Annotated in this window: 49 protein-coding genes, 1 tRNA gene, 1 other RNA gene and 1 pseudogene (2 of these 52 cut by a window edge); 39 read left to right on the forward strand and 13 right to left on the reverse strand. The window is 72.1% G+C overall.

The genetic code is table 11. The annotated features are described in order from the left end of the window. From ACIQAK_RS05825 to ACIQAK_RS05840, 4 genes are all read left to right on the forward strand, one after another. Positions 1-718 carry the 3' end of a protein kinase domain-containing protein gene (locus ACIQAK_RS05825; RefSeq protein WP_366387057.1) on the forward strand. Its footprint begins 971 nt before the window's first position, so the window shows 718 of its 1,689 coding nt (coding positions 972-1,689); its start codon lies off the left edge, out of view; the stop codon is at positions 716-718. Positions 719-980: 262 nt separating this feature from the next. Then, positions 981-2,231, forward strand: coding sequence for a serine/threonine-protein kinase (locus tag ACIQAK_RS05830; RefSeq protein WP_366387058.1), 1,251 nt, complete (start codon positions 981-983; stop codon positions 2,229-2,231). A 104-nt stretch (positions 2,232-2,335) separates the two neighbouring features. Next, a complete protein-coding gene (gene prfB / locus ACIQAK_RS05835) occupies positions 2,336-3,442 on the forward strand; it encodes a peptide chain release factor 2 (RefSeq protein WP_030567842.1) in 1,107 nt (368 codons plus the stop codon). A 357-nt stretch (positions 3,443-3,799) separates the two neighbouring features. Continuing rightward, on the forward strand, positions 3,800-4,726 hold the full coding sequence (locus tag ACIQAK_RS05840; protein ID WP_366387059.1) for an LPXTG cell wall anchor domain-containing protein: 927 nt from the start codon (positions 3,800-3,802) through the stop codon (positions 4,724-4,726). Positions 4,727-4,950: 224 nt separating this feature from the next. Here the strand turns inward: ACIQAK_RS05840 and ACIQAK_RS05845 are convergent, their stop codons facing one another. Further along, complete coding sequence (locus ACIQAK_RS05845) at positions 4,951-5,151, reverse strand: hypothetical protein (protein ID WP_366387060.1); 201 nt, start codon at positions 5,149-5,151, stop codon at positions 4,951-4,953. Positions 5,152-5,411: 260 nt separating this feature from the next. On the opposite strand from ACIQAK_RS05845, the gene ftsE reads away from it, so the two are divergent. From ftsE to ACIQAK_RS05875, 6 genes are all read left to right on the forward strand, one after another. Further along, on the forward strand, positions 5,412-6,101 hold the full coding sequence (gene ftsE, locus ACIQAK_RS05850; protein WP_015608884.1) for a cell division ATP-binding protein FtsE: 690 nt from the start codon (positions 5,412-5,414) through the stop codon (positions 6,099-6,101). Between the two features lie 56 nt (positions 6,102-6,157). Next, positions 6,158-7,078: a permease-like cell division protein FtsX gene (gene ftsX / locus ACIQAK_RS05855; RefSeq protein ID WP_366387061.1), complete on the forward strand. Its 921-nt coding sequence runs from the start codon at positions 6,158-6,160 to the stop codon at positions 7,076-7,078. Positions 7,079-7,146: 68 nt separating this feature from the next. Next, positions 7,147-8,334: a S41 family peptidase gene (locus ACIQAK_RS05860; protein WP_366387062.1), complete on the forward strand. Its 1,188-nt coding sequence runs from the start codon at positions 7,147-7,149 to the stop codon at positions 8,332-8,334. A gap of 18 nt (positions 8,335-8,352) precedes the next feature. Further along, the gene (gene smpB / locus ACIQAK_RS05865) at positions 8,353-8,841 is read left to right on the forward strand and encodes an SsrA-binding protein SmpB (RefSeq protein ID WP_366387063.1); all 489 of its coding nucleotides are present in this window, start codon (positions 8,353-8,355) and stop codon (positions 8,839-8,841) included. Positions 8,842-8,963: 122 nt separating this feature from the next. Next, positions 8,964-9,351: a transfer-messenger RNA gene (gene ssrA, locus ACIQAK_RS05870) on the forward strand. A 190-nt stretch (positions 9,352-9,541) separates the two neighbouring features. After that, complete coding sequence (locus ACIQAK_RS05875) at positions 9,542-10,291, forward strand: DinB family protein (protein ID WP_366387064.1); 750 nt, start codon at positions 9,542-9,544, stop codon at positions 10,289-10,291. Here ACIQAK_RS05875 and ACIQAK_RS05880 read toward each other — a convergent pair. Then, positions 10,245-11,717: an MFS transporter gene (locus tag ACIQAK_RS05880; protein ID WP_366387065.1), complete on the reverse strand. Its 1,473-nt coding sequence runs from the start codon at positions 11,715-11,717 to the stop codon at positions 10,245-10,247. The two genes, ACIQAK_RS05875 and ACIQAK_RS05880, sit on opposite strands and share 47 nt — an antisense overlap. 102 nt (positions 11,718-11,819) lie before the next feature. Between ACIQAK_RS05880 and ACIQAK_RS05885 the strand changes: the two genes are divergently transcribed. The 9 genes and pseudogenes from ACIQAK_RS05885 to ACIQAK_RS05925 all read left to right on the forward strand — a co-directional run bounded on the left by ACIQAK_RS05885 (position 11,820) and on the right by ACIQAK_RS05925 (position 23,109). Next, positions 11,820-12,788: a LysR family transcriptional regulator gene (locus tag ACIQAK_RS05885; RefSeq protein WP_366387066.1), complete on the forward strand. Its 969-nt coding sequence runs from the start codon at positions 11,820-11,822 to the stop codon at positions 12,786-12,788. 152 nt (positions 12,789-12,940) lie between these two features. After that, a pseudogene (locus tag ACIQAK_RS05890) lies at positions 12,941-14,277 on the forward strand (nitrate/nitrite transporter). Between the two features lie 131 nt (positions 14,278-14,408). After that, on the forward strand, positions 14,409-15,551 hold the full coding sequence (locus tag ACIQAK_RS05895; RefSeq protein WP_366387791.1) for a uroporphyrinogen-III synthase: 1,143 nt from the start codon (positions 14,409-14,411) through the stop codon (positions 15,549-15,551). Between the two features lie 85 nt (positions 15,552-15,636). After that, positions 15,637-16,320: a CGNR zinc finger domain-containing protein gene (locus ACIQAK_RS05900; RefSeq protein WP_366387068.1), complete on the forward strand. Its 684-nt coding sequence runs from the start codon at positions 15,637-15,639 to the stop codon at positions 16,318-16,320. Between the two features lie 128 nt (positions 16,321-16,448). Next, positions 16,449-17,036, forward strand: a complete 588-nt coding sequence (locus ACIQAK_RS05905) for a sigma-70 family RNA polymerase sigma factor (protein WP_366387069.1) — start codon at positions 16,449-16,451, stop codon at positions 17,034-17,036. Further along, the gene (locus tag ACIQAK_RS05910; RefSeq protein ID WP_366387070.1) at positions 17,033-17,995 is read left to right on the forward strand and encodes a zf-HC2 domain-containing protein; all 963 of its coding nucleotides are present in this window, start codon (positions 17,033-17,035) and stop codon (positions 17,993-17,995) included. Before ACIQAK_RS05905 ends, ACIQAK_RS05910 begins: the two co-directional genes overlap by 4 nt. 153 nt (positions 17,996-18,148) lie before the next feature. After that, positions 18,149-20,521: a UvrD-helicase domain-containing protein gene (locus tag ACIQAK_RS05915; RefSeq protein WP_366387071.1), complete on the forward strand. Its 2,373-nt coding sequence runs from the start codon at positions 18,149-18,151 to the stop codon at positions 20,519-20,521. Positions 20,522-21,002: 481 nt separating this feature from the next. Further along, positions 21,003-22,439 (forward strand): NAD-dependent malic enzyme, encoded by a 1,437-nt coding sequence (locus ACIQAK_RS05920; protein ID WP_366387072.1) that lies wholly within the window; start codon positions 21,003-21,005, stop codon positions 22,437-22,439. A 388-nt stretch (positions 22,440-22,827) separates the two neighbouring features. Continuing rightward, positions 22,828-23,109 carry an HU family DNA-binding protein gene (locus ACIQAK_RS05925; RefSeq protein WP_003968811.1) on the forward strand — a complete coding sequence of 94 codons (282 nt, stop codon included), beginning with the start codon at positions 22,828-22,830 and terminating at the stop codon, positions 23,107-23,109. A 383-nt stretch (positions 23,110-23,492) separates the two neighbouring features. Here ACIQAK_RS05925 and murA read toward each other — a convergent pair whose 3' ends face one another. Further along, positions 23,493-24,833, reverse strand: a complete 1,341-nt coding sequence (gene murA / locus ACIQAK_RS05930) for a UDP-N-acetylglucosamine 1-carboxyvinyltransferase (protein WP_007450559.1) — start codon at positions 24,831-24,833, stop codon at positions 23,493-23,495. Between the two features lie 286 nt (positions 24,834-25,119). Here murA and ACIQAK_RS05935 point away from each other — a divergent pair, with 286 nt between their 5' ends. The 10 genes from ACIQAK_RS05935 to ACIQAK_RS05980 all read left to right on the forward strand — a co-directional run bounded on the left by ACIQAK_RS05935 (position 25,120) and on the right by ACIQAK_RS05980 (position 37,334). Further along, positions 25,120-25,680: a YqgE/AlgH family protein gene (locus tag ACIQAK_RS05935; protein ID WP_366387073.1), complete on the forward strand. Its 561-nt coding sequence runs from the start codon at positions 25,120-25,122 to the stop codon at positions 25,678-25,680. A 30-nt stretch (positions 25,681-25,710) separates the two neighbouring features. Then, positions 25,711-26,013 carry a DUF3039 domain-containing protein gene (locus ACIQAK_RS05940; RefSeq protein WP_366387074.1) on the forward strand — a complete coding sequence of 101 codons (303 nt, stop codon included), beginning with the start codon at positions 25,711-25,713 and terminating at the stop codon, positions 26,011-26,013. Positions 26,014-26,255: 242 nt separating this feature from the next. Further along, positions 26,256-27,560: an extracellular solute-binding protein gene (locus tag ACIQAK_RS05945; protein ID WP_366387075.1), complete on the forward strand. Its 1,305-nt coding sequence runs from the start codon at positions 26,256-26,258 to the stop codon at positions 27,558-27,560. Between the two features lie 2 nt (positions 27,561-27,562). Next, on the forward strand, positions 27,563-28,549 hold the full coding sequence (locus tag ACIQAK_RS05950; protein WP_366387076.1) for a sugar ABC transporter permease: 987 nt from the start codon (positions 27,563-27,565) through the stop codon (positions 28,547-28,549). Further along, a complete protein-coding gene (locus tag ACIQAK_RS05955; protein WP_366387077.1) occupies positions 28,546-29,394 on the forward strand; it encodes a carbohydrate ABC transporter permease in 849 nt (282 codons plus the stop codon). The genes ACIQAK_RS05950 and ACIQAK_RS05955 overlap by 4 nt, the downstream gene beginning before the upstream one ends. 4 nt (positions 29,395-29,398) lie before the next feature. Further along, a complete protein-coding gene (locus ACIQAK_RS05960; RefSeq protein ID WP_366387078.1) occupies positions 29,399-31,048 on the forward strand; it encodes a beta-N-acetylhexosaminidase in 1,650 nt (549 codons plus the stop codon). 325 nt (positions 31,049-31,373) lie between these two features. Then, on the forward strand, positions 31,374-32,270 hold the full coding sequence (locus tag ACIQAK_RS05965; protein WP_366387079.1) for an FAD binding domain-containing protein: 897 nt from the start codon (positions 31,374-31,376) through the stop codon (positions 32,268-32,270). Then, entirely contained in the window at positions 32,267-34,264 is a 1,998-nt protein-coding gene (locus tag ACIQAK_RS05970) for a 2Fe-2S iron-sulfur cluster-binding protein (RefSeq protein WP_366387080.1), read from the forward strand. The genes ACIQAK_RS05965 and ACIQAK_RS05970 overlap by 4 nt, the downstream gene beginning before the upstream one ends. Before the next feature lie 97 nt (positions 34,265-34,361). After that, complete coding sequence (locus ACIQAK_RS05975; protein WP_366387081.1) at positions 34,362-36,713, forward strand: molybdopterin cofactor-binding domain-containing protein; 2,352 nt, start codon at positions 34,362-34,364, stop codon at positions 36,711-36,713. 372 nt (positions 36,714-37,085) lie between these two features. After that, a complete protein-coding gene (locus ACIQAK_RS05980) occupies positions 37,086-37,334 on the forward strand; it encodes a hypothetical protein (protein WP_366387082.1) in 249 nt (82 codons plus the stop codon). 71 nt (positions 37,335-37,405) lie between these two features. On the opposite strand, the gene ACIQAK_RS05985 is transcribed toward ACIQAK_RS05980, so the two are convergent. After that, a tRNA-Cys gene (locus tag ACIQAK_RS05985) sits at positions 37,406-37,480 on the reverse strand. 186 nt (positions 37,481-37,666) lie between these two features. Between ACIQAK_RS05985 and ACIQAK_RS05990 the strand changes: the two genes are divergently transcribed. From ACIQAK_RS05990 to ACIQAK_RS06015, 6 genes are all read left to right on the forward strand, one after another. Next, positions 37,667-39,334: an MFS transporter gene (locus ACIQAK_RS05990; RefSeq protein ID WP_401847773.1), complete on the forward strand. Its 1,668-nt coding sequence runs from the start codon at positions 37,667-37,669 to the stop codon at positions 39,332-39,334. A 36-nt stretch (positions 39,335-39,370) separates the two neighbouring features. Further along, positions 39,371-39,568: a hypothetical protein gene (locus ACIQAK_RS05995; RefSeq protein ID WP_366387083.1), complete on the forward strand. Its 198-nt coding sequence runs from the start codon at positions 39,371-39,373 to the stop codon at positions 39,566-39,568. Beyond that, on the forward strand, positions 39,568-39,936 hold the full coding sequence (locus ACIQAK_RS06000) for a Fic family protein (protein WP_366387084.1): 369 nt from the start codon (positions 39,568-39,570) through the stop codon (positions 39,934-39,936). The genes ACIQAK_RS05995 and ACIQAK_RS06000 overlap by 1 nt, the downstream gene beginning before the upstream one ends. A gap of 169 nt (positions 39,937-40,105) precedes the next feature. Next, on the forward strand, positions 40,106-41,890 hold the full coding sequence (locus ACIQAK_RS06005; protein WP_366387085.1) for a DEAD/DEAH box helicase: 1,785 nt from the start codon (positions 40,106-40,108) through the stop codon (positions 41,888-41,890). A 498-nt stretch (positions 41,891-42,388) separates the two neighbouring features. After that, positions 42,389-43,033, forward strand: a complete 645-nt coding sequence (locus ACIQAK_RS06010) for a helix-turn-helix domain-containing protein (RefSeq protein WP_366387086.1) — start codon at positions 42,389-42,391, stop codon at positions 43,031-43,033. 95 nt (positions 43,034-43,128) lie between these two features. Beyond that, positions 43,129-43,917 carry a S16 family serine protease gene (locus tag ACIQAK_RS06015; RefSeq protein ID WP_366387087.1) on the forward strand — a complete coding sequence of 263 codons (789 nt, stop codon included), beginning with the start codon at positions 43,129-43,131 and terminating at the stop codon, positions 43,915-43,917. Here ACIQAK_RS06015 and ACIQAK_RS06020 read toward each other — a convergent pair. The 7 genes from ACIQAK_RS06020 to ACIQAK_RS06050 all read right to left on the reverse strand — a co-directional run bounded on the left by ACIQAK_RS06020 (position 43,877) and on the right by ACIQAK_RS06050 (position 50,317). Next, a complete protein-coding gene (locus tag ACIQAK_RS06020; RefSeq protein WP_366387088.1) occupies positions 43,877-45,229 on the reverse strand; it encodes an MFS transporter in 1,353 nt (450 codons plus the stop codon). The genes ACIQAK_RS06015 and ACIQAK_RS06020 overlap by 41 nt on opposite strands. A gap of 90 nt (positions 45,230-45,319) precedes the next feature. Next, positions 45,320-45,934 (reverse strand): metalloregulator ArsR/SmtB family transcription factor, encoded by a 615-nt coding sequence (locus tag ACIQAK_RS06025; RefSeq protein ID WP_366387089.1) that lies wholly within the window; start codon positions 45,932-45,934, stop codon positions 45,320-45,322. 98 nt (positions 45,935-46,032) lie between these two features. Then, complete coding sequence (locus tag ACIQAK_RS06030) at positions 46,033-46,923, reverse strand: glycine betaine ABC transporter substrate-binding protein (protein WP_366387793.1); 891 nt, start codon at positions 46,921-46,923, stop codon at positions 46,033-46,035. A gap of 116 nt (positions 46,924-47,039) precedes the next feature. Continuing rightward, a complete protein-coding gene (locus ACIQAK_RS06035) occupies positions 47,040-47,906 on the reverse strand; it encodes an ABC transporter permease (protein ID WP_366387090.1) in 867 nt (288 codons plus the stop codon). Further along, a complete protein-coding gene (locus ACIQAK_RS06040) occupies positions 47,903-49,162 on the reverse strand; it encodes a betaine/proline/choline family ABC transporter ATP-binding protein (RefSeq protein WP_366387091.1) in 1,260 nt (419 codons plus the stop codon). The genes ACIQAK_RS06035 and ACIQAK_RS06040 overlap by 4 nt, the downstream gene beginning before the upstream one ends. Continuing rightward, on the reverse strand, positions 49,155-49,802 hold the full coding sequence (locus ACIQAK_RS06045) for an ABC transporter permease (RefSeq protein WP_366387092.1): 648 nt from the start codon (positions 49,800-49,802) through the stop codon (positions 49,155-49,157). The genes ACIQAK_RS06040 and ACIQAK_RS06045 overlap by 8 nt, the downstream gene beginning before the upstream one ends. A gap of 35 nt (positions 49,803-49,837) precedes the next feature. Beyond that, entirely contained in the window at positions 49,838-50,317 is a 480-nt protein-coding gene (locus tag ACIQAK_RS06050) for an Lrp/AsnC family transcriptional regulator (protein WP_366387093.1), read from the reverse strand. Positions 50,318-50,439: 122 nt separating this feature from the next. On the opposite strand from ACIQAK_RS06050, the gene hppD reads away from it, so the two are divergent. Beyond that, positions 50,440-51,585: a 4-hydroxyphenylpyruvate dioxygenase gene (gene hppD / locus ACIQAK_RS06055; protein WP_366387094.1), complete on the forward strand. Its 1,146-nt coding sequence runs from the start codon at positions 50,440-50,442 to the stop codon at positions 51,583-51,585. Between the two features lie 131 nt (positions 51,586-51,716). On the opposite strand, the gene ACIQAK_RS06060 is transcribed toward hppD, so the two are convergent. After that, entirely contained in the window at positions 51,717-53,390 is a 1,674-nt protein-coding gene (locus ACIQAK_RS06060; RefSeq protein ID WP_366387095.1) for a tetratricopeptide repeat protein, read from the reverse strand. Positions 53,391-53,488: 98 nt separating this feature from the next. Between ACIQAK_RS06060 and ACIQAK_RS06065 the strand changes: the two genes are divergently transcribed. Next, entirely contained in the window at positions 53,489-54,856 is a 1,368-nt protein-coding gene (locus tag ACIQAK_RS06065; RefSeq protein ID WP_366387096.1) for an FAD-linked oxidase C-terminal domain-containing protein, read from the forward strand. A gap of 22 nt (positions 54,857-54,878) precedes the next feature. On the opposite strand, the gene ACIQAK_RS06070 is transcribed toward ACIQAK_RS06065, so the two are convergent. Then, entirely contained in the window at positions 54,879-55,361 is a 483-nt protein-coding gene (locus tag ACIQAK_RS06070) for an SsgA family sporulation/cell division regulator (protein WP_366387097.1), read from the reverse strand. Between the two features lie 248 nt (positions 55,362-55,609). Here ACIQAK_RS06070 and ACIQAK_RS06075 point away from each other — a divergent pair, with 248 nt between their 5' ends. Together ACIQAK_RS06075 and ACIQAK_RS06080 are read left to right on the forward strand one after the other, a co-directional pair. Then, positions 55,610-57,247, forward strand: coding sequence for an RDD family protein (locus ACIQAK_RS06075; protein ID WP_366387098.1), 1,638 nt, complete (start codon positions 55,610-55,612; stop codon positions 57,245-57,247). 132 nt (positions 57,248-57,379) lie between these two features. Then, a protein-coding gene (locus tag ACIQAK_RS06080) for an RDD family protein (protein WP_366387099.1) crosses the window boundary here: on the forward strand, positions 57,380-57,671 show its 5' portion. 365 nt of this gene lie beyond the right edge of the window; 292 of the gene's 657 nt are visible here — the first part of the coding sequence; its start codon is at positions 57,380-57,382; the stop codon falls past the right edge of the window.

Genomic DNA, 57,671 nt, shown 5'->3' on the forward strand with positions numbered 1-57,671 from the left:
CGCGGGCTCCTACGACCCCGCGGCCCCCACCAGCGTGCTCCAGCAGACCTCGGGTCCGGGCGGCGAGCGGGGACCCGGCGGCCAGGCCGACCCGACCGCCGTCATGCCGCCCGTACCCCAGCGCCCCGACGAGCCGCCGCAGCCGGACGGGCCGCACCCCTGGCAGTCGCAGCTCCAGGCGGCCCGCGACCGCAACGAGCAGACGCAGGTGCAGTACCTGGACCCGAGCCAGGACCCGCTGCGCCGCCGCCCCCAGCGCCAGCCGCAGCAGCCTCCCCAGCGCCAGCAGCCGCAGCAGCCCCCGCAGCAGCCCCTCCAGCAGCAGTACCCGCAGCAACACCAGCGGCAGCAGCCGCAGCAGCGGCCTCAGCGCTACCAGGCCCCGCCGCAGCCCCAGCGGCAGCAGTACGCGCCCCCGCAGCCGCAGCAGCCCCAGCAGCCCGCCCCACGCCCTCCCCGCGAGCCGCGCCCGCCGAGGCAGCGCAGCGCCAACCCGATGCGCATCCCCGGCCTGGGCTGCCTCAAGGGCTGCCTGTTCACCGTGGTGCTGCTGGTCATCGCCGGCTGGCTCATCTGGGAGCTGACCCCGCTTCAGGACTGGGTCGCCCAGGGCAAGGGCTACTGGGAGGCGATCGGCGACACGATCAGCACGGTCACCGACTGGATCTCCAAGCTCGGTGAGAGCACCGGTGGCTCCGGGGGTACGGGCGGGGCCTGACGCCGACGCCGCGGGTACGGCCCGATCCTGACGGCGAAGCCGCAGGTACGGGCTGAGCCTGACGGCGACGCCGTGGTCTCGGCCGGGCGTACGGTCGGGGGCCGGAGACCGGTACCACCCCCGACTCTGTCCCTTTGTCGACTTCTCCGGGCCGATTCGGCCCGGAGAAGTGCAGGTTGGCGCCATCCTGGGCACGCACCACCCCGAACGCCGCGTAACTTTGTCGACCGGGGGTCCACCGCCAGCCGCTGAGGGAGCAGTCTTGGCACGGAATATCGGCAGCCGGTACACGGCCCACCAGATCCTGGGGCGCGGCAGCGCCGGCACGGTGTGGCTCGGCGAAGGGCCCGAGGGCCCGGTCGCCATCAAGCTGCTCCGTGAGGACCTCGCGTCCGACCAGGAGCTCGTGGGCCGCTTCGTACAGGAGCGCACCGCCCTGCTCGGGCTCGACCACCCCAACGTGGTCGCCGTCCGGGACCTCGTGGTGGACGGCAACGACCTCGCCCTGGTGATGACCCTCGTCCGCGGCACCGACCTGCGCACCCGCCTGGACCGCGAACGCCGCCTCGCCCCCGAGGCGGCCGTCGCCATCATCGCGGACGTCGCCGACGGCCTGGCCGCCGCCCACAAGGCCCAGGTGGTCCACCGGGACGTCAAGCCGGAGAACATCCTGCTCGACATGGAAGGCCCGCTCGGCCCCGGCGGCGCCCACCCGGCCCTGCTCACCGACTTCGGCGTCGCCAAGCTCATCGACACCCCGCGCCGCACCAAGGCCACCAAGATCATCGGTACGCCGGACTACCTGGCCCCCGAGATCGTCGAGGGTCTCCCGCCGCGCGCCGCCGTCGACATCTACGCCCTGGCGACCGTGCTGTACGAGCTCCTCGCCGGGTTCACCCCCTTCGGCGGCGGCCACCCCGGCGCGGTCCTGCGGCGCCATGTCACCGAGACCGTCGTCCCGCTGCCCGGCATCCCGGAGGAGCTCTGGCAGCTCCTGGTCCAGTGCCTGGCCAAGGCCCCGGCCTCCCGGCTGCGCGCCTCCGAGCTCGCCGTACGGCTCCGGGACCTGCTCCCGCTCCTCGCCGGTATCCCGCCCCTGGACGTGGACGAGCCCGGCGGCGACGAGGCGGAGCAGCAGGCGCCCGCGTACGACGAGCAGCAGTACACCCCGTCCGCCGGGGAGCCGCGCCGCCGCGGGGCGGTCCCGCTGGTGCCCGGCTCGTCCCCGGACTCCAACCGGGACACCCACACGAGCATGCGCGTCCCCGCCCCCGACGAACTGGCGGGTGGCCCCCTCGGTACGGCCCGCGCCCCGCGCGCCCCCGGAAAGCCGCGCTCCGGCTCCGCCCGTAACAAGTCGGCGGCCGTCCGTAAGCGCCGTATCACCCTGGGTGCCGCCGCTCTCCTGCTGTGCGCGGCCGTCGCGGTGGGCGGCTGGCTGGCCACGGGCGCCGGTGACGGGGACCCGGCGGGGCCCCAGGACAGCGAGAACTCGGCTCCGGCGACCCCGTAGGACACCCGTCCCAGGACCGCTCCCGGGCCGGCCCCCGGGTCGCTTCCCCCGTCGGCTTCCCGGGGGAGGGCAAGCTTCATCCGCCATGCCGTTACGCTGGACCCGTGGCAGTCGTCGATATTTCCGAAGAGCTGAAGTCCCTCTCCTCGACCATGGGGTCGATCGAGGCCGTCCTGGACCTGGATGCGCTGCGGGCGGACATCGCCGCGCTTGAGGAGCAGGCAGCGGCGCCGTCCCTCTGGGACGACCCGGACGCGGCCCAGAAGATCACCAGCAAGCTCTCGCACCTCCAGGCCGAGGTCCGCAAGACCGAGACCCTGCGCGGCCGCATCGACGACCTCGCGGTCCTCTTCGAGCTCGCCGAGGACGAGGGCGACGCCGAAGCGCTCGCCGAGGCGGAGACCGAGCTGGAGTCGGTGCGCAAGGCCCTGGACGAGATGGAGGTCCGCACCCTCCTGTCCGGCGAGTACGACGCCCGCGAGGCGCTGGTGACCGTCCGCGCCGAGGCCGGTGGCGTCGACGCCGCCGACTTCGCGGAGAAGCTCCAGCGCATGTACCTCCGCTGGGCGGAGCGGCACAACTACAAGACCGAGGTCTACGAGACCGCGTACGCGGAAGAGGCCGGCATCAAGTCGACCACCTTCTCCGTCCAGGTCCCGTACGCCTACGGCACCCTCTCCGTCGAGCAGGGCACCCACCGCCTGGTCCGGATCTCGCCCTTCGACAACCAGGGCCGCCGCCAGACGTCCTTCGCGGGCGTCGAGGTGCTCCCGGTCGTCGAGCAGACCGACCACATCGAGATCGACGAGTCCGAGCTGCGGATCGACGTCTACCGCTCCTCGGGCCCCGGCGGACAGGGCGTCAACACCACGGACTCCGCGGTCCGCCTGACCCACCTGCCGACCGGCATCGTCGTCTCCTGCCAGAACGAGCGCTCGCAGATCCAGAACAAGGCGTCCGCGATGAACGTCCTCCAGGCCAAGCTCCTTGAGCGCCGCCGCCAGGAGGAGCAGGCGAAGATGAACGCGCTCAAGGGCGACGGCGGCAACTCCTGGGGCAACCAGATGCGTTCGTACGTCCTCCACCCGTACCAGATGGTCAAGGACCTGCGTACGGAGTTCGAGATGGGCAACCCCGAAGCGGTCTTCAACGGCGAGATCGACGGCTTCGTCGAGGCCGGCATCCGCTGGCGCAAGCAGCGCGAGAAGTAGCCTCCGCCGTACGAGGGTTGGGCCCGGACAGGGAACTGTCCGGGCCCGCCTGCGTTGGGGGAGCACTGCGGCGAGTTGGGGGGAAGCTGTGCCCGATGCGTCACAGTCGTGCTGCCGAATAGTCGTCAAGAGCCCCTATAAGGGTGCTTACCGCGCACAACGGCCTTGACGGAATCCTTAACTCTGGCCAGGGTGCTAGAGCAGCATGCGTATGTCCGGGACGGGTGTGAACCGGGGGGCTGGCGGGGTGACCACGACACGACGTGGCCCTGCCGAGAGCGCGATACCCCGCAGGGCCGCCGTGGCCCCGCATATGGCTGCTCCAATGACGAGATCGGCTACTGGGGGTAGCAACAGATGACGAAGAAGACGCGCATTCGCGTCGCGCGGATAGCCGCTGGTGCGGTTATCGCCGCGGGTGCCTCGCTGACCGCCGCGGGTGCGGCGCAGGCGCTGAACGGTCCCGGCGAGGACCAGGTGTCCACCCAGGGCGCGGAGGCCAAGGACGGCCCCATCGGCGGCCTCATCGAAGGCACCACCGAGGGCGGCGACCCGGGCGGTGTCGACCAGGGTCAGACCACCACGGGTGAGACGACCGGCGAGACGACGACCGGTGAGACCACCGGTGAGACGTCTTCGACGGGCGAGACCACCACGGGTGAGACCAGCGGTGAGACGTCTTCGACCGGCGAGACGACGACCGGTGAGACCACCGGTGAGACGTCTTCGACCGGCGAGACCACGACCGGTGAGACCACCGGTGAGACGTCTTCGACCGGCGAGACCACCACGGGTGAGACCACCTCGGGCACGTCCGGCACGTCGGGCACGTCGGGCACGTCGGGCACCTCCGGCACGTCCGGCACGTCCGGCACCTCGGGCACGTCCGGCACCTCCGGCTCCACCGGCTCCACCGGCACCTCCGGCACCTCCGGCTCCACCGGCACCTCCGGCGGCGACGACGGCGGTACCGGCGGCGACGGCGGCACCAACGGGTCCGGCACCAACGGGTCCGCTACCTCCGGCTCCGGGACCTCCGGTTCCGCGACCGGTGGCGACGACGCCTGCACCGTGGAGTCCGGCGTTGTCGAGTGCGCCGACAACACGGACACCGACAGCGTCGGCAACCAGCCGGTCGAGCAGAGCAAGGGCAAGGAAGAGCTCGCCGAGACCGGTGCGGCCGAGACGACCTTCCTGGTCATCGGTGCCGCGACGATGATCGCCGGCGGTATCGGCTTCCGCATCCTGCCGCGTCTGGTCGGCGGCGGCCGTACGGTCGCCTAGGACCGCTGAACACCGTGTACGGGCCACCTGAGCCCCGTACACGGGCCGGCACGGCACAACCGAAGGGCCCGGGAGGCCGTACAGAGCCCCGCGGGCCCTTCCGTGCGCCCGGACCCGCTCCAGCGGCCGTACGCGGACGTTCTGCGGCAGCCCTCAAGGCTTTCCCGGCGGCGCAGGGAGCGCTCCGGGCGCGGCACCGGAGGGCCGCAGGGATCGCAGGCGGGTCAGCCCGTCCGGTGGGCCAGCAGCGCGAGCGCCGTCAGCAGCACGACCATCAGCGCGATCAGCATGGCGGGGCTCATCCCGGCCAGCGGGCCCTGCCCCTGCTCCTCCAGCATCTGCTGCCGGACGGCACGGCAGACGCGGCAGCGGCCCTCGCTCACGGGCGACGCGCAGTTCGCGCACACCAGTCGGTCATAGGTCATGCGCATTCCTCCTCCCGCGCGGCGGAGCCGCTGACTGCTTCTTCCTCCGCACAACGCTCCGGGGAACGCGACCGTTCCCCCCACCACTGTGCCAGCTCCCGCCGGTTTCGGCGCGGCCCGCCGGACAAGGGAGGGCCCGACCCGGTACGTACCGGGCGGCGATCCGCCATAAATCGCCCATTGCCGGACGGCGCCTGCACGTGTGAGCCCGGTTCGCGTATGGTCACGCTCACCTACTCCCGGCCGACCGTGGTGCATCCGTGATCCGATTCGACAACGTCTCCAAGACCTACCCGAAGCAGACCCGACCGGCTCTGCGCGATGTCTCGTTGGACATCGAGAAGGGTGAGTTCGTCTTCCTGGTGGGCTCCTCCGGCTCCGGCAAGTCGACCTTCATGCGGCTGATCCTGCGCGAGGAGCGCGCCAGCACGGGCATGGTCCATGTGCTCGGCAAGGACCTCGCGCGGCTGTCCAACTGGAAGGTGCCGCAGATGCGCCGCCAGCTGGGGACGGTCTTCCAGGACTTCCGCCTGCTGCCCAACAAGACCGTCGCGCAGAACGTGGCCTTCGCCCAGGAGGTCATCGGCAAGCCGCGCGGTGAGATCCGCAAGGCCGTGCCCCAGGTGCTCGACCTCGTCGGCCTCGGCGGCAAGGAGGAGCGGATGCCCGGTGAGCTCTCCGGTGGTGAGCAGCAGCGGGTGGCGATCGCCCGGGCCTTCGTCAACCGCCCGATGCTGCTGATCGCGGACGAGCCGACCGGCAACCTCGACCCGCAGACCTCCGTCGGCATCATGAAGCTGCTGGACCGGATCAACCGGACCGGCACCACCGTGATCATGGCGACCCACGACCAGAACATCGTCGACCAGATGCGCAAGCGCGTCATCGAGCTCGAATCGGGCCGTCTCGTACGCGACCAGGCGCGCGGCGTCTACGGCTACCAGCACTGACCGAGGGGCCCCCGGGCCCCTCGTGCATGTCGAGCATCGAGTACTGAAAGGACGCCATGCGCGCCCAGTTCGTCCTGTCGGAGATCGGCGTCGGTCTCCGTCGCAACCTCACGATGACCTTCGCCGTCGTGGTCTCCGTCGCCCTCTCGCTCGCCCTGTTCGGGGGCGCGCTGCTGATGCGCGAACAGGTCAGCACGATGAAGGACTACTGGTACGACAAGGTCAACGTCTCGATCTTCCTCTGCAACAAGAACGACGCCAAGGACATGCCCAAGTGTGCGAAGGGCGCTGTCACCGCGGAGCAGAAGAGCCAGATCAAGGCCGACCTGGAGAAGATGGAGGCGGTCGAGAAGCCGGTCCACTTCGAGACGGTCGACGAGGCGTACAAGCACTACCAGGAGCAGTTCGGCGACTCCCCGATGGCGGGCAACATCACGCCCGACCAGATGCAGGAGTCGTTCCGCGTCAAACTGAAGGACCCGCAGAAGTACAAGGTCGTGGCGACGGCCTTCGCGGGGCGGGACGGGGTGCAGTCCGTCCAGGACCAGCGGTCCATCCTGGACAACCTCTTCGAGCTGATGAACGGCATGAACGTCGTGGCGATCTACGTGATGATCCTCATGCTCGTCATCGCGGTGATCCTGATCGTCAACACCGTGCGCGTCTCCGCGTTCAGCCGGAGACGTGAGACGGGCATCATGCGCCTGGTGGGAGCCTCCGGCTTCTACATCCAGGCCCCCTTCATCATGGAGGCGGCCGTCGCCGGCCTGATCGGCGGCCTGCTGGCCTGCGCGATGCTGCTCGGCGGCCGTTACTTCCTGATCGACGGCGGCCTCGCGCTCCAGGAGAAGCTGAACCTGATCAACTTCATCGGCTGGGACGCGGTCTTCACCAAGCTCCCGCTGGTGCTGGCGATCGGCCTCCTGATGCCGGCGATCGCCGCCCTCTTCGCGCTGCGCAAGTATCTGAAGGTATGACATACGCCTCCTGGGGCGCACGGGCAAGTACCCGTGCGTCCCAGGAGGCTTGTCCTAGACTCGGCGTCATGTCGGGTTGTCCGCACCGCTTCCGGCCCCGCGGCCTCTGCCGCGGGGCGGCCCTGACAGTGGTCTTCGGGTGTGTCCTCGCCACCGGCGCGGCGACCGGTTCGCTGCCGCAGGGCCCCGGTCCCGTACCGGAGTTCCCGGCGCGTGCCGTCGCCTCCACCGTCGCCCCGGTCGACCGCGAGGAGATCGAGGAGGCCGCGGCGGAGGCCGAGGCCGACGGGAAGTCCGTGAAGGAGGCCGCCGGGGAGGTCGTCAGCCGCAGTGGGGACCGCTGGGGCGCGGTCTACGACGAGCGGGAGTACGAGGAGTTCGAGCAGGCCCTGGACGGCTCGTACACCGGCGTCGGTCTCTCCGCCCGCCGCACCGTGGACGGCGGCGTCGCCGTCTCCCGGGTCCAGCCCGGCGGCCCGGCCGAGCGGGCCGGCATCCGCGAGGGCGACCTGCTCCGCACGGTGGACGGCCGCCGCGTCGACCGGCGTCCCGTCCCCGAGGTGGTCGCGTTACTGCGCGGTGACGGTACGGGGGCCGAGGAAGGCACCCGCGTCGTCCTCGGTCTCGTACGCGAGGGAGAGCCCTCGACGAAGACGCTGGAGCGCGTCCGCCTGACCCCCGACGCGGTCACCGTGAGCCGCCTGGGCACCGGCCCCTCCTCGGCCCTCCTGGTCAAGGTCGCCGCTTTCACCAAGGGCACCGGCCAGGAGGTGCGGGACGCCGTTCGCGGGGCGCCCGGGGAAGCCGGGATACTCCTCGACCTCCGGGCCAACTCCGGCGGCCTGGTCACCGAGGCCGTCACCGCCGCCTCCGCCTTCCTGGACGGCGGCCTGGTCGCCACGTACGACGTACGCGGGCGGCAGCAGGCCCTGTACGCCGACCCGGGCGGCGACACCGAGCGGCCCGTGGTGGTCCTGGTCGACGGCGGCACGATGAGCGCGGCCGAACTGCTCACCGGCGCCCTCCAGGACCGGGGCCGCGCGGTCACCGTCGGCTCGCGCACCTTCGGCAAGGGCTCGGTGCAGATGCCCAGCGAGCTCCCGGGCGGTTCGGTGGCCGAGCTGACCGTGGGCCACTACCGGACACCGGCCGGCCGCAGTGTCGAGGGCAGGGGCATCACACCCGACCTGGTGGCGGGGGAGAGGGCCCAGCAGCGGGCCGAGACGGTATTGAGTGGTCTCGGGGGTGGGTCGTAGTGCGAAAATGACCGCACTATGGCTAAGGACAGAGACACCGGGCGCAAGATGGTCGCGCAGAACAAGAAGGCGCGGCACGACTACACGATCCTCGACACCTACGAGTGCGGCCTCGTGCTCATGGGCACCGAGGTGAAGTCCCTGCGGATGGGCCGGGCCTCCCTGGTCGACGGGTTCGTCCAGATCGACGACCACGAGGCGTGGCTGCACAACATCCACGTACCCGAGTACGTCCAGGGCACCTGGACCAACCACGCGGCCAAGCGCAAGCGCAAGCTGCTCCTCCACCGGGCCGAGATCGACAAGCTGGCGTCGAAGTCCCAGGAGAGCGGCCACACGATCGTGCCGCTCGCCCTGTACTTCAAGGACGGCCGGGTCAAGGTCGAGATCGCGCTGGCGAAGGGCAAGAAGGAGTACGACAAGCGCCAGACACTCCGCGAGAAGCAGGACACGAGGGAGACGAATCGCGCCATCTCCGCGGCCCGCCGACGGCAGCGCAGCGCCTGAGCGGTGCCGCTCCGGGCCGGGGCCGCCCCCCGCCGGAGGGAATGCGCTGGCATCGTCCGGCGTCAGTCACGTACGATGGGCCGTGCACCTCAGCGAAGGTGTGCGTTTTGATAAATCAACATGGGGATGATCGGTTTCGACAGCGGATGTCGAAGCAGGGGAAGCGAGTCGAGGAAGCGGCAATGATCTCGTAAACCATATGTCGCAAACAATAATCGCCAATTCCAAGCGCGATTCCTCCGCCTTCGCCCTCGCTGCCTAATTAGCAGCTAAGCGAAGACTCTGCGGAGTGTCAGCCCGGGGGTGATCCCGACCCGGATCCTGGCATCAACTAGGGATCTAAACTTCTCGGCCCGGCCACGGGGCCGAGAAGGAAATCAAACAGTGGCTGGGCCTGTCGGAGGCTTGTTCGCGTGACCTCCGGGGCCGAGAAAAGCGTAGCGAACTGCACTCGGAGAAGCCCTGGTTCCGCACCGTTGGACGCGGGTTCGATTCCCGCCATCTCCACCACCCCATGTAAGCCCCTGCCCCGCGAGCCCGCTCGCGGGGCAGGGGCTTTTCTCATTGCGACCGTGGCTCCGTGAGCGGGCCCGACCACCCTCGTACGGGCCGGTTAACCGGTCGCGTCCGGTGGAAACGGGCACTACCTTCCCTTCGGGCGCCGGGGCTTGCCGGGCGCCGTGGGCGTGGGGAGCAAGGCATGGAGAACCAGGGCGTGCGGACCGATCGGCTGGGGCTGCTGCTGGCCCAGTTCGACCAGGCCCGGGAGATGGCCCAGGTACGGCTGACCGGGCTCACCGACGAGGAGTACCTGTGGGAGCCCGTGGCCGGGTGCTACTCGATCCGGCGCCGGGAGGAGGCGACGACGCCCCGGGCGTACGGGCCGGGGGCCTGGGTGATCGACAAGGGGGCGCCGGAGATCCCGGCGAGTGAGTACGCCGAGGTCGCCCGGCAGGCCGCCGGGGGCATGAGCGTGGCGAAGATCGCCGAGGACTGGAGCGTGAGCGTCGAGCGGGTGGAGGAGGTCCTCGCCCATACCGGGGAGGCGGAGCCCGACGCCGTACCGGTCACGACCATCGCCTGGCGCCTGGGCCACCTGCACTCCGATCTCGCGGGCCGGTGGGAGTGGTCCTTCGGCGAGCGACGGCGGGAGCCGAAGCTGCTGGTCGACTTCACCCCTTCCGCCGAGCTGGCGCTGCGGCGGTTCTGGACCGCCCTGGACCGCTGGCGCGAGAGCGTCGGCGCGGCCACCGAGGAGCAGCTCGACACGGTCGGCTTCTCGCAGTATCCGTACGGCTCCGATCCCGACGACCCCTTCATCAGCACGCTCTTCGGCGCCAACCTCGAACTCATCCACCACATGGCCGAGATCGCGCTGCTCCGTGATCTGTGGCGCGCCCGGTTCACGACGGGCGAGAGGCGGCCGCCCGCGTCCCCGCTGCCGCGATGACCAGGGCCAGGGCCGCCGCGCCCATCGGGGCCGCGTAGCCGGAGACCGTACCCGCGTGCTCCACCAGCCAGCCGCCCGTGGCCGCACCGGCCGCGACCCCGCCCAGCAGCGCGGTGACCGCGAGCGTCATGCCCTCGTTCAACTGCCCGGCGGGGGTGGCGCGCTGGACCAGCGTCATGCCCGTGACCATGGTGGGCGCGGTCGCCGCGCCCGCCAGCAGCAGGCAGAGCGCCAGGACGGGCAGGGCGGCCGTGGAGGTGGCGGCGAGCAGCGGCAGGGACATCAGCGTGGTCATCGCGGCCAGGCAGAGGAGCAGCCTGCGGTGGACGTTCCGGGCGGGCCGCAGCGATCCGTAGACCAGACCCGCCGCGCAGGACCCCGCCGCCTGGAGCGCCAGGATCGCGCCCCCGGCATGGGCGATGGAGACGACCTCCAGCGCCCCGAACACCGCCCCCGTGGCCAGGAAGACCGCCAGCAACGCGGGCACGCCCGGGGTACGGAGAGGGGAGGCGGCCTCGCGCGTACGAGGGGCCACCGGTGGTTCCGTCGCGCGCTGGGCGGCGAAGACGAGGACGCCGGTCATCAGCAGGAGGGCGCCCACCAGCGTGCCCGCCTCCGGGAACAGCGCCCCGCAGAGTGTCGCGGCGAGCACGGGGCCCAGCATGAAGCAGAGCTCGTCGGTGGCCTGCTCGAAGGAGTTCGCGGTGTGCAGGGCCGCCGGGTCGCCCCGGTGGAGGTGCGCCCAGCGGGCCCGGGACATCCCGCCGGTGTTCGGGGTGGTCGCGGTGGCGGCGTACGCGGTGAACAGGGTCCAGGCCGGGGCGTCGTAGTGCACGCAGAGCACCAGCGCGAGCGAGCCGAGCACGGCGAGCGCGGTGGCGGGCACGGCGATCCGGGCCTGCCCGAAGCGGTCCACCAGCCGGGCGGTGAACGGCGCGACGACGGCCGTCGCGGCGAGCCCGGTCGCGGTGACGGCACCGGCGAGGGCGTACGAGTCCCGGGACCCGGCGATCATGATGACCGCGCTGACGCTGAGCATCCCCATCGGGAGCCGGGCGATCAGGTTGCCCGCGGTGAAGGCGCGGGCGCCGGGGGTGGCGAGCAGCCGGAGGTAGGGGTTGGCGGGCACCCGCCGGGCCGGCCGGCGCTGCCGGGATTGCGGCGCCGGCTGCCGTCGTACGGTGTGCGGTGCCGGCGGTCGCCGTTCGTCCAGTGGCGCCGGTCGCCGTCGTGCGGTCTGCGGTGCCGGCTGCCGTTCTCCGGGCTCCGGTGCCCGACGGCCCCGTACGCGCTCCGGCGCGGCGCGTGGGGCTGCGACCAACTGGCCGCCGGTGACGTTGAGCAGGGCGGTGGAGGAGTGGCCGGGGAGGGCGGCGGGGACGGGACGGGCAGCGGGAACGGGCCGGGTGGCAGGGGAGGACGGCATGGGGTCAGCCTCGCCGCGCTCCGTCGCCCCGGTCCAACACCTTCTCCCCGCTCATTCACGCACCGCTGTTGTGAATGGGGTGCGGCGTTGTAGATTCACCGCGTGCCCGCCCCCGACACCGACCCCCGGCTCCTGCGCGCCTTCCTCGCCGTCGCCGAGGAGCTGCACTTCACCCGGGCCGCCGCCCACCTCTTCGTCGCCCAGCAGGCGCTGAGCCGGGACATCCGCCGGCTGGAGCGCGAGCTCGGGGCGGAGCTGTTCGTCCGCACCACCCGCCAGGTCTCCCTCACCCCGGACGGCGAGCGTCTCCTCCCGTACGCGCGCCGGGTGCTCGACGCCCACGCCGAACTCGCCGCCGCCTTCAGCGGCGGGCCCGCCCGGCCGCTGCTCGTGGACCTGAACAGTGACGGGATGACCGCCGCCCGGGTGCTGGAGCGGGCCCGTGAGCTCGCCCCGGAGTGCGAGCTGATGGCGCGGTTCGAGTCCGGGCTGACCTGGGCGGCCTCCGAGATCCTGGCCGGCCGGCTGGACGTCTCCTTCGGCCGGGCCGCCGGGCTCGCCCGCGGGGTGCGCGCCGGGCTCTCCGTACAGCCGGTGCGGTACGAGCCGATGGCCCTGATGCTGCCGGCCTCCCACCCCCTCGCGGGGCGTGAGGCCATCACTCTGTCCGAGCTGTCCGGGACGACCGTCTACGCGGGGGCGGGCAACGAGCGGACGCGCGAGTGGACGGACCTCGCGGCGCTGCTGTTCGCCGCGTGGGGCATCGAGCTGGCCCCACCCGTACCGCTCGCCGTGGGGGTGGCCGAATTCCAGCGCGTCATCGCCAAGGCGGGTCACCCCGTGCTGGCCGTGGTGGATTTCCCGCCGCTGCCGGGGGCGGTGGTGCGCCCGCTCGTCGATCCCGTACCGCTGTCGCCGCTGATGCTGGTCTGGCGCAGGGGTCTGAACCACCCCGGAGTGGACGCGCTGCGTACGGCGGCGACCCAGCTGGGTACGGCAGCGGGATGGCTCGTGCCTCCGCCCGGCGCATGGCTGCCGGAGGGGGATCTGTCTCTGATGCGCAGCCGGTAGGGGGGCATCTCACCGGCCCGCCTCCGACCTGGTGAGAGCAAGGTTGCCCACCGGTCACCTCACGGCACCGCACCGAAACGCGCGCTCCCTAGCGTCGGGACAACACCCCGAACCGACGGGGACACCACCCCGACCCCCTGTGGAGGCGCGTGATGGCAGGCCGTTGGATCGAGACCTGGGAGCCGGAGAACGAGACGTTCTGGCGGGAGAGCGGCGAGCGCGTCGCCCGCCGCAACCTGTGGTTCTCCGTGCTCTCCGAGCACATCGGATTCTCCATCTGGACCCTGTGGTCGGTGATGGTCCTGTTCATGGGACCGGAGTACGGCGTCGACCCGGCCGGAAAGTTCTTCCTGATCTCCACCGCCACCCTGGTCGGGGCGCTGGCGCGGGTGCCGTACACCTTCGCCGTCGCCCGGTTCGGCGGCCGCAACTGGACCGTCTTCACCGCGGTGAGCCTGCTGGCCCCGACGCTGGCCGCGTATCTGGTGATGGAACCGGGGACCTCGTACGCCACCTTCGTGGCGGTCGCCGCGCTCACCGGGATCGGCGGCGGCAACTTCGCCTCCTCGATGACCAACATCAACGCCTTCTTCCCGCTCCGCGAGAAGGGCTGGGCGCTCGGCCTCAACGCGGGCGGCGGCAACATCGGCGTCCCCGTGGTCCAGCTCATCGGCCTTCTCGTCATCGGCACGCTGGGCGCGGCCCACCCCCGGATCGTGCTCGGCGTCTACATCCCGCTGATCGTGGTGGCCGCCGTCTGCGCAGCCCTGTACATGGACAACCTCCGGCCCGTACGCAACGACACCGGGGCAGCGCTGGAGGCGGCCCGCGACCCGCACACCTGGATCATGTCGGCGCTCTACATCGGCACCTTCGGCTCGTTCATCGGCTACAGCTTCGCCTTCGGCCTGGTGCTCCAGACCCAGTTCGGCCGCACCCCGCTCCAGGCCGCCTCGCGCACCTTCATGGGCCCGCTGCTGGGTTCCCTGATCCGCCCCGTCGGAGGCAGGCTCGCCGACCGGCACGGCGGTGCCCGGATCACGCTGGCCACTTTCGCCGCGATGGGAGCCGCCACCTCGGTCGTCATCTACGCCTCCGCCTCCGCGTCCCTCCCCGTCTTCCTCGTCGGCTTCACCGCCCTGTTCGTCCTGACCGGGCTGGGCAACGGATCGACGTACAAGATGATCCCCGGCATCTTCCACGCCCAGGCGCTGGAGAAGGGGCTCGACGGCGAGGCTGCCGCCGCGCACGGGCGGCGGCTCTCCGGCGCCGCCATGGGGTTCATCGGGGCCGTCGGCGCGCTCGGCGGCCTGGCGATCAACCTCGCCTTCCGCCAGTCCTTCCAGACCTCCGGCACCGGAACGGCGGCCTTCTGGTCCTTCCTCACCTTCTACGCGGTGTGCTCCGCGCTCACCTGGGTGGTATACCTTCGCCGCCCCGCCCCGCTCCCGTGCCCGCGAAGCCGCAGGCCGGTTACGCGAAGGTGTAGCAGGGGTACGGCTTGGCGACGAGCGACGTAACGGCCGGGAAATACGGGGGAACCGAGCCTGTCACGCGCGGTTGGCAGTCTCGGGCCTCCGCACCATCGCGTATCAGCAGGACGAGAGCCGGGAACACGCCATGCAGGACGACGGCACAACGCACGGGCCCCTCGCGGGCTACACGGTCGGGGTGACCGCCGCCCGCCGCGCCGACGAGCTCGCCACCCTCCTCAAGCGGCGCGGCGCCGTCGTCCAGCACGCCCCCGCCCTGCGGATCGTGCCGCTCGCCGACGACAGCGAACTCCTCACCGCGACCGAGGAACTGATCGACCACGCCCCCGATGTGGTGGTCGCCACCACCGCGATCGGCTTCCGGGGCTGGGTGGAGGCCGCCGACGGCTGGGGCATCGGCGACGCGCTCCTGGAGCGGTTGCGCGGAGTCGAACTGCTCGCCCGCGGGCCCAAGGTCAAGGGCTCCGTCCGGGCCGCCGGGCTGACCGACGCCTGGTCACCCGGGTCCGAATCGATGGCCGAAGTCCTCGACCGGCTCCTCGGCGAGGGCGTCGAAGGCCGCCGCATCGCCCTCCAGCTGCACGGCGAACCGCTCCCCGGCTTCATCGAGTCCCTGGAGGCGGCGGGCGCCGAGGTCGTCGGCGTCCCCGTCTACCGCTGGATGCCCCCGCAGGACATCGCCCCGCTCGACCGGATGCTCGACGCCACCGCCGCCCGGGGCCTGGACGCCGTCACCTTCACCAGCGCCCCCGCCGCCGCCTCGTTCCTGGGCCGCGCCGAGGCCCGCGGGCTCCTCCCGGAGATCCTGGGCGCGCTGCGCGACGACGTCCTGGCCGCCTGCGTGGGACCGGTCACCGCCCTCCCGCTCCAGGCCCGGTCCATCCCCACCGTCCAGCCCGAACGCTTCCGCCTCGGCCCCCTCGTCCAGCTGGTCTGCGCCCAACTCCCCACCACCGCGCGGGTGCTGCCCATCGCCGGCTACCGCGTCGAGATCCGCGGCCACGCCGTCCTGGTCGACGACGAACTGCGCGCGGTGCCGCCCGCGGGCATGGCCCTGCTGCGCACCCTGGTCCGCCGCCCCGGCTGGGTGGTGGCCCGCGCGGACCTGCTGCGGGCCCTGCCGGGCAGCGGCTCCGACGAGCACGCGGTGGAGACGGCGATGGCCCGGCTGCGCTCCGCGCTGGGGGCGCCCCGGCTGATCCAGACCGTCGTCAAACGCGGCTACCGGCTGTCGCTGGACCCGGCGGGGGACACGTCGTACGGGAGGTGAGCACCCGGGGGGTTACGGCCGGCCGCCACCGGGGGCACTCTGGGGGGTGGCATCCGGCCGGTGACCCCGAGGCGGTGACAGGCGCATGGCAGCGGGCAGGGGCGCGAACGTGTGGCGGTTCGACTGCGGCCGGATCTGTCTCGACCTGGTGGCCACCGGGCCCGCGGGCGGGACGCCTCATGCCCGGGAACTGCTCGAAGGCCCGGAACGGCTCGCCGACTGGCTGACCGCCGCCCGCCTCGTCCCGCAGGGGACCGCACTGACCGCACTGGACGCCAGCTGGCTGACCCGCTTCCGGGAGTTGCGGGCCGACGTGGACCGGCTGGTGTCGGCCCAACTCCCCGCCGAACGGGCCCGGATGGACCGGGCGGCCGGGCAACTCGCCCGCGTCGGCCACGCAGACGCCCTGGACCGGATCAACTCCCTTGCCGCCGAAGCCCCGCCGGGCCCGCGCGCGGTGCGGGACGAGGGCGGGGCGCTGGTACGGACCCTGAGCGGCGAACCCGGCTGCGCGGGGCTCCTCGCGGTCGTGGCGCGGGACGCGGTGGACCTGCTCACCGACCCGGTGGCGCGGGCCGCGCTGCGCCGCTGCGCGGGCGGGACCTGCCACCGGCTCTACCTGGACACCTCGCGCGGGGGCCGGCGCCGCTGGTGCTCCGGCGAGGTCTGCGGCAACCGCGAACGGGTCGCCCGGCACCGGCGCCGCACGGCCGCCTCCGCCACCACGGCGGCCGCCTCCGCCACCACGGCCGCCGACGAGCGTCCTTAGGAACCCCTTCGCGGACACCCTCAGGGGTTCTCCGCGAAAGAAACACGACCCGGCGTTGAATGATCCGCCGCCCGCTCCCGTATCCATGCCCGAAGAGCTCCATTCAGGGTCTCGACCAGGAGGTTCGGGTGCGCAAGGATGCGGCCGTGGCCGATGACCGTCCGCACAGGGCTCGACATCGCAGTGAGTCGCCCACGCCCCCTGACGGGATACCCGACGAGGAGCTGATGCGGGCGCTCTACCGCGAACACGCCGGGCCGCTGCTCGCGTACGTCCTGCGGCTCGTGGCGGGCGACCGCCAGCGGGCCGAGGACGTGGTGCAGGAGACGCTCATCCGTGCCTGGAAGAACGCCGGCCGGCTCAACCGGGCCACCGGCTCCGTCCGCCCCTGGCTGGTGACGGTCGCCCGGCGCATCGTCATCGACGGCCACCGCAGCCGGCAGGCCCGGCCGCGCGAGGTCGATCCGTCGCCGCTGGAGGTCATTCCCGCGGAGGACGAGATCGACAAGGCGCTGTGGCTGATGACGCTCTCGGACGCGCTCGACGATTTGACGCCCGCGCACCGGGAAGCATTGGTCGAGACCTACTTCAAGGGACGTACGGTCCATGAGGCGGCCGAGGTGCTCGGCATACCGAGCGGGACCGTGCGGTCCCGGGTCTTCTACGCACTCCGTTCGATGAAGCTCGCACTCGAAGAGAGGGGGATCACGGCATGAGCGACCAGCAGTGGCAGCCGTTCGGGCCCCGGCCTCCGGGACCCCGTATGCCCACCGGTCCCTCGCATCCCCCGCACTCCCCCTGTCCCGCGGGTCCTGCACACCCCTCAGGGCCCGTGTACCTCTCCGCGCCCGGGTACGGCACGGGTCCCGGGCACCCCACCGGCCCCGAGCCGCCGTTCGGCGGGGAGCCCGAGGGGCCCGGGCACGACGCGGCCGCCGCCTACGTCCTGGGCATCCTGGACGACGCCCAGGCGAGCGCCTTCGAGGCCCATCTCGCGGGCTGCGCCCGGTGCTCCGCGCATCTGGACGAGTTCGCCGGGATGGAGCCCATGCTGGCGATGCTGGCCGAGGCGCCCGCTGACCTGCCCGGTTCCCGTCCCGTCCCGCACGTTCCCGAGCGGCCCGCACCCCGGGTGCTCGGCGGGCTGATGGACGAGGTCGCGCACCGCAGGCACCGGCGTACGAAGCGGAGCCGGTATCTGATCGCCGCGGCGGCCGCCCTGATCATCGGCGGGCCGGTCGCCGCCGTCGCCGTCACGGCGGGCGACGAGGGCGGCCGCAGCGTCGCCGTCGGTGACCCGCACCCCACCAGCCCGGCCGAGGACGCCTTCTTCCAGCACATGGCGGAGAAGGTGACGGCGACCGATCCCACCACCCGGGTCGGCGCGACGGTCGGTCTGGAGGAGAAGGCATGGGGCACCCACACGGTCCTGGAGCTGAAGAACGTCAAGGGACCGCAGAAGTGCACGCTCGTCGCCGTCTCCAAGACCGGGGAGGAGGAGGTCGTCACCTCCTGGTCCGTCCCGAAGTGGGGGTACGGGATCGAGGACTCGGCGCACGCCTCGGCGAAGTCCCCGCTGTACGTGCACGGCGGTGCGGCGATGGCCCGCGAGGACATCGACCGCTTCGAGGTGCGCACCTTCGACGGGGAGCGGCTGGTGGAGATCGGCGCCTGAGCGGACCGGCCGGACCCGGCCGCTCCGGCGCGTGGCCCCCGGTCCTCGTACCGACGCACGATCGCAACACTCGCGGCGTGGCCGACAGGTGCGCTCGGGCTCCCCTTCGCATAGGGTTGACGGCTGCCCAATGCACGTCAGAAGGGGGCCTCGGTGGCCGCGCAGGATGCCGCTGTCGATTCGCTGCGGGACCGGGAAACCGGTGTCGAGCAGGAACATCTGGACCGGGTCTACCACCGCCTTGAGGAGAAGATCGACGAGGCGGAATTTCTCATGCACGACGCCGTCAAACGCGGGCAGGTCGGCACGCCCGGCGCCCTCGCCGAACGGGACGCCCAGGTCTTCCGGGCGGGCGTCCACCTCAATCGGCTGAACAACGAGTTCGAGGACTTCCTCTTCGGGCGGATCGACCTGCTCCTCGGCAAGGACGGTGAGCGCGGCCCGGACGGCGCGTACACCTCCGTCGAGCCGGCCGACGACGCCGTACGCGAGGACGCCACCGCCGACATCGCCGAGACGCTCCACATCGGCCGGATCGGGGTCCTGGACTCCGACTACGCGCCGCTGGTGATCGACTGGCGGGCTCCGGCAGCCGCCCCGTTCTACCGCTCCACCCCGAAGGAGCCGGGCCGCGTGGTACGCCGCCGGGTCATCCGCTCCAAGGGCCGCAGGGTCCTCGGGGTCGAGGACGACCTGATGCGCCCGGAGCTGACGGCGTACCTGGACGGCGAGCAGCTGCCGGTGATCGGCGACGGCGCCCTGATGGCCGCCCTCGGCCAGGCCCGCAGCCACACCATGCGGGACATCGTCGCCTCCATCCAGGCCGAACAGGACCTGGTGATCCGGGCCCCCGCCGCCTCCGTCACGGAGGTCACCGGCGGTCCCGGCACCGGCAAGACGGCGGTGGCCCTCCACCGGGCCGCATACCTCCTCTACCAGGACCGGCGGCGGTACGCGGGCGGCATCCTGATCGTCTCGCCGACGCCGCTCCTGGTCGCGTACACGGAAGGGGTGCTGCCCTCGCTCGGCGAGGAGGGCCAGGTCGCGATCCGCGCGATCGGCTCGCTCTCCGACGAGGCGGCCGGTGTGGCGGGCGCCACCGCTTACGACGAACCGGCCATCGCCCGCATCAAGGGCTCCTCACGGATGCTCCATGTGCTGCGCAAGGCGGCCCGGGGCGCCCTGGAGGCACCGAAGCCGCCGAGCGACAGCGGCCAGCTCTCCTTCGGCGAGGAGCCCGTACAGAACGGCACGGGGACCACCCCCACCCGGCTGCGCGTCGTCGCGTTCAACGCCCGGGTCGAGCTGGAGGCCGACGAGCTCCAGCGCATCCGGCACAACGTGCTCAGCGGCACCGCGCCGGTCAACCTGCTGCGCCCGCGCGCCCGCAAGCTGCTGCTCGACGCCCTGTGGAGCAAGTCCTCCGGGCGTGGCCGCTACACCGACCCGCAGCTGGTGGCCGAGCTCCGCTCGTCCTTCGACGAGGACGTCTCCACCGAGACGCCGTTCCTGGAGTTCCTCGACGCCTGGTGGCCCGAGCTGACCCCGCGCCGGGTGCTGGCCGCGATGGCCGACGAGAAGCGGCTGGCCCGCTGGTCCCGGCGCATCCTCAACCAGGGCGAGGTGCGCCGCCTGGCCCGCTCCCTCAAGCGCCTGGACGCGGACGGCAACGGTCCGCTCTCCGTCCACGACGTGGCACTCCTGGACGAGCTCCAGGCCCTGCTGGGCATGGTGGCCCGGCCCAGGCGGAAGCGGGAGCTGGACCCGCTGGACCAGCTCTCCGGTCTTGAGGAGCTGATGCCGCAGCGTGAGGAGACCCAGTGGGAGCGGGCCGAGCGGCTCGCGGCGGAGCGCACCGAGTACGCTCACGTCATCGTCGACGAGGCACAGGACCTCACGCCCATGCAGTGGCGCATGGTCGGCCGCCGGGGCCGCCACGCCACCTGGACGATCGTCGGCGACCCGGCCCAGTCCTCCTGGTCCGACCCGGACGAGGCGGCCGCGGCGAGGGACGAGGCGCTCGGCTCCCGCCCGCGCCGCCGCTTCACCCTCACCGTCAACTACCGCAACCCGGCCGAGATCGCGGAGCTGGCGGCGAAGGTGCTGGCGCTGGCCATGCCCGGCATGGAGTCCCCGGCGGCGGTCCGCTCGACCGGGGTGGTGCCGCGCTTCGTGCCGGTGGCGGGCGGCGACCTGGCCGGCACGGTCCGCGAGGAGGCGCGGCGGCTGCTGGCGGAGGTGGACGGCACGGTCGGCGTGGTCGTGGCGATGCACCGGCGCGCCCAGGCCCGCGAGTGGCTCGCGGAGCTGGGGGAGCGGGTGGTGGCGCTGGGCAGCCTGGAGGCGAAGGGCCTGGAGTACGACGCCACGGTGGTGCTCTCGCCCGCGGAGATCGCGGACGAGTCCCCGGCCGGGCTGCGGGTGCTGTACGTGGCGCTGACCCGGGCCACCCAGCAGCTCACGGTGGTGTCGGGTGAGCGGGACATGCCGGACGAGGACGGCGTACCGGACCTGCTGAGGGACTGACCCCCGGCCCGCCCGGGGGCTGACGGCGGCCGGCTCCACCGTGGCCGATCGGGTGGCCGGAACATGTTTGACGGGTCAACCCGTCGCACGGGAATCACTTCTCCGGGGTCTTTGTTACCGTGGTACTGGCACCGGCTCGATCCAAGCCCCCGGGCCCAACCTTCGTCGCTTCGAGCGACCACTTGCCGCGAGGCGAGCATGGCGGGTCGGTGCCACCTGAGTGAAGAAAGAGACAGGCCCGCGTCACCTGATGGTGGCGCGGGCCTGTCCTTGTTGACGGACCCATCGACCGTCGACCGTCTTTCCGAGTCGTCGGGGGTTCCGCCGAACGGGTGACTTCTCGTATGGTGGAAAATACTTTCCGAAAGGTGGCACTCATTACCGGCTACCAGTCGGTAGGTGCGACGATCGGGAAGCGTGTCCGGAACGAAGCTGTCCGGATGTGCGGCAATGAAGCTTGAGGAAAGCGAAGGACTCGGCCATGGCAACGGCGCCCAGCGTCTCGTATTCGATGACGGTCAGGCTGGAGGTGCCCGCGAGTGGCACCGCGGTCTCCCAGCTCACCACGGCGGTCGAGTCCTCCGGGGGGTCGGTCACCGGCCTCGACGTCACGGCGTCCGGCCACGAGAAGCTGCGGATCGACGTCACGATCGCGGCCTCCTCCACCGCGCACGCGGACGAGATCGTCGAGGGTCTGCGCGACATCGAGGGCGTCGTACTGGGCAAGGTCTCCGACCGTACGTTCCTCATGCACCTCGGCGGCAAGATCGAGATGGCGTCCAAGCACCCCATCCGCAACCGTGACGACCTCTCGATGATCTACACCCCCGGCGTCGCCCGGGTCTGCATGGCCATCGCCGAGAACCCCGAGGACGCACGCCGCCTCACCATCAAGCGCAACTCCGTCGCCGTCGTGACGGACGGCTCGGCGGTGCTCGGCCTCGGCAACATCGGCCCGATGGCCGCGCTGCCCGTCATGGAGGGCAAGGCGGCCCTCTTCAAGCGTTTCGCGGGCATCGACGCCTGGCCGATCTGCCTGGACACGCAGGACACCGACGCGATCGTCGAGATCGTCAAGGCGATCGCCCCCGGCTTCGCGGGCATCAACCTGGAGGACATCTCCGCCCCCCGCTGCTTCGAGATCGAGGCCCGGCTGCGCGAGGCGCTGGACATCCCCGTCTTCCACGACGACCAGCACGGCACCGCCATCGTGGTCCTGGCCTCGCTGACCAACGCCCTGCGCGTGGTGGGCAAGGACATCGGGGACGTACGGGTCGTCATGTCCGGTGCCGGAGCGGCCGGTACGGCCATCCTGAAGCTCCTGATCGCCGCGGGCGTCAAGCACGCCGTCGTCGCCGACATCCACGGCGTCGTGCACGCCGGGCGCGAGGACCTGGTCGCCGCCGACCCCGACTCGCCGCTGCGCTGGATCGCCGACAACACCAACCCCGAGGGCGTCACCGGTACCCTCAAGGAGGCGGTCGTCGGCGCCGACGTCTTCATCGGCGTCTCCGCCCCGAACGTCCTGAACGGCGACGACGTCGCCGCGATGGCGGACGGCGCGATCGTGTTCGCGCTGGCGAACCCGGACCCCGAGGTCGACCCGGCGATCGCCCGCGAGACCGCCGCCGTCGTCGCCACCGGCCGCTCCGACTTCCCCAACCAGATCAACAACGTGCTGGTCTTCCCGGGTGTCTTCCGCGGTCTGCTGGACGCTCAGTCCCGCACCGTCAACACGGAGATGATGCTCGCCGCCGCCGGAGCCCTCGCCGACGTGGTCGCCGAGGACGAGGTCAACGCGAACTACATCATCCCCTCGGTCTTCAACGACAAGGTCGCCGGCGCGGTCGCCGGAGCCGTCCGTGCGGCGGCCAAGGCCGCCGCGGGCACCGGGGCGGCCCCCTCCGCCGACCTCTGACCCCACCCGCCTCCCACCCGTTTCGCGGGGTCTTCCAGGGGTATGCGCCGGATACCCCGGGTCGCACCCGCCCGCGCCGTACGGCGCGTCGCGGTTCGCGGCGCCCCAAACGCCCCTTTAGGGTGGGCGGGCAGTGGGCCCCGCGGGGCCCGGCATCCGCTGCGGACCGCTAAGGGAAGCCGACGGAACGTCACCACGAGCAGGCAGTGGCCCTTTTCGTTGACCCTGAAGGGTTCCGGATTGGCTTTCCCGCCGCAGGTGGGGGCAGGATGCGTAATCGGGCGCGAGGGTCTGACATCAGACCCGGGTCCGGGGACTGTCAGAGGGCCCTGGCAGCATCGGCTTCGATCTCACGCCTCACAGGCAAGAAGAACACGGGAGTAACAACATGAACCGCAGTGAGCTGGTGGCCGCCCTGGCCGACCGCGCCGAGGTGACTCGCAAGGACGCCGACGCCGTGCTGGCCGCGCTCGCCGAGACCGTCGGTGAGATCGTCGCCAAGGGCGACGAGAAGGTCACCATCCCCGGCTTCCTGACCTTCGAGCGCACCCACCGTGCCGCTCGCACCGCTCGCAACCCGCAGACCGGCGACCCGATCAACATCCCCGCCGGCTACAGCGTGAAGGTCTCCGCGGGCTCGAAGCTCAAGGAAGCCGCCAAGGGCAAGTAACCCACAGGCGCAGACAGAGGGCGGCCACCCCCGACCAGGGGTGGCCGCCCTCGTGCATGCCCCGGGCACATGCGCCCCGCTCAGGCGCCCGGGCGCCGCCGGGCACCTCGGAGCGCGGGGACGCGTCCGCGCGCCCTTGAAGGCCTGTCCACGGCGTCGGGCGGCCCGTACACGGCCAGACCCGCCTCACCCGGCGCTCCGAACGGGTCGCCGGCACCGCCCCCCGGCCGGTACGCCCGCCCCCGAGGGGCCGGGCGGCCCCTCTGAAGCCCGAAAGCCCGCCGCCCCGGTCCCTGTGACGGGCCGGGGCGACGGGCTGCTCACGCGGTGCGCGGTGCTGTGTGCGGCAGCACTGTGCGGCCTCGATGGCGCGCGTGGACGGATCAGACCAGGGAACCGCCCGGCAGTTCCACCTTCGCGCCGAGCTTCTCGAGCTTCTCCATGAAGTTCTCGTAGCCGCGGTTGATCAGGTCGATGCCGTGCACCCGGGAGGTGCCCTGCGCCGCCAGCGCCGCGATCAGGTACGAGAAGCCGCCGCGCAGGTCGGGGATGACCAGATCGGCGCCTTGGAGCTTCGTCGGTCCGGAGACGACCGCCGAGTGCAGGAAGTTGCGCTGGCCGAAGCGGCAGTCCGAGCCGCCCAGGCACTCGCGGTACAGCTGGATGTGCGCACCCATCTGGTTGAGCGCGGAGGTGAAGCCGAGCCGCGACTCGTACACCGTCTCGTGGACGATGGACAGCCCCGCGGCCTGTGTCAGCGCCACCACCAGGGGCTGCTGCCAGTCGGTCTGGAAACCGGGGTGGACGTCCGTCTCCAGCGCGATGGCGTTGAGCGCGCCGCCCGGGTGCCAGAAGCGGATGCCCTCGTCGTCGATCTCGAAGGCGCCGCCGACCCGGCGGAAGGTGTTCAGGAAGGTCATCATCGAACGCTGCTGGGCGCCGCGCACGTAGATGTTGCCCTCGGTCGCCAGCGCCGCCGACGCCCAGGAGGCCGCCTCCAGACGGTCCGGGATCGCCCGGTGGGTGTATCCGTCGAGCTTGTCGACACCGGTGATCCGGATGGTCCGGTCGGTGTCCATGGAGATGATCGCGCCCATCTTCTGCAGTACGCAGATGAGGTCCTCGATCTCCGGCTCGACGGCCGCGTTGGACAGCTCGGTGACGCCCTCGGCCAGGACGGCGGTGAGCAGCACCTGCTCGGTGGAGCCCACCGAGGGGTACGGCAGCCGGATCTTGGTGCCGCGCAGCCGCTGCGGGGCCTCCAGGTACTGGCCGTCGGCCCGCTTCTCGATGGTCGCGCCGAACTGGCGGAGCACCTCGAAGTGGAAGTCGATCGGCCGGCCGCCGATGTCGCAGCCGCCCAGGCCCGGGATGAAGGCGTGGCCGAGGCGGTGCAGCAGGGGGCCGCAGAAGAGGATCGGGATGCGCGACGAACCCGCGTGGGCATCGATGTCGGCGACGTTCGCGGACTCGACGTGCGAGGGGTCGAGGATCAGTTCGCCCGGCTCGTCGCCGGGGCGGACGGTCACGCCGTGCAGTTGCAGCAGACCTCGGACGACCCGTACGTCACGGATGTCGGGTACGTTGCGGAGACGGCTGGGCCCGCTGCCGAGCAGCGCGGCGACCATTGCCTTCGGCACCAGGTTCTTGGCGCCTCGGACGCGGATCTCGCCCTCCAGCGGGGTGCCGCCGTGGACAAGCAGGACATCGTCTGTGCCGGTCATGTATCTCGCGTTCCGGAGTGGTCGGGCAGGGGGCCAACGAAAAGGGTAATGGCCTCCTACCCCCCTTCCGTAAGGCGAAGGGGGGTGTACGAACGTCATGAATCCGCCACAACACCCTCCGCGCATCCGATCTTGCGGAGGGTCACCGTCCGGATGACCCCCCGGGACCCGCCGCGTGGTGCGCTCCCCGTGCCTCCGTGCGCCCTGAGCTGCGCTCGCTCCCGTGGGGCGGTCGTCACAGCGGCCGGGTCCCCGTGGAGGGTGAAGATGCGGGATCATTTCTGCCATGACGGAGGTGTCCTCGCTCACAGGGCGACTGCTCGTGGCCACACCCGCCCTCGCGGACCCGAATTTCGACCGCGCGGTGGTGCTCCTCCTCGACCACGACGAGGAGGGTTCCCTCGGCGTGGTCCTCAACCGCCCGACCCCGGTCGGCGTCGGGGACATCCTCGGCTCCTGGGCCGGCCTGACGGGAGAGCCGGACGTCGTCTTCCAGGGCGGCCCGGTCTCGCTCGACTCGGCGCTCGGCGTCGCGGTGATCCCCGGCGACGAGGGCCCGCTGGGCTGGCGCCGGGTCCACGGGGCGATCGGCCTGGTCGACCTGGACACCCCGCCGGAGCTGCTGGGACCGGCCCTGGGGTCGCTGCGGATCTTCGCCGGGTACGCGGGCTGGGGCCCGGGCCAGCTGGAGGGCGAACTGGGCGAGGGCGCCTGGTACGTGGTCGAGTCCGAGCCCGGTGACGTCTCCTCCCCGCGCCCGGAGAACCTCTGGCGCGCGGTGCTGCGCCGCCAGCGCAGCGAGCTGGCGATGATCGCCACGTATCCGGACGACCCTTCGCTCAACTGAAGCCCGTCCTCTTCAGTACCCTTGGCGGTTATGAGCACTCTTGAGCCCGATCGCGGGGCAGGTACGGGGACCCTCGTAGAGCCGACGCCGCAGGTGTCGAGGGGCGACGGCGACCACGAGCGCTTCGCCCATTACGTCCAGAAGGACAAGATCATGGCGAGCGCCCTGGAGGGCACTCCCGTGGTCGCGCTGTGCGGCAAGGTCTGGGTGCCGGGGCGCGACCCCAAGAAGTACCCGGTCTGTCCCATGTGCAAGGAGATCTACGAGTCCATGGGCGCCGGTGGCGACAAGGACAAGGGCAAGGGCGGCGGCAAGGACAAGAGCGGCAAGTAGGGGTCGTCCGACCCCTCGGGGCGCAGGCCCCCGGTACGCGCGGTGATGCGCGGGCCGGGGGCCTGCTGCGTTGCTGGTGACGGAAGGTGACCGGACCCTCGCGTTGCACGGGCTGCGTCGGCTGGTCACAGAGTGGTAGAGACCACTTGTCGGGCGCCGGAACCGGACCTACTCTCCTGCCAGTTGTGCAGAACGAAACGCACGTTGCACATGATGCAACGAATGACCGGTAGGGGTCCCGGATGAAGCTTTCTGCCCGAATTGCCGCCCCGGTTGCGGCGCTTGTGCTGGCGGGCCTCACCGCCACCGCCTGCGCGCCGCAGACCTCCGACACCAGTGCGAAGGGTGACGAGAAGACCGGGACCCTCCGCGTCTGGCTCTTCCAGGAGGTCGGCAACAAGCCCAAGGAGAAGGTCGTCGACGCCGCCGTCGCCGCGTTCGAGAAGAGCCACGAGGGTGCGGAGGTCGAGGTCGAGTACATACCCGTCGACACCCGCGCCCAGCGGATCAAGGCCGCGTTCAACGACCCCAGGAGCGCCCCGGACCTCATCGAGTACGGCAACAGCGACACCGCCGGATACGTCAAGGACGGCGGACTCGCCGACGTGACCGAGGAGTTCGGCTCCTGGGAGGAGGCCAAGGACACCGACCCGATCGCCAGGCAGTCCGTCACCGTCGACGACAAGGTCTACGGCGCGCCCTTCTTCGTCGGCGTCCGGGCCCTCTACTACCGCACCGACGTCTTCGAGGACCTGGGCATCGAGCCCCCCAAGTCCCAGGCGGAGCTGATCTCCACGGCCAAGAAGGTCCGCAAGGCGAGGCCGGACCTCTACGGCCTCGCGGTCGGCGGCGCCTACACCTACGGCGCGATGCCCTTCATCTGGTCCCACGGCGGCGAGATCGCGGGCGAGAGCGGGGGAACGTACAAGGCGGCCATCGACAGCGAGAAGGCCCGCAAGGGCATCGAGGCCTATACCTCCCTCTTCGGCGACGACAACTGCCCGGCCGCCAAGTGCGCCTCCATGGGCGGCAACGCCACCGTGACCGCCTTCGCCTCCGGCAAGGCCGCCATGGCGATCGCCGGCGACTTCAGCCACGCGGCCGTCGAGGCGGGCTCGGTCAAGGGCAAGTACGCGGTCGTCCCGCTGCCTGGCATCGCCCCCAACTCCATCGCTCCCGCCTTCGCGGGCGGCAACAACATCGGCGTACTCAAGAGCAGTTCGCACCGCACCCTCGCCGTCGACCTGATGAAGTCGCTCACCGGCAAGAAGACCCAGGCCGAGATGTTCGACGAGATGGGCTTCCTGCCCACCTACACCGACGTCCTGGACAACGCCGCGAAGAAGCAGCCCTTCGTCGCCCCGTTCGTCCAGACCCTCGGCGCGGGCGCCAAGTTCGTCCCCGCCTCGCCCGCCTGGGGCCAGATCGATGCCTCGCTGGTCCTGCCGACGATGTTCCAGGAGATCGTCTCCGGCCGGAAGGACCTGGCGAAGGCCTCGGACGACGCGGCGAAGAAGATGGACGCGGCCTTCGCCGCCGCGGGCTGACGATGACCACGCCCACCACCGCTCTCAAGGCCCCGGCCCCCGGTGCGTCCGGGGCGGGCGCCGGCACTCCCGCCGCCCGCCCGCCCCGGCGCGCCCGCTCGGTGTCCCCCCGGGGCCACTCCGGCTGGACCCCCTGGCTCTACCTCCTGCCCGCCCTCGTCCTGCTCGCCGGGCTGCTGGTCTACCCGATCTACCAGCTCGGCCTGATCTCGTTCCTGGAGTACACCCAGGCCCAGGTCAGCGGCGGTGAACCGACCACCTTCCAGGGGTTCGGCAACTACGCCACCCTCTTCGGCGACAGCCAGTTCTGGCAGGTCCTCCTCGCCACCGTCCTGTTCGCCGCGGCCTGCGTGGTCTCCACGCTGCTCGTCGGCTGCGCGCTCGCCGTCCTGCTCACCCGCATCCGCGCCCTGCCCCGGCTCGCGCTGATGATGGCCGCGCTCGGCGCCTGGGCCACCCCCGCCATCACCGGCTCGACCGTCTGGGTCTTCCTCTTCGACCCCGACTTCGGACCGGTCAACAAGGTGCTCGGCCTGGGCGACTTCTCCTGGACGTACGGCCGCTACAGCGCCTTCGCGCTCGTACTCCTGGAAGTCCTGTGGTGCTCGTTCCCGTTCGTCATGGTCACCGTGTACGCGGGCATCCGGGCCATCCCCACCGAAGTGCTGGAGGCCGCCTCGCTGGACGGCGCCTCCCAGTGGCGGATCTGGCGGACGATCATGGCGCCGATGCTCAAGCCCATCCTGATCGTCGTCACCATCCAGTCGATCATCTGGGACTTCAAGGTCTTCACCCAGATCTACGTCATGACCAGCGGCGGCGGCATCGCCGGACAGAACCTGGTGCTCAACGTGTACGCGTACCAGAAGGCGTTCGCGTCCTCGCAGTACAGCCTCGGATCGGCGATCGGTGTCGTGATGCTGGTGATCCTGCTGGCCGTCACGCTGGTCTATCTGCGCTTGGTGCGGCGCCAGGGGGAGGAACTGTGAGCGTACGTACGGCGCTGCGCGTCAAGCGCCCCGGCAGGCTGGCGGCCGAGGCCGCGGCCCTGCTGATCGCCGTGGCCGTCGCCTTCCCCCTCTACTGGATGGTGCTCTCCGCCTTCAAACCGGCCGGGGAGATCCAGTCGACCGAGCCCCGCCCCTGGACGCTCGCCCCCTCGCTCGACTCGTTCCGCCGGGTCTTCGAGCAGCAGGACTTCGGCCGCTACTTCCTCAACAGCCTGCTGGTGGCGGGCACGGTGGTCGTCCTCTCGGCGCTGGTCGCCTTCCTGGCCGCCACCGCCGTGACCCGCTTCCGCTTCAAGTTCCGCACCACCCTGCTCATCATGTTCCTGGTGGCGCAGATGGTGCCGGTGGAGGCGCTGACCATCCCGCTGTTCTTCCTGATGCGGGACTTCGGCCAGCTCAACACGCTCGGTTCGCTGATCCTGCCGCACCTGGCCTTCTCGCTGCCGTTCGCCATCTGGATGCTGCGCGGCTTCGTGCGGGCGGTCCCCGAGGCCTTGGAGGAGGCCGCCTACATCGACGGGGCCAGCCGCACCCGCTTCCTGTGGCAGATCCTCTTCCCGCTGGTCTTCCCGGGCCTGGTGGCGACCAGCGTCTTCTCCTTCATCACCACCTGGAACGACTTCCTGTTCGCGAAGTCGTTCATCATCAGCGACACCTCCCAGTCGACGCTGCCGATGGCCCTGCTGGTCTTCTTCAAGCCGGACGAGAACGACTGGGGCGGGATCATGGCCGCCTCGACGGTGATGACCATCCCCGTCCTCGTCTTCTTCGTACTCGTACAGCGGCGCCTGGTCTCCGGACTGGGCGGCGCGGTTAAGGACTGACGTCATGACATCCGAGGACACGACGGCTCCCGGTCTGATCCCGGCGCCGCGCGAGGTGAGCTGGATGCCGCCCGAGCGGGGGCTGTACCCGCTGGACGAGGAGACCGTGCTCAGCGCCGCGCCGGGCGCCGAGGGCGTCGCCCGCTGGCTGCGGACCACGGTCGGCGCGGCCACCGGACTGCCCCTGACCGAGGGCGCCGGCGACCACGGCATCGCCCTCTCGCTCGACGGGGCGCTGGCCCCCGAGGCGTACCGCGTCGTCGTCGACGGCCACGCGGTCCGCATCCAGGGAGGTGACGCGGCCGGCCTCTTCTGGGGGGCGCAGACCTTCCGTCAGCTCCTGGGCCCGGACGCCTTCCGGCGCGCGCCCATCACCCCGGGGCGCACCTGGGAGGTCCCGATGGTGGTCATCGAGGACGAACCCCGCTTCTCCTGGCGCGGTCTGATGCTCGACGTCTCCCGGCACTTCCTGCCCAAGGACGACGTCCTGCGCTACCTCGACCTCCTCGCCGCCCACAAGCTGAACGTCCTCCACCTCCACCTCACCGACGACCAGGGCTGGCGGGTCGAGATCAAGCGCCACCCGCGCCTCACCGAGGTCGGCGCCTGGCGTACGCGGACGAAGTACGGGCACCGCGCCTCCGAGCTGTGGGACGAGACCCCGCACGGCGGTTACTACACCCAGGACGACATCCGCGAGATCGTCGCCTACGCCGCCGAGCGGCATATCCGGGTGGTCCCCGAGATCGACATCCCGGGCCACTCGCAGGCCGCGATCAGTGCGTACCCCGAGCTGGGCAACACCGACGTCACCGACACCACCACCCTCTCCGTCTGGGACACCTGGGGCATCAACCCGAACGTACTGGCCCCCACCGACAACACCGTGCGCTTCTTCGAGGGCGTCTTCGAGGAGCTCCTCGACCTCTTCCCCGCCACCACCTCGCCGTTCATCCACGTGGGCGGCGACGAGTGCCTCAAGGACCAGTGGAAGGAGTCCCCGACAGCCCAGGCCCGGATCGCCGAACTCGGCCTGAAGGACGAGGAGGAGCTCCAGTCCTGGTTCATCCGCCACTTCGACACCTGGCTGACCCGGCGCGGCCGCCGTCTCATCGGCTGGGACGAGATCCTCGAAGGCGGCCTCCCCGAAGGCGCCGTGGTCTCCTCCTGGCGTGGTTACGCCGGTGGCATCGCCGCCGCCGAGGCCGGGCACGACGTGGTGATGTGCCCGGAGCAGCAGGTGTACCTGGACCACCGTCAGGACGGCGGCGCCGACGAGCCGATGCCCATCGGGTACATCCGCACCCTGGAGGACGTCTACCGCTTCGAACCCGTCCCGCCGGGCCTCTCCGAGGAGGCCGCCCGGCACGTCCTCGGCACCCAGGGCAACGTGTGGACCGAGGTCATGCAGAACAGGTCACGCGTCGATTACCAGGTCTTCCCGCGCCTCGCCGCCCTGGCCGAGGTCGCCTGGACGCCCCTGCCGGCCCCGGCCGACCGGGACTTCGCCGGTTTCGAGGCGCGCATGACGGACCATTACGCCCGGCTCGACGCCCTCGGCGTCGACTACCGCCGGCCGGGCGGCCCGCTGCCCTGGCAGCAGCGGCCCGGCGTCCTCGGCCGCCCGATCGAAGGAGCGCCCCCGGTGGTGTGAGCCCCGGAGCCCGCGCCGGACACGCTCCGACGCGGGCGGAACGGGCCGAACGGACCGGAGGGGCCGAACGGACCGAACGGGCCGAACGGGCCGTAGAACGAACGGAATAAGTCGTACAAGCATCGCTGAAGAGTGGCAATTCACCCTCCACTCCGAAGAGGTGCGAAACCGGATCATCCCCCAGGTCAGGGACGGATCCACCCTTCGTGGACCCTCGCGCCGGTCCGATCGGAAGATGTGCCAGAGTTGCCACGTCCGGTCTGTGAACACGTACCGTACGGCGGAACAGGCGGACCAGCCGGGAGACCGGGAAGGGGCAGCTGGGTTGACCACGCACGCACCGCAGGCGCTGCAGTCGGTGACGCTGCCGGCCTCGCTCGACGAGGCCGTGGCGGCGCTGGAAGCCATGCCTGCCGCCGTCCCCGTGGCGGGGGGGACGGACCTGATGGCGGCCGTGAACAAGGGGCTCCTGCGCCCCTCGGGACTGGTCGGCCTCGGCCGGATCAGCGAGCTGCGCGGCTGGCACTACCAGGACGGCCACGCCCTGCTCGGCGCCGGCCTCACCCACGCCCGCATGGGGCGGCCCGACTTCGCCGCCCTGATCCCCGCCCTCGCCGCCTCCGCGCGCGCCGCGGGCCCGCCCCAGATCCGTAACGCCGGAACCCTCGGCGGCAACATCGCCACCTCCGCGCCCACCGGTGACGCCCTGCCGGTGCTGGCCGCCCTGGAGGCCGAGCTGGTCGTCGCGGGACCCGGTGGCGGCCGCCGCGAGGTCCCCGTCTCGCACCTGCTGGCAGGCCGCGAGATGCTGAGCCCCGCCGAGCTGATCGGTTTCGTCCGGGTACCGCTGCTGCACGCCCCGCAGGTGTTCCTGAAGGCCACCGGCCGCACCGGCCCCGGCCGCGCCACCGCCTCGGTCGCCATCGTGCTCGACCCGGCCCGGCGCGGGGTGCGCTGCGCGGTCGGCGCCATCGCCCCGATGCCGCTGCGCCCGCTGGAGGCGGAGCGCTGGATCGCCTCGCTGATCGACTGGGACGGTGAACGGGGCCTGGCCCCCGACGCGCTGGCGGCCTTCGGCGAGTACGTCGCCGCCGCCTGCATCCCGGACCACGCACCGCCGGCCGACGGCTCGGAGGCTCCGCCGCTGTCCCCGGCCGTACTCCACCTGCGGCGCACCGTCGCCGCGCTCGCCCGACGCGCACTGGGGAGGGCACTGTCGTGAGCAATGAGGAAACCTCCAACCAGCACGGGCAGCACGGGCAGCAGGAACAGCACGGGCACTCCGACGGCCCCGACCCCCGCTACGGGGGCTGGGAGCCGACGCCGCAGAGCGGCGAGTACGACGCGGACGCCACCGCGTTCGTCCAGCTCCCGCCGGAGGACCTGGCGGGCGTCCCGCTGGCCGCGCCCGGCCACGGATACGTACCGCCGATGATCCTGCCGCTGACCCCGGCCGCCGGTCTGGACCCGGCCGCGACGGGCAGCTGGGTGGTGCAGACCCAGAGCCAGCAGCAGGCCCAGGCCGAGCGGCGCGCCCAGGAGGCGGCCCCGGGGGCGGTGCACTGGCCGGACCCGAACGAGCAGGGCGGGTACGGGCAGCCGTACCAGGAGACCTCGCACTCCACGGCCCAGTGGAACTTCACGGAGGCCGTGGGGGAGCAGCTGGCGTCCGGCGCCGCGGCGGGCCCGGCGAACTACCCGGACTCCTCCGGTGCCGGTGACTACCCGGACTCCTCCGGTGCCGGTGGCTACCCGGACGAAGCGGGCGCCGGTGGCTACGCGGACCACGGGGGCGCCGGTGACTATGCGGACCATGGGGGTCCCGGCAGCCACGACGGCCCCGTCGGCTACAGCGATCACGCGGGTACCGGCAGCCACGACGGTCCCGCCGAGTACACCGACCGCGCCAGTCACGCCGACTCCTCCGAGCACACGGGCCACCCCGGTGACCCCAGCCACTCCGCTCACACCGGCCAGACCGGTCACTTGGGCCACACCGGCCAGTGGACGATCCCGGTAGCGGACGGGGATCTTCCGGACGAGTCGGGCGACTTCCTGGCCTCGGCGGCGGCCTCGCAGCAGTGGTACGCGGACGACACGCGCCCCGCGACGCTCCCCGGCGGCGCCCCCGCCCCCTGGGCCACGCAGCCGCGACCCGAGGAGTCCCCGGCGCCGGCGCACCCCGGCCCGGACGAGGAGCACACGGCGGCTCACCCCGCCGAGCCCGGGACCGGTGGCCACCCGCTCCCCGACCCGGCAGCGGAAGCGGCACCCACGGAGGCCCCTGCCGAGGCCGAGGCGGAACCGGAGACGGAATCCACGGCCGCCCCGGAACCGAACGCGTCCACCAACTCGGATGCGTCCACCGACCCGGAAGCCTCCACCGACCCGGAAGCGTCCACCGAACCGAACGCGTCCACCGACCCGGAAGCCTCCACCGACCCGGCACCGGACCACGCACCGACCCAGGTCCCCACCCCCACCCCCACCCCCGAGGACACGGCGACGGCCGGCCCGGAACCGGCCCCCGCGGCGGAACCCGAGCCCGACCCGGCCCACGACCCCGCCCACGACCCCGCGCACGACCCGGCCGCCGCGCCCGTCGACGTACCCAGCGAACACCCCGCCGCCTCCTACCTCCTGCACGTGAACGGTGTGGACCGCCCGGTCAGCGATGCCTGGATCGGCGAGTCCCTGCTCTACGTGCTCCGGGAGCGCCTCGGCCTGGCCGGGGCCAAGGACGGCTGCTCGCAGGGCGAGTGCGGGGCGTGCAACGTCCAGGTCGACGGCCGCCTGGTCGCCTCCTGCCTGGTGCCCGCCGCCACCGCCGCGGGCAGCGAGGTCCGTACGGTCGAGGGGCTGGCCGTCGACGGCGAACCCTCCGACGTCCAGCGCGCGCTGTCCGCCTGCGGGGCCGTGCAGTGCGGCTTCTGCATCCCCGGCATGGCGATGACCGTCCACGACCTCCTGGAGGGCAACCACGCCCCCAGCGAGCTGGAGACCCGCCAGGCCCTCTGCGGCAACCTCTGCCGCTGCTCCGGCTACCGGGGCGTGCTCGACGCGGTCGCGGACGTCGTGGCGGCCCGCGAGGCGAGCGCGGAGGCGGCGACCGCCCCGGCCCAGGACGAGGCCCGCATCCCGCACCAGGCCGAGCCCGGCGCCGGCGGCGTACAGCAGCGGCACCAGTACCACCGGCACGAGGGAGGCGCGCAGTGATCCACGCGCGCGGACCCACGTCACCAGGACAGCACCACGCGACACCACAGGTCACCCTCCGCCCCCGTAGCGGCGGGGCGAACGACAAGGAGGCGGCGTGAGCGGCGACGCAGCCACCGCGGCCAACGCGACCAGCACCAGCCTGCCCAGGATCGAGGCCGCCGGCGGCCCGGGCGACGGCCCCGGCCAGGAGCCGCCCCTGACGGGCCTGGGCGCCTCGCTGCCGCCCGCCGACACCCGCGCGAAGACCGAGGGCACCTTCCCGTACGCCGCCGACCTCTGGGCCGAGGGTCTGCTCTGGGCCTCCGTGCTCCGCTCCCCGCACCCGCACGCCCGCATCCTGTCCATCGACACCTCGGCCGCCGCCGCGATGCCCGGGGTGCGCGCGGTCGTCACGCACGAGGATGTCCCCGGGGACAGCAACTACGGCCGCCGGGTCGTCGACCGCCCGGTCTTCGCCGCCGGACTGGTCCGCCACCACGGCGAGCCGATCGCCGCCGTCGCCGCCGACCACCCGGACACCGCGCGCCTGGCCGCCGCCGCCATCGCCGTCGAGTACGAGGTGCTGGAGCCGGTCACGGACCCGGAGAAGGCGTTCGCGGCGGAGCCCCTGCACCCCGACGGCAACCTGATCCGGCACATCCCCCTGCGGTACGGCGACGCCGAGGCGACCGGCGAGGTCGTCGTCGAGGGCCTCTACCGCATCGGCCGCCAGGACCCGGCCCCGATCGGCGCGGAGGCCGGGCTCGCCGTGCCCCGCCCGGACGGCGGCGTGGAGATCTACACCGCCTCCACCGACCCGCACACCGACCGCGACCTGGCCGCCGCCTGCTTCGGCCTGGAGCCGGACCGGGTCAAGGTCGTCGTCACCGGCGTCCCCGGCGCGACCGGCGACCGTGAGGACCCCGGCTTCCAGATCCCGCTGGGCCTGCTCGCCCTGCGCACCGGCTGCCCGGTGAAGCTGGCCGCCACCCGCGAGGAGTCCTTCCTCGGCCACGCCCACCGCCACCCCACCCTGCTGCGCTACCGCCACCACGCGGACGCGGACGGCCGGCTGGTCAAGGTGGAGGCCCAGATCCTGCTGGACGCGGGCGCGTACGCGGACGCCTCCTCCGAGTCGCTGGCCGCCGCCGTGGCGTTCGCCTGCGGCCCGTACGTCGTCCCGCACGCCTTCATCGAGGGCTGGGCGGTCCGGACGAACAACCCGCCGTCCGGCCACGTACGCGGTGAGGGCGCGATGCAGGTCTGCGCGGCGTACGAGGGCCAGATGGACAAGCTGGCCGCCAAGCTCGGCATCGACCCGGCCGAACTCCGCCTCCGCAACGTCCTGTCGACCGGTGACATCCTCCCCACGGGCCAGACGGTGACCTGCCCGGCCCCGGTGGCCGAACTGCTCCGCGCGGTACGCGAGCACCCCCTGCCCGCCCTCCCCAAGGACACCCCCGAGGACGACTGGCTGCTGCCCGGCGGCCCCGAGGGCGCGGGCGAGCCCGGGGCGGTACGCAGGGGCGTGGGATACGGGGTCGGCATGGTCCACATGCTCGGCGCCGAGGGCGCGGACGAGGTCTCCACGGCCACGGTCCGGGTCCACGACGGTGTGGCCACCGTCATCTGCGCGGCGGTCGAGACCGGCCAGGGCTTCACCACGCTCGCCCGCCAGATCGTCCAGGAGATCCTGGGCGTCGACGAGGTCCATGTGGCGGCGGTCGACACCGATCAACCGCCCGCCGGCCCGGCGACACACGGCCGCCACACCTGGGTCTCCGGCGGGGCGGTGGAGCGGGCGGCGAAGATGGTCCGCACCCAGCTCCTCCAGCCGCTGGCCCACAAGTTCGGCATGTCCACCGAACTGCTCCAGATCGCCGACGGCAAGATCACCTCGTACGACGGCGTCCTGTCCACCACCGTCATGGAGGTGATGGACGGCAAGGAGCTCTGGGCCACCGCCCAGTGCCGCCCCCACCCCACCGAGCCGCTGGACGACTCCGGCCAGGGCGACGCCTTCGTCGGCCTCGCCTTCTGCGCGGTACGGGCGGTCGTCGACGTCGACATCGAGCTCGGCTCCATCCGCGTGGTCGAGATGGCGGTCGCCCAGGACGTGGGCCGCGTCCTGAACCCTGCTCAGTTGGCGACCCGTATCGAGGCGGGCATCACCCAGGGCATCGGCGCGGCCCTCACCGAGAACCTCCGCACCGCCCGCGGCCTGATCCGCCACCCCGACCTGACCGGCTACGCGCTCCCGACCTCGCTGGACGCCCCGGACATCCGCATCGTGAAGCTGGTCGAGGAGCGGGACGTGGTGGCCCCCTTCGGCGCCAAGCCGGTCTCGGCCGTCCCCGTCGTCACGGCCCCGGCCGCGGTGGCCTCGGCGATCCGCTCGGCCACCGGCCGTCCGGTGAACCGCCTGCCGGTGCGCCCGCAGGCGGCGGTGGTGACTCCCAAGGGCTGAGGGGGAGTCCGCGTCCGACGTTCTGACCAGACCAGGGGGAGGCCGGGGTTGATCTCCGAGCCGGAGTTGACCGGGGAGCCCGGTCCGGAACACACCGCGGAGGCGATGGGCGGCTTCGACCGGAAGCCCGCGCCGGGGCATCGGCGCGGGCACGGACCGCTGTGGGGCGCGGCCGGAGCGCTGGCCGCCTCCGCGGTATGGGCGACGCGAAGGATTCACCTCCTCCACCACCGGTGGGGGAGACGTCTGCCATATCTACACGGCAGACGGCACGCCGGGTGATGAGCTCAGGGTCACCTGGGAGCTGACCGGCGGCCCCCCGTCGGACGATCCGGCCTCGAAGTTCACCGTGCTCGGGATGGGGAGCAGACCTTGGCCGCGCCGGATGCCGCGTACGTCCAGTTCGCCTGCCGCAGCGGAAAGCTGCCCGGCTCCGCGCCGGCCCACATCGACGTCGGCGTGGAGCGCGGGGGCATGCCCACGAAGCCCGAGGGAGACCTTGAGGCGTTGACGAGGGCTTACGCGACGGTGGCCCACTCCTTCTCGCTCGCCTTGGCCGAGGAGCTGGGGTGCGAGGACGGCGCGGGGCTGGAGGCACGGCCGTCGCTGGACGCCGTGTGACGGGGGCGACCCCGGACACCGCGACGGCCGCCCCGTGATGGGGGCGGCCGTTGCCGTTCGGGTTGTTCCGTTGGAGGCCGTGACCGGAATCGAACCGGTGTAACTCGAGTTGCAGTCGAGCCCCTGAGCCTCTCGGGCACACGGCCGGGCGCTTGCTTCTTCGTCCTCGACGTTAGGGGGCGCGGGGAGCGGGTCACAAGGGAAGCGGCCGGTACGCAACGCGACTGCCATACGCCGTTCACGCGCGGGGCCTTCGGCCTACGACCAAGGGACGACCCTCGGCGGGCACTAGGACAGGGTTCAAACTGGCCTGTGCCCCTTACTCTGGGGCCATGACCGCCCCCGAATCGCGTGACGGCACCGAAGCCGCGCGCCCCGCGCCGACCGACCCGCCCCACGACCACCACCAGGGCGGTCAACCGCACGGCCCCCGCCGCGATGAGCTGTCACGGGGTCTCCCGGGCGGTCCCACCGACCCCGCGACCGGGCTGCCCGCGGATCTCCCCACCGACCTCAAGACCGGCATACCGGGAGATGTGCGGCCCGGCATGCCGGACGCCCTGCCCGGCGACCTGACCGGGGCGGTCGCGGAGGCGGCGGCAGAGGGCATGCTCGGGCGCACCTACCGGGCGCTCAGTGTCGGCATCGTCTCCGTGGTGTTCCTCATCGCGTTCGAGGCGACGGCGGTCGGTACGGCGATGCCGGTGGCCGCCCGGGAACTGCACGGCATCCCGCTCTACGCGTTCGCCTTCTCCGCGTACTTCACCACCAGCCTCTTCGCCATGGTCCTCTCCGGGCAGTGGGCCGACCGGAGCGGACCGCTCCAGCCGCTCGCCACCGGGATCACCGCCTTCGGCGCGGGGCTGCTGCTCTCCGGGGCGGCGGGCTCCATGTGGGCCTTCATCGCGGGCCGGGCGGTCCAGGGGCTCGGCGGCGGGCTGGTGATCGTCGCCCTGTACGTGGTCATCGGGCGTGCCTACCCCGAACGCATCCGGCCCGCCATCATGGCCGCCTTCGCCGCGAGCTGGGTGATCCCCTCCGTGGTCGGGCCGCTGGCCGCCGGCACGGTCACCGAGCACCTCGGCTGGCGCTGGGTCTTCGTCGGCATCCCGGTCCTGATCGTGATCCCGCTGGCGCTGGCCCTCCCGGCGATCCGCCGGATGGCCTCCGGCCCCGCGGACCCGGACGCACCGGCGCAGCCGTACGACCGTCGCCGCATCCGCCTCGCGCTGGGGATCTCGGCGGGGGCCGGGCTGCTCCAGTACGCGGGCCAGGAGCTGAACTGGCTCGCGGTGCTGCCGGCCGCCGCGGGCGTCGCGCTGCTGGTGCCCGCCGTACGGGGCCTGCTGCCCACCGGCACCGTACGGGCGGCGCGCGGGCTGCCGTCGGTGATCCTGCTGCGCGGGGTCGCGGCCGGTTCGTTCATCGCCGCGGAGTCCTTCGTCCCGCTGATGCTGGTGACCCAGCGCGGCCTGACCCCGACCATGGCGGGCCTCTCCCTGGCGGTGGGCGGCGCGACCTGGGCGCTCGGTTCGTACGTCCAGTCCCGGCCGCGCCTGGAGCCGCACCGGGAGCGGCTGATGGTGAGCGGGATGGTGCTGGTGGCCGCGTCCATCGCCGTCGCCCCGACCGTACTGATCCCGGCGGTCCCGGTGTGGATCGTCGCGGTGGCCTGGGCCTTCGGCTGCTTCGGAATGGGTCTGGTGATCGCCTCCACCAGCGTGCTGCTGCTGAAGCTGTCGGCCCCGGAGGAGGCGGGCTCCAACTCCGCCGCCCTCCAGATCTCCGACGGCCTCTCCAACGTCCTGCTGCTGGCCGTCGGCGGCGCCGCCTTCGCGGCCCTCGGCGGCGAGGCCCTGGGCGCGGCGGCCCACGGCACGGTCGGCGAGGCGGCCGGCGGCTCGCACCCGACGGCCTTCGCGGCGGTGTTCGTGCCGATGGCGGTGGTCGCGGTGGTGGGGGCGTGGGTGGCTACGAGGGTCGTCGTACGGGAGAAGTGAGCGGTACCGCGCGGTACCACTCGGTACCATGTGCCTATGGCTGGTCTGAATCTGCGGTTCACCGAAGAAGAGCTGGACTCCCTGCGCTCCCGCGCCGAGGCGGAGGGCAAGAGCATGCAGGTGTTCGCCCACGACGCGGTGATCACTGCCGTAAACGAGCACTCGCGGCTCTTCAACGAGGCCGCGGACCATGTCCTGAAGGCGAGTGAGGAGCTCAACCGGAGGCTCGCCTGATGCAGTACCTGACCCTGCCCGAGGTGCTGAACCTGGCGCAGCGGCTCGGCGCCGCGGAGGTGCGCGACTACGGGCTGCTGGAGTCGGCCCTGGCCAGACCGCAGGCGAGCGTGTTCGGCCAGGACGCGTATCCGGACCTCTGGCAGAAGGCCTCGGCCCTGATGGAGTCCCTGGCCCGCAACCACGGGCTGGTCGACGGCAACAAGCGCATCGCGTGGTACGCGACCTGGGTCTTTCTCCACCTGAACGGCCATCCGCTCGATCCGCACTTCGATGTCGACGAAGCGGAGCGGTTCGTGCTGGCCACGTGCCAGGGGGCCCTGGACATGCCCAAGATCGCCGAGCACTTGCCGCGGTTCGCCCGGTAGCCGCAGTTGTGAAGAGGGTCTCAACGGACTCGAACCGCGACTCGTTCGTACGGGTTCGCAGCCGGGCCCCCGGTAGGGTGGCCCGGTTGTCGTATCGCGGGCCGGGTCCGTCGGGCCGGGTGCGGTAGCGGCAGCGATCCACGTACCCGAGCGCCCCGAACCGGAGACCGTGACTACTACCACCGCCTCCCACCACCTCTCACCCGCCTTTCCCGGCCGCGCCCCCTGGGGCACCGCCGGCAAGCTGCGAGCCTGGCAGCAGGGGGCCATGGAGAGGTACATCCAGGAGCAGCCGCGCGACTTCCTCGCCGTCGCGACGCCCGGCGCGGGCAAGACCACGTTCGCGCTGACCCTCGCGTCGTGGCTGCTGCACCACCACGTCGTCCAGCAGGTCACCGTGGTCGCCCCGACCGAGCACCTCAAGAAGCAGTGGGCGGAGGCCGCCGCCCGGATAGGGATCAAGCTCGACCCGGAGTACAGCGCCGGTCCGCTGAGCAAGGAGTACCACGGCGTCGCCGTCACCTACGCGGGTGTCGGCGTCCGCCCGATGCTGCACCGCAACCGGTGCGAGCAGCGCAAGACCCTGGTGATCCTGGACGAGATCCACCACGCCGGTGACTCGAAGTCCTGGGGCGAGGCCTGCCAGGAGGCGTTCGACCCGGCGACCCGGCGCCTCGCGCTGACCGGTACGCCGTTCCGGTCGGACACCAACCCGATCCCCTTCGTCGCGTACGAGGAGGGCAACGACGGCATCCGCCGCTCCTCCGCCGACTACACCTACGGCTACGGCAACGCGCTCGCCGACGGCGTCGTCCGCCCGGTCATCTTCCTCAGCTACAGCGGCAACATGCGCTGGCGCACCAAGGCCGGGGACGAGATCGCGGCCCGGCTCGGCGAGCCGATGACCAAGGACGCCATCGGCCAGGCCTGGCGCACCGCGCTCTCACCCACCGGCGACTGGATCCCCAACGTGCTGGCCGCCGCCGACAAGCGGCTCACCGAGGTCCGCAAGGGCATCCCGGACGCGGGCGGGCTCGTCATCGCGACGGACCAGGAGTCGGCCCGCGCGTACGCCAAGATCCTGAAGAAGGTCACCGGCGAGACGCCGGCCGTCGTCCTCTCCGACGAGAAGGCGGCCTCGAAGAAGATCGACAAGTTCAGCGCGGACGAATCGCGCTGGATGGTCGCGGTACGGATGGTGTCCGAGGGCGTCGACGTGCCCCGGCTGGCCGTCGGCGTGTACGCCACCACCATCTCGACGCCCCTCTTCTTCGCCCAGGCCGTCGGCCGCTTCGTGCGCTCCCGCAGGCGCGGAGAGACGGCCTCCGTCTTCGTACCGACGATCCCGATGCTCCTGGACTTCGCCAACGAGATGGAGGTCGAGCGCGACCACGTACTCGACAAGCCGAAGAAGGGCAGCGACGAGGAGAATCCGTTCTCCGAGGAGGACCAGCTCCTCGCCGACGCGGAGCGGCTGGAGGACGAGGAGACCGAGGACCAACTGCCCTTCGAGGCGCTGGAGTCCGACGCGGTCTTCGACCGGGTGCTGTACGACGGCGCCGAGTTCGGCATGCAGGCCCACCCCGGCTCCGAGGAGGAGCAGGACTACCTCGGCATCCCGGGTCTCCTCGAACCGGACCAGGTGCAGCTCCTCCTCCAGAAGCGCCAGAGCCGCCAGATCGCACACAGCCGCCAGAAGCCGGCCGAGGAGGCCGACCTCCTGGAGAAGCCGGCCGACGCCCGCCCGGTGGTCACCCACAAGCAGCTGCTGAGCCTGCGCAAGCAGCTCAACACGATGGTCTCCGCCTACACCCACCAGAGCGGCAAGCCCCACGGCGTGCTCCACAACGAGCTGCGCCGCGTCTGCGGCGGCCCCCCGAGCGCCGAGGCCACGGCCCACCAGATCCAGCAGCGGATCGCCAAGGTCCAGGAGTGGGCCACCCGCATGACGTGAGGGGCACCGCGGCCCCCCGGGTCGCCGCGCCCCCGCCGTCCGCCGTGCGTCGTCCTCCGTGCGGCTCGTCCCGGTCCAGCCGGGGCGGGTCGCACGCCTGTTTCCGGCCACGCGACACTGCCCGGCCGGAAAATTGTGCGCGCCTCGATTCACGTAGCGTTAACGGTGGTTCACACGGGTGCACGAAGGGTCACCAGCACGTCTCTCGACCTGGACGCGCGTAGATGTTCGCGTTCCGGACGCCACCGCGCTGACCGGCGGTTATGCCGTACGGTCAGCCGCCCGCCCGGACGGGCGCCCGGATTCTGGACGAGGGCTTCCGCTGAGCGGACTGGCTCGCTACTGTCCCCGCCATGTGAACGCCCCGTGGCAGAGCCGCCGCGGAGCGCAGCCGGTGCCTTGGCCAGACCGGCGGCCTCTCCGTGCGTCGCCGCTGGGACCGGTGCCGCAACCCCCGGAGCAGGGCCGTCGTCGCTCACCCGAAGAGGAGAGGGCGTCGTGACCGCGGAGACTTCCCAGACGCTCGACCGAGGACTGCGCGTCCTCAAACTGCTCGCCGATACCGACCACGGTCTGACCGTCACCGAGTTGTCCAACAAACTCGGGGTCAACCGGACCGTCGTCTACCGGCTGCTCGCCACCCTGGAGCAGCACGCCCTGGTCCGCCGTGACCTGGGCGGCCGCGCCCGGGTCGGACTCGGGGTGCTGCGCCTGGGCCGCCAGGTGCACCCCCTCGTACGGGAGGCCGCGCTGCCCGCGCTGCGCTCCCTGGCCGAGGACATCGGGGCCACCGCCCACCTCACCCTCGTCGACGGCAGCGACGCCCTCGCGGTCGCCGTCGTCGAGCCCACCTGGACCGACTACCACGTGGCCTACCGGGCGGGCTTCCGGCACCCGCTGGACCGCGGTGCCGCGGGGCGGGCCATCCTCTCCGCCCGGCAGCAGACGACGGCCGGGCACCCCGGTTACACCCTCACCCACGGCGAGCTCGAAGCCGGTGCCAGCGGGGCTGCCGCGCCGCTGGTGGGAGTCTCGGGGGTGGAGGGGAGCGTCGGCGTGGTCATGCTCGCCGACGCCGTACCGGAGCGGGTCGGCCCCCGGGTGCTCGACGCCGCGAGGGAAGTGGCGGACGCCCTGCGGTAGGGGGGGTGGGGGCCGGAGGCGTCGCGGCAGGGGCGGTGAGGCGGGGGCGTACGCCGGGCGCGTTCCGGTTCCCGCGCGGCGGTTAGATTGGACGGGTGCTGACTCGTCTCTCGCGCCCCCGCGCGCTCGCCCTCTGCGCGCTGCCCGTCCTCGCCCTGTTCGGTACGGCGGCCCTGGCGCCGCTGCCGTTCACCCTGGCCCGGCCCGGGGTGACCGCGGACGTGCTCGGCAAGGACCGCGGCACGCCGGTGATCACCATCACCGGCGCGGAGACCCGGCGCACCGACGGGCAGCTGCGGATGACGACGATCGTCGCCACCGGTCCCAAGGCGGACATCCGGGTCGGCGACGTGCTGGACGGCTGGTTCCGCACCGACCGAGCGGTCATGCCCAGGGACGCCGTCTACCCCACCGGCGGCTCCGAGCGTGAGATCGAGCAGCACAACCTGAACGACATGAAGGAGTCCCAGAACGTCGCGGTCGACGCGGCCCTGAACCACCTGGACCGCGAGCCCGGCTCGATGCGGGTGCGAGTGGACCTCGGTGACATCGGCGGCCCCAGCGCCGGCCTCTTCCTCTCCCTCGGCATCATCGACAAGCTCGACGGCGACGGCCGGGGCGGCGATCTCACCGGCGGGCGCACCATCGCCGGTACGGGGACGATCAGCGCGGACGGCAAGGTCGGCGCGGTCGGCGGAGTCTCCATGAAGACGCAGGCCGCCCACCGCGACGGGGCCACCGTCTTCCTCGTCCCGAAGGCCGAGTGCCCCGAGGCGGAGGCCGAGCGGCCCGACGGGCTGCGGCTGATCCCCGTCACCACCCTGGACGGGGCGGTGGACGCGCTCAAGGCGCTGGAGCGCGGCGGGAAGGTGCCGAGCTGCTGACCTCCGGCGGTACGGAGAGCCCCCGGCCCGCCTTCTCGTCCGCCGCCTGCCCCTCCGCCGTCCGTGCATCCGCCGCCGGTCCATCCGCCGCCGGCCCCTCCATCGTCCGCCACGACTCGAACACCAGCGGGCTCAGCGTCGCCGCGAAGTACACCCCGCCCATCGCCAGCAGCGCCCCCGTCGCACCCACGCCCTCCACCAGCAGCCCGGCCGCCAGACCGCCCAGCGGCATCGCGAACTCGCAGCCGGCGGTCAGCGCCCCCGAGACCCGGCTGCGCAGCCGGTCGGGCACCCGCTCGTAGAGAACCGTCGTCAGGATCGGGTTCAGCACCCCGCCCGCGATCCCGCCGAGCAGCATGGTCACCGCCAGCGGCAGCGTCGTCCCGCTCACCGCCGCGACCAGGAAGCGTGGCGCACCGCACAGGATCACGCACACCGTGAACACCGCCCGCCGCGAGAAGCGGTGCCCCACCGCCCCGTACAGCAGCGCCCCCGTCAGACCGCCCGCCCCGAACAGCGCGGTGAGCAGCCCGATGTCCCTCGCTCCGGCCAGCTCGGCCTCGGCGTGCACCGGGAGCAGGACGGCGTTCCAGCCCTGGTCGGTGCCGTTCATGAGCATCACCATCACCACGACCGCCAGCAGCAGCCGGTCGCCCAGCAAGTAGCCGTAGCCCTCGCGGAGTTCGGTGCCGTACGTGCGCAGCGAGACGGGCGCCCCGCTCCTGCGCGGCTCGGCCGGGCTCACCCCCCGTACCCCGACGGCGATCAGCAGCGCGGACACCCCGAACGTCGCCGCGTCCAGGAGGAGTACGGTCTCCGAGCCGACGAAGGCGATGAGCACCCCGGCCAGCGCCGCGCCGACCATCCTGGCCCCGCGCGAGACCGCGTCGAAGAGGCTGGCGGCGCGGGGGAGCGTGGTGCCCGCGTGCTCCGCGAGGTCGGGGATGAGGACGTACCGGGCGGTGTTGCCCGGAGTGTGGGCGAACCCGTTCAGGGCCATCAGCGCGCAGAGCATCCAGAACTCGAGGGCGCCCACGTGGTGCAGCAGCGGGATCGCGGCGATGGCGAGGCCGCAGACCGTGTCCGAGGCGACGGCGACCCGGCGGCGGCCGATCCGGTCGATGAAGGGACCGCCGATCAGCGCGGCGAGGACGATCGGCAGGGTCGCGCAGAAGGCGACGACGCCCGCCCGGCCCGCGCTGCCGGTGGTCTCCAGGACGAACCAGGGGACACCGATCAGGGTGAGCGAAGTCCCGGCGGTGGAGATGGAGTTGGCCGCGAGTATGGCGACGAGCGGTGTGCGGTGGCGCATGGTTCCTCCTCTCCCGGTCCGCCCGTCGGGCCGTGCGGAACGCGCGGGCGCCGCCCTGGGGCAGGGGGGTGGTTGTCCGGGGTGCGGTGCTCATTCGGAGGGGCGGGGGAAGGTGTGCAGGTGGGTCCGGACGACCGCCGAACCCTCGGTGTCCTCCGGGACGCGGTCCCGGTAGCTCTCCACCAGGTCGTGGACCTTCTCGGCCAGCTCCAGCGCGAGTTCCGGGGTGAGGCGGACCTTGAAGTCGCTCAGGTCCCAGCTGCGTTGCCACTCCGGTGACCACTCGTCCATCGTGCCGAGCCAGGTGTTCAGCTCCTGGGCGTGCGTCGTGGCCGTCTCGTGCAGAAGGACGTCGACGGCCCCGCGCACCTCCGGGTCGGCGTGCTTCCGGAAGTCGGCGCTTTCGAGCATCGAGCCGTCGTGCACCGCCCGCCACCAGCGCTCCCGGCCCTTACCCAGCTCCGGGGCGTCCTCGACCAGGCCGGATTCCGCCAGTTGGCGCAGGTGGTAGCTGGTGGCGCCGCTGGACTCGCCCAGCCGTTCGCCGAGCTGCGATGCGGTGGCGGGACCGAACTCCCGCAGGGCGTTCAGCAGTCGGATCCGCAGCGGGTGCGCGAGGGTGCGCAGCGTACGGGCGTCGATGGTGTGGATCTTGCGTCCGGCGGCCGGGCGGGGGGTGGGCGGGCCGGACTCGTTCTCCGTCATGCCGGGACCGTACAACGTGCAAAGGAAGCTTTGCAAGGCTTCTTTGCAACTCTGTCCGGCCGCCGCGATCACCCGAGGAGGGGTGGTCCCGGCCGCGATCACCCCTCCTCGATGAACCCCTCCGCCACCAGCCACTCCTTCGCCACCTCGTGCGGGTCCTCCCCGTCCACGTCCACCTTCGCGTTCAGCGTCTGCGCGACCTCGGTCGTCAGCTTCCTGGCGATCGGGTCCAGCAGCTCCGCGATCACCGGGTACTGCTCGAAGGTCGCCAGGTGGACGACCGGGGAGGCGTTGTAGTTGGGGAAGAAGTTCTTGTCGTCCTCCAGCACGTCCAGGTCCATCGCCTTGATCCGGCCGTCGGTGGTGAACACCTCGCCCAGCAGGCAGGAGTCGGACTCGGAGACCTGGGTGTAGATGATCCCGGCGTCCATCTTCCGGATGCCGGCGGCCGGGATCCTCATCCCGTACGCCTTCTCCATGCCGGGCAGCCCGTCGTCCCGGGAGGCGAACTCGTTCTCCACGCAGATCGTCACCGCGCCCGGGTCCTTCCTCGCCAGGGCCGCCACGTCCGAGAGGGTCTTCAGCCTGTACCGGGCGTTGTTCTTCTTGCTGATGGCCAGCGCGTACGTGTTGTCGAGCGGGGCCGGCGGCAGCCAGACCACCCCGTTGCCCTTGTCCTCGTCGCGGACCGCCTCGTACTGCTTCCGCGGGTCGACGATCGGGTCCGCGTGGCCGAGGAAGGTGATCCAGCCGGTGCCGGTGTAGTCCCACTGGGAGTCGGCGTCGCCGTTGATGACGGCCTCACGGGCGCTGATCGAGCCCGGCAGGTTCGTCCGGTCCAGGACCTCCGCCCCGGCCGCCTTGAAGACCAGGCCGGTCATCTGGCCGAGGATGATGTTCTCGCTGAAGTTCTTCGAGGTCACCGTCAGTGTGGCGCCCGCGAGCGGCTCGCCCTGCCCGACCGACCCGGGCGACACGTCGTCCACCATCGGCGAACCGCTCTTGAGCCCGCAGCCGCCCAGGAGCAGAGCCAGGGCCAGGGCCAGGGGCAGTGCGCAGGACCCGGCCGTAACGCCCCGGCGGCGGAGACCGTACGTCGTCACCCTCACCGCTCCTCCAGCCCGCGCGGCGTCAGCGCCAGTTCGGCCAGCGAGGCCAGCCAGTCGACCAGCAGCGCCAGCACCACCGTCAGCACCGAGCCGATGACCAGTACCGGCATCCGCTGCGTCTGGATTCCCGAGGTGATCAGGTCGCCGAGCCCGCCGCCCCCGCCGAACGTGGCCAGTGTCGCCGTGCCGACGTTCAGCACCAGGGCCGTCCGCACCCCCGCCAGGATCAGCGGCACAGCGAGCGGCAGCTCCACCTTCATCAGGACGCCCCGCCCGGACATCCCCATCCCGCGCGCCGCCTCGATCATGTTCGGCTCGATCGCCCGCAGGCCCGCCGCCGTGTTGGAGAGCACCGGCAGCACCGCGTAGACCACGATGCCGATGATCGCGGTCCGCGGGCCGATGCCCAGCCAGATCACCAGCAGCGCCAGCAGGCCGATCGCCGGGGTCGCCTGCCCGATGTTGGCCAGCGCCGTGAACGCCGGGGCGGCCCTGCGCAGCCGCCGCCGGGTCAGGGCGATGCCGAGCGGGATGGCGATGATCAGCACCCAGAAGGTGGAGATCGCCGTCAGCCGCACGTGCTGCCACCACCGCAGCTGCACGTTGCCGCCGGAGAGCGAGTTCTCCGCGATGGAGTCCAGGTGGATGCTGGTGATCCACACGTAGGTGATCACCAGGACGACCGCCAGCACCACCGGCAGCACCACCAGCTTCCGCCAGGTGATCCGGCGCGCCGGGGCGGCCGGGGCGGGGGAGGGGTCGCTCTCCTCGTCGTGGAAGGCGTGGCCCTTGACGTCGTGCTCGCCCGGCGGCCGGGCCGGGGACGGGCCCTTGGTGGGGCCGGCCTGACGGCTGGGGCTCATACTCCGCCGCCACCCCCCTCCAGCTCCTGTCCGGTCCGGTGGAAGCGCTGCTCCTCCAGCGCGTGCTGGTGTTCCATCGCGGCCAGCCGGTCGGCCTCCAGCAGCTCCTGCACGTTGTCCATCAGCGTCTTCATGTCGACGACGCCGATGAACTCGCCGCGCCGCCCGGTCACCGCCACCCGCCCGCCGCTGTCGGTCAGCACCGCCTCCAGCGCGTCGTGCAGCGTGGCGTCCCGGGTCACCGTGTCGTGCACCAGCTGACCGGCCCGTGCCAGCGAACCGCGCGCACGCATCAGGTCGCCGCGCCGCAGCCACTTGTACGGGCGGTTGTGGCGGTCCAATATCAGCAGCTCGTTGTGCGGGCCGTCGCGCAGCGTGTTGAAGATGGTCTGGAGCGGGTCCTCCACCGTCACCGTGGGGAAGTCCGCGACGCCCACATCCCGTACGCGGGTGAGGTTGAGGCGCTTGAGGGCCGCGCCCGCCCCGACGAAACCGGAGACGAAGTCGTCCGTCGGGTTGGTCAGGATCGCCTCGGGGGTGTCGAACTGCGCGATGTGCGACCGCTCCCGCAGCACCGCGATCCGGTCCCCGAGCTTGATCGCCTCGTCGAAGTCGTGGGTGACGAACACGATCGTCTTGTGCAGCTCGTGCTGGAGCCGGATCAGCTCGTCCTGAAGGTGGTCGCGGGTGATCGGGTCGACCGCGCCGAACGGCTCGTCCATCAGCAGCACCGGCGGATCGGCGGCCAGCGCCCGGGCCACGCCCACCCGCTGCTGCTGCCCGCCGGAGAGCCGGCGCGGATAGCGGCCGTGGAACTCGCGCGGGTCCAGGCCCACCAGGTCGAGCATCTCCTCCACCCGGTCCCTCACCCGGGACTTCGACCAGCCGGCCATCTTCGGGACCAGCGCGATGTTGTCGGCGACCGTCATGTGCGGGAAGAGGCCCGAGGACTGGATCGCGTACCCGATCTTGCGCCGCAGCTTCACCGGGTCGATGTCGGTGACGTCCTCGTCGCCGATCCTGATCCGGCCCGAGGTGGGCTCGATCAGCCGGTTGATCATCTTGAGTGTGGTGGACTTCCCGCAGCCCGACGGGCCGACGAAGACCACGGTCTCGCCCGCCTCGATCTCCATCGAGACGTTCTCCACGGCCGGATTCGGATGGCCCGGATACCTCTTGGTCAGGTTCTCCAGCTGGATCGTGGCCCCGGAGGTCGCCGTGGTCCCCTCCTCCGTGACGGTCCCGGTCTCAGGCACGGATCCCCCTCGGGATGGTCAGCCGCCCCAGCAGGACGTACGCGGCGTCGAAGAGCAGGGCGAGCACGACGATGCCGAGCGTGCCCGCGAGGACCTGGTTGATCGCGTTGGCGCTGCCCAGCGAGGCGATGCCCCGGAAGATCTCGTTGCCGAGGCCGGGCCCGGAGGCGTACGCGGCGATGGCGGCGATGCCCATCAGCATCTGGGTGGAGACCCGGATGCCGGTCAGGATCGGCGGCCAGGCGAGCGGCAGCTCCACCCGGCAGAGCCGCGCCACCCGCGACATCCCGATACCCGTCGCCGCGTCGACCAGCGCCGGATCGACACCCCGCAGCCCCACGACGGAGTTGCGGACGATGGGCAGCAGCCCGTACAGCGTCAGGGTGATCACGGTCGGCGCGACACCCAGCCCGACCAGCGGGATCAGCAGACCGATCGCCGCGAGCGAGGGGATGGTGAGGATCGTCGCCGTAGAGGTGATGGCGAGCGACCCGCCCCAGCCGCTGCGGTAGCTCACCACCCCGATCACCACGCCCAGCACGGTGGCGATGACCATGCACTGGAAGACCGCGCTGACGTGCTGGAACGCGTCCGTCAGGAGCTGCTGGTGGCGGGTGTTCAGATACTCCCAGAAGCTCATCCGGCCCTCCCTCGGCCCGGGGCCCGTCGTTCGGATCAGGCCTGGTCGGTGTCCTGGGCCGCCTGTTCCACCAGCGGGATGATCCGTAGCGGAACCGGGTTCTCCATGACGATCGCCGTGGAGGCCCGGACAATGCCATCAAATCCGACAACCCGGTCGATCACCCGCTGAAGGTCGGCGTTGGAACGGGCCACCAGCCGGCAGAACATGTCACCGTGCCCGGTGGTGGTGTGCAGCTCCAGCACCTCCGGTACGCCGCCCAAATGGGCCCGTACCTCGGCGCCTTGGCCCTGCTTGATCTCCAGCGTCGCGAACGCCGTGACCGGGTAGCCGAGCGCCGCCGGATCGACGTCCGGGCCGAACCCCCGGATGACGCCATTCGACTGAAGGCGGTCCAGCCGCGCCTGCACGGTGCCGCGCGCCACACCGAGCCGCCGGGATGCCTCCAGGACGCCGATACGCGGCTCACGCGCGAGCAGCACGATGAGCCGGCCGTCCAGATGATCGATCGCCATGGGCCCGCCTCCGGTGGTCAGCCTGTACAGATAGTCCGGCCATCATGGCGATCGACTGCACACATTGACCAGTGGATGCGCGAACTATTGCGCACCTTGCGATGCGGGGAGAGCCTTCGAACATGACTGAGACTCTGCACACCAGCCCTGACACCGCCGCGCAGGCCGACCGCTTCCCGGTCAAGGGAATGGACGCGGTCGTCTTCGCCGTGGGCAACGCCAAGCAGGCCGCGCACTACTACTCGACCGCCTTCGGCATGAAGCTCGTGGCCTACTCCGGACCGGAGAACGGCAGCCGCGAGACCGCGAGTTACGTCCTGAGCAACGGCGCCGCCCGCTTCGTCCTCACCTCGGTGATCAAGGCGTCCACCGAGTGGGGCACCTTCCTCGCCGACCATGTCGCCGAGCACGGCGACGGTGTCGTCGACCTCGCCATCGAGGTCCCGGACGCCCGCGCCGCCTACGCGTACGCCGTCGAGCACGGCGCCCGGGGCATCACCGAGCCGCACGAGATCAAGGACGAGCACGGCACGGTCGTCCTCGCCGCCATCGCCACCTACGGCAAGACCCGCCACACCCTGGTGGAGCGCTCCGGTTACGACGGCCCCTACCTCCCCGGTTTCGCCGCCGCCTCGCCGATCGTCGAGCCGCCCGCCAAGCGCACCTTCCAGGCCATCGACCACTGCGTCGGCAACGTCGAGCTCGGCCGGATGAACGAGTGGGTCGGCTTCTACAACGAGGTCATGGGCTTCACCAACATGAAGGAGTTCGTGGGCGACGACATCGCCACCGAGTACTCCGCCCTGATGTCGAAGGTCGTCGCCGACGGCACGCTGAAGGTGAAGTTCCCGATCAACGAGCCGGCGATCGCGAAGAAGAAGTCGCAGATCGACGAGTACCTGGAGTTCTACGGCGGCGCGGGCGTCCAGCACATCGCGCTCGCCACCAACGACATCGTCGCCACGGTCCGCTCGATGCGCGCGGCCGGTGTGCAGTTCCTGGACACCCCCGACTCGTACTACGACACCCTCGGTGAGTGGGCCGGCGAGACCCGGGTGCCGGTCGAGACCCTGCGCGAGCTGAAGATCCTGGTCGACCGCGACGAGGACGGCTACCTGCTGCAGATCTTCACCAAGCCGGTCCAGGACCGCCCGACCGTCTTCTTCGAGATGATCGAGCGCCACGGCTCCATGGGCTTCGGCAAGGGCAACTTCAAGGCCCTCTTCGAGGCGATCGAGCGCGAGCAGGAGAAGCGCGGCAACCTCTGAGCCCGCGTTCCGTTCCCGGCGCCCGGCACCTCCCGGGCGCCCCTGAACCTCCCACGGATACGCCACCGTGGTCCGGGGCAGCACCCCGGACCACGGTGGCGTACGCCGTCTCCGGCCGAGGACGCGCAAGGTCACGGACTCTTCGAGGCTCCGGCCTCCACCGCCGCCGGGCTGCTCGGGGCCGCCTTCGACGGGGCCGGAACCGTCTTCGAGGGGACCGGTGCCGGAGCCTTGGGCCCGGGCTCCCGCTCCGGCTCCGGCCCGCTCTCCCGCGTCGGCTGAGGCGCCGGCGGCGGCTGGGGCGCCGACTGCATGTCCCGCGGCCCGCCAGGCGGCGGCTCACCGAGCGCCTCCAGCGCCTGCCGGGCCTTCGGCGCGTCCAGCGGTGAGAAGGCCGGGTTGGTGCGGAGCGCCTGCTCCAGGTGGCGGCGGGCCGGACCGTACTGCGCCAGCTCCCGTTCGATCGCGCCCAGGTGGTACGCGTACGAGGCGTTCCGCACGCCCGTGTCCACGGCCCGTCGCGCGTACTCCAGCCCCTCCTCCGACCTGCCCGCCCGGTGCAGCGCCCAGCCCAGCGCGTCCGCCACCGCCGCACTGCGGTGCTGCCTACTCCACTGGCCGCGCAGCAGCTCCACCGCCACCGCCGGGTCCCCGTGGTCGCTCTCGTAGCGGGCCTGGACCAGGGACTCGTCGACCCCGGCCGCCTTCGCCCGCGCCAGCAGCCCGTCCAGCTTCTCGTACTGGCTCCGCGCGTCCCCGTCGAACTCCAGCGACGCGTACAGCTCACCCAGTTCGAGGAAGTACTGCGGGCGCGGAAGCTCGGTGACCGCCGACTGGTAGGCGGCCAGTGCCTCGTCGGTGCGGTCCAGCGCCACCAGCGCCCGGGCCCGGCCCGCCAGGGACGGGTGGTGACCGGCGTCCGTGCGCAGCGCCGCGTCGAACTGCGCCACCGCCTCCTCCGGTTCACCCCGCTCCCAGGCCAGCTCGCCCAGCCGGTGCAGCGCCTCGGCCTTCTCGGCGGGCGTCGCCGCCCGGTCGGCCGCCTCCCGGGCGGTGGCCAGCGCGTCCTCGCGCCAGCCCTGGCCCCGGTAGAGGTCGGCCGTGCGGGCCAGCGCCGGGAGGCCCTTGCGCAGCTCGGCGAACCTCTCGGTCGCCGCGGTCGCCGCCTCCTGGTCGCCGAGACCGGTGTACGCCTCGATGAGGACCGGGTACACGCTCCAGGTCTTCGGCTGCCGCTTCCGCACCGTCTCGCCCCACCGCTTCGCCGCGAGGAAGTCGTGCCGCGCGTTGGCCAGCGCCGCGAGACCCACCCACGCCTCCCCGTTGCCGCGCTCACCCGGCCGCTCGGCCAGCGACCGCTTCAGCGCCTCCTCCGCGCGCCCGTAGTACGCCGCGTCCGCCGAGCGCCTCCCCCACTCCACGTACGCCGAACCCAGCGTCGCCCACGACGGCGCGTCGGCCGGGTGGGACTCCACCCACCGCTGCCGGTCCCCGATCAGCGCGGTCAGGTCCGAGAGGGAGGCGGGGGAGCCCGCGGTGGCCGCCGCCTCGGCCCGCTCCACCGGACCCGGCTCCTTCGCCCCGTCGTCCCTCCCGTCCGGGACGGCCACCAGCGCCCCGGCCAGCAGCACGCCCGCCGCCAGCGCCCCGAACGCGGCCCGGCGCAGGGCCGTCCGCGGGGTCAAGGGGGGCGGCGGTACGGCGGTGGCGCCTTCGGCGGGCATCGCGTAGGGGGCGTGCGGGTCCTGTGGGGACGGCTCGGGCGGCCGGCGGGAGTCGGGATCCTGCTGGGGCATGACATCCATGGCCATCACTGTGCGTCAGTCATACGAGCACACCGCGCCTTGGGATCGCCACCGCCGACGGGTTCACACCATTGGCCCCCGGGTGCCACGCTGGAACCATGAGCGATCTTCTCGAACGCCTGCGTACGGGTCTTCCCGCCGAGACCCTGATCACCGACCCGGACGTCACCGCGGCCTACGCCCACGACATGGCGAGCTTCTGCGAGGCCGGCACCCCGGCCGTCGTCGTCCTCCCGCGTACGGTCGAGCAGGTCCAGCACGTCATGCGCACCGCCACCGAGCTGCGCGTCCCTGTCGTCCCGCAGGGCGCCCGAACCGGCCTGTCCGGCGCGGCCAACGCCTCGGACGGCTGCATCGTGCTCTCCCTGATGCGGATGGACCGGATCCTGGAGATCAGCCCGGTCGACCGGATCGCCGTCGTCGAGCCGGGCGTCGTCAACGCGGTGCTGTCACGCGCGGTGAACGAACACGGCCTGTACTACCCGCCGGACCCCTCCAGCTGGGAGACCTGCACCATCGGCGGCAACATCGGCACCGCGTCCGGCGGCCTGTGCTGCGTGAAGTACGGGGTCACCGCCGAGTACGTCCTCGGTCTGGACGTCGTCCTCGCCGACGGACGGCTCCTGACCACCGGCCGCCGCACCGCCAAGGGGGTCGCCGGATACGACCTCACCCGGCTCTTCGTGGGCTCCGAGGGCAGCCTCGGGATCGTCGTCAAGGCCGTCCTCGCGCTCAAACCGCAGCCACCCCAGCAGCTGGTCCTCGCCGCCGAGTTCCCCTCGGCTGCCGCCGCCTGTGACGCTGTGTGCCGGATCATGGAACGCGGTCACACCCCGTCACTCCTCGAACTGATGGACCGGACGACCGTGCGTGCCGTCAACAAGCTGGCCGCCATGGGCCTGCCCGAGACCACCGAGGCGCTCCTCCTCTGCGCCTTCGACACCCCCGACCCGGCGGCCGACCTCATCGCCGTCGGAGCGCTCTGCACCGCCGCCGGAGCCACCGAAGTGGTCCCGGCCGACAACCCCGCCGAGTCCGAACTCCTCCTCCAGGCCCGCCGGATGTCGCTCACCGCGCTGGAGGCCGTGAAGTCCGCCACGATGATCGACGACGTCTGCGTACCGCGCTCGCGGCTCGGCGCGATGCTCGCGGGCACCGCCGCCATCGCCGAGCGGTACGACCTCACCATCGGCGTCTGCTCCCACGCGGGTGACGGCAACACCCACCCCGTCGTCTGCTTCGACCACACCGACCCCGACGAGTCCCGCCGGGCCCGTGAGTCCTTCGACGCGATCATGGCGCTCGGCCTGGAACTGGGCGGGACCATCACCGGCGAACACGGCGTCGGCGTCCTCAAGAAGGAGTGGCTCGCCCGCGAACTGGGCGAGACCGGCGTCGAGTTGCAGCGCGGTATCAAGGCCGCCTTCGACCCGCTCGGCCTCCTCAACCCCGGCAAACTCTTCTGACCCCCGCTCCCGGAAGGGGCCCTCACACCTCACCGTCCTGGGACGGCGACTCGTCCGCCGACCACGGATCGCCCAGCCACAGGTCGTCCGCCGGCAGCGGGGCCAGCAGCTCCGCCAGGGCCTCGTCCATCCCGAGCCGCTCGCTCTCCGTGCCCGGCGGCACCTCGTGCAGCGTCCGCTCCACCCAGGCGGTCACGGCGGCCGAGGGCACTTCGAGGAGGGCGTTGCCGTCGGGGGAGGTGAGTGCCACGCAGATCACGCCGCGGTCGTCGATCTTCGTCGGCCAGATCCGCACGTCCCCGTGCCCGCACGGCCGGAACACCCCCTCCACCAGCAGCTCCCGGGCGAACGTCCAGTGCACGGGCGACTCGGAGCCGATGTGGAAGGCGATGTGCACGGCATACGGGTCGTCCGTGCGATACGTCAGCCGGGCGGGTACCGGGATGGACCGCTCGGGGGACAGGACGAGCTTCAGCTCCAGCTCACGTTCCACGATGTTCATCATGGGAATGCACGACCTTCCGGTGCTCATGGGCCGGTCCCGTGACCGTCCCGCACAAGGAGAGAGCGCCCTCCTCGCCACCTATTACGCGACTTCTCGAAAAATCTCCGATCCGCTGCGGAAGTGGTCCCGAACAGGCGGACCGGCCCGGGGGCGGGTGGCGGTCTGATAGATGTGGACCCTTGTATTGAGGCCGTCCGCCCTCCCGGCGCCGAACGGCCTGAGGCCTCGAAGAGATACGGGACCCGCTGATGAGCGCGCCAACTCCGGCACCCGGTGACGAAAGCCCCCGCGAGGGCTACTACCCCGATCCCTCCATCCCCGGTTACGTCCGGTACTGGAACGGCGCGTCCTGGGTCCCCGGTACGAGCCGGCCCGCACCCCAGCAGGCCGCGCCGGTGGAGGAGACCGGACCGATCTTCTTCGACGAGGAGGACGGCCTCACGGGCGGTTCACCGGGGTCGGCCGACTCCGGCGGACCCGTCCCCGACGGCTCCGACGCCGGTTCCGTCTGGCAGGCGGACTCCGCCCGCCAGGCCGGCTTCGGCGGCGAGCGCGACCGCCGGGTCTCGTGGGGCGGCGGCCCGGCGCCGGAACCCGCCGCCGACCCGCGGACGCCCCTCGCGCAGGACCCGACCGGCGGCGCGCTGCCGGGGATGCGGGACGGCGGGAGCGGCGGCCCGGCACCGGAGGAGGCGGGGGCGCGCCCGCCGACCGAGGGCACGGTCACGATCCGCGCGGTGGGCCCGCGGAACGTGAGCGCGGCGGGCAACCTCAGGCCCGCGCAGGCTCCCGGCCCCCAGGCCCCCGCGCCCCACGCGCTGCCGGCCCAGGCCCCCGCCTCGCACGCGCTGCCGGCCCAGGCACAGCAGGCCTCCGTGCCCGCGCCGCAGGAGGCACGTCAGGGTCCGGTCCAGGCCCCCGCCGCCCCCGCCCTACCCACGCCGCTCACCCCGGGCGTCGGCGGCGGGTCGGCGTCCTGGGCACAGCAGGTCCACCAACTGGCCCAGCCCGAACCCCAGCAGCGGACACCGCAAACACCCCAGCAGCAGGCACCCTCGTCACCGCATACTCCGCATACTCCGCATACTCCGCATACTCCGCATACTCCGCATACTCCGCAGGCACCGCATACTCCGCAGGCACCGCATACTCCGCAGGCACCGCATACTCCGCAGGCACCGCAGGCACCGCAGGCACCGCAGGCACCGCAGGCACCGCAGGCACCGCAGGCACCCCAGCACCAGCTGACCCCCCAACAGCAGCAGCAACCCCTCCACCCCCTGCCGCACCAGCAGCAGCAGCCCCCCTTCGCGCAGTCCGGGGCGGCGGCGGACCAGCCCGTCGTGCCCTGGAAACCGCCGGCGGCCGACGACGCCTTCCAGCAGCTCGTCCGGGCCCAGGCGGCGGCCAGGCCCGCCGGGCTCGGCAAGCGGTTCGCGGCCCGGCTGGTCGACAGCCTGGTGCTCGGCGCGGTCGTCGGCGCCGTGGCCGTTCCCCTGGCCACCCGCGCGCTGGACCACATCGACCGGAAGATCACCGCGGCGAAGCAGACGGGTGAGACCGTCACCGTCTGGCTGCTGGACTCCACCACCGGGGCGCTGCTGGGGGCCCTGCTCGCGGCCTTCCTCCTCCTCGGCTTCCTCCTGGAGGCGCTGCCCACCGCCAAGTGGGGCCGGACGCTCGGCAAGAAGCTCTTCGGGCTCGACGTACGGGACATCGAGTCCCATGAGCCGCCCACGCTGGGCGCTGCGCTGCGCCGCTGGCTGGTCTACGGGGTGCTGGGGCTCCTGGTCATCGGTGTGGCCAATGTGTTCTGGTGCCTGGTCGACCGGCCCTGGCGCCAGTGCTGGCACGACAAGGCGGCCCGTACGTTCGTGGCGGGCTGACCGGGCTGACCGGGCGGCCGGAGCGTGGCCGGGCGGGTGACGGAGGTGCCGCATAGACTCGTATGCCGCCCCGCGTCCCCCGAACGCACCTGAGCCGTTGCGGGGTCTGGTGGCACGGGGTGCACTGCCCCCATGAGCAACGACCAGCCGACGCCCGGCCAGCCGCCCGAGGACGACGATCCGTTCCTCAAGAAGCCGCAGGAGCCCCCGCCGCCGTCAGCGGGTCAGCCGTACGGCAGTGTGCCGCCCCCTCCGCCGCCCCCGCCCCCGCCGAACGACCCGTACGGCAGTGGTGGGGGTTTCGGGGTGCCGGACCCGCTGGCCGGGATGCCGCCGCTGGCCGAGCCGGGCAAGCGGATCCTGGCGCGGCTGATCGACTTCCTGATCATCTCGATCCCGCTGTACCTGATCTCGCTGCCGTGGG

The organism is Streptomyces sp. NPDC088706, assembly GCF_044752765.1.
Classification (GTDB): Bacteria; Actinomycetota; Actinomycetes; order Streptomycetales; family Streptomycetaceae; genus Streptomyces.

Coding starts and splice junctions, on each gene's coding strand:
- ACIQAK_RS05840 (WP_366387059.1), top strand. CDS start 3,800: ATGACGAAGAAGACGCGCATTCGCGTCGCGCGGATAGCCGCTGGTGCG.
- ACIQAK_RS05845 (WP_366387060.1), bottom strand. CDS start 5,151: ATGACCTATGACCGACTGGTGTGCGCGAACTGCGCGTCGCCCGTGAGC.
- ftsX (WP_366387061.1), top strand. CDS start 6,158: ATGCGCGCCCAGTTCGTCCTGTCGGAGATCGGCGTCGGTCTCCGTCGC.
- ACIQAK_RS05860 (WP_366387062.1), top strand. CDS start 7,147: ATGTCGGGTTGTCCGCACCGCTTCCGGCCCCGCGGCCTCTGCCGCGGG.
- smpB (WP_366387063.1), top strand. CDS start 8,353: ATGGCTAAGGACAGAGACACCGGGCGCAAGATGGTCGCGCAGAACAAG.
- ACIQAK_RS05875 (WP_366387064.1), top strand. CDS start 9,542: ATGGAGAACCAGGGCGTGCGGACCGATCGGCTGGGGCTGCTGCTGGCC.
- ACIQAK_RS05880 (WP_366387065.1), bottom strand. CDS start 11,717: ATGCCGTCCTCCCCTGCCACCCGGCCCGTTCCCGCTGCCCGTCCCGTC.
- ACIQAK_RS05895 (WP_366387791.1), top strand. CDS start 14,409: ATGCAGGACGACGGCACAACGCACGGGCCCCTCGCGGGCTACACGGTC.
- ACIQAK_RS05900 (WP_366387068.1), top strand. CDS start 15,637: ATGGCAGCGGGCAGGGGCGCGAACGTGTGGCGGTTCGACTGCGGCCGG.
- ACIQAK_RS05910 (WP_366387070.1), top strand. CDS start 17,033: ATGAGCGACCAGCAGTGGCAGCCGTTCGGGCCCCGGCCTCCGGGACCC.
- ACIQAK_RS05920 (WP_366387072.1), top strand. CDS start 21,003: ATGGCAACGGCGCCCAGCGTCTCGTATTCGATGACGGTCAGGCTGGAG.
- ACIQAK_RS05925 (WP_003968811.1), top strand. CDS start 22,828: ATGAACCGCAGTGAGCTGGTGGCCGCCCTGGCCGACCGCGCCGAGGTG.
- murA (WP_007450559.1), bottom strand. CDS start 24,833: ATGACCGGCACAGACGATGTCCTGCTTGTCCACGGCGGCACCCCGCTG.
- ACIQAK_RS05935 (WP_366387073.1), top strand. CDS start 25,120: ATGACGGAGGTGTCCTCGCTCACAGGGCGACTGCTCGTGGCCACACCC.
- ACIQAK_RS05940 (WP_366387074.1), top strand. CDS start 25,711: ATGAGCACTCTTGAGCCCGATCGCGGGGCAGGTACGGGGACCCTCGTA.
- ACIQAK_RS05945 (WP_366387075.1), top strand. CDS start 26,256: ATGAAGCTTTCTGCCCGAATTGCCGCCCCGGTTGCGGCGCTTGTGCTG.
- ACIQAK_RS05950 (WP_366387076.1), top strand. CDS start 27,563: ATGACCACGCCCACCACCGCTCTCAAGGCCCCGGCCCCCGGTGCGTCC.
- ACIQAK_RS05960 (WP_366387078.1), top strand. CDS start 29,399: ATGACATCCGAGGACACGACGGCTCCCGGTCTGATCCCGGCGCCGCGC.
- ACIQAK_RS05990 (WP_401847773.1), top strand. CDS start 37,667: ATGACCGCCCCCGAATCGCGTGACGGCACCGAAGCCGCGCGCCCCGCG.
- ACIQAK_RS05995 (WP_366387083.1), top strand. CDS start 39,371: ATGGCTGGTCTGAATCTGCGGTTCACCGAAGAAGAGCTGGACTCCCTG.
- ACIQAK_RS06000 (WP_366387084.1), top strand. CDS start 39,568: ATGCAGTACCTGACCCTGCCCGAGGTGCTGAACCTGGCGCAGCGGCTC.
- ACIQAK_RS06020 (WP_366387088.1), bottom strand. CDS start 45,229: ATGCGCCACCGCACACCGCTCGTCGCCATACTCGCGGCCAACTCCATC.
- ACIQAK_RS06025 (WP_366387089.1), bottom strand. CDS start 45,934: ATGACGGAGAACGAGTCCGGCCCGCCCACCCCCCGCCCGGCCGCCGGA.
- ACIQAK_RS06030 (WP_366387793.1), bottom strand. CDS start 46,923: ATGGTGGACGACGTGTCGCCCGGGTCGGTCGGGCAGGGCGAGCCGCTC.
- ACIQAK_RS06035 (WP_366387090.1), bottom strand. CDS start 47,906: ATGAGCCCCAGCCGTCAGGCCGGCCCCACCAAGGGCCCGTCCCCGGCC.
- ACIQAK_RS06045 (WP_366387092.1), bottom strand. CDS start 49,802: ATGAGCTTCTGGGAGTATCTGAACACCCGCCACCAGCAGCTCCTGACG.
- ACIQAK_RS06050 (WP_366387093.1), bottom strand. CDS start 50,317: ATGGCGATCGATCATCTGGACGGCCGGCTCATCGTGCTGCTCGCGCGT.
- hppD (WP_366387094.1), top strand. CDS start 50,440: ATGACTGAGACTCTGCACACCAGCCCTGACACCGCCGCGCAGGCCGAC.
- ACIQAK_RS06060 (WP_366387095.1), bottom strand. CDS start 53,390: ATGGATGTCATGCCCCAGCAGGATCCCGACTCCCGCCGGCCGCCCGAG.
- ACIQAK_RS06065 (WP_366387096.1), top strand. CDS start 53,489: ATGAGCGATCTTCTCGAACGCCTGCGTACGGGTCTTCCCGCCGAGACC.
- ACIQAK_RS06070 (WP_366387097.1), bottom strand. CDS start 55,361: ATGATGAACATCGTGGAACGTGAGCTGGAGCTGAAGCTCGTCCTGTCC.
- ACIQAK_RS06075 (WP_366387098.1), top strand. CDS start 55,610: ATGAGCGCGCCAACTCCGGCACCCGGTGACGAAAGCCCCCGCGAGGGC.